Below are 57,671 nucleotides of genomic sequence, written 5' to 3'. Positions count from 1 at the left end.
ACGCCGCCGATGACGCCGGATTCGATCGTCATCGTATAATCGTCGAATCCCTCTTCGCTGGCGATGCGGCCGATCCCGGCGGCAATGCCGATGCCGAGGTTGATGGTTGGGCGATTGAGCGGCGCCAGCTCCAGGAAGGCACGTCGCTGAATAATTTTATCGACCGACAGTGGCGCCGGCTGCAGGCGGCTCATCGCCATGCGGACGCGCCCGGTATAGGCGATATTGTCCGTCTCGGCGAAACTGACGCCGTGCTGGGCCGGATCATCGCAAACGACGACATAATCGACGAGCACCGCCGGGATGCGAACATCGCCCGGCGGCAGCGAGCCGCGCTCGGCAATCCGCTTGACCTGGACGATGACGATGCCACCGGAGTTTCGGCCCGCCTGCGCCATGGCGAGCACGTCGAGTGGGAACGCCTCGTCCTCGAGGGTGATGTTGCCGTCTTCGTCGGCCGTCGTTCCGCGCAAAAGCACGCAGTCGAGCGGCATCGACGGATAAAGCAGCCATTCCTTGCCGCGCAACGACACACGCTCGACAAGCGCACGCGGCGTCGTCGCATTCATGCGGCCGCCGCCATGAAGCGGATCCATGAAGGAGCCGAGCCCGATATGGGTGACCACTCCAGGGTGACCGGCGGCAATCGCCCGATAGAGCTGCGCGATGACGCCCTGCGGCCAGCAATGCGCTTCGATCTTCTCCTCGATCGCCAGCCTGCCAAGGCGAGGCGTTCCGCGCCATCCCCCGGCGATCACGCAGGCGACGAGGCCCTCATAACCGAAGTGCCCCATGCCGCGCGTCTGACGATCGCCCGTGCTGGCAGCAAACAGAAGTGTCAGGTTGCGGGGTTTTCCAGAGGCGAGGAAACGCTCCTCGACGGCCGCCGTGATCGCTTCGGGATGACAGCATCCTCCAAAACCCGAAGCAGCGACAGTCATCCCGTCTTCGAGAAGATCCGCAGCTTGCTGTGAAGAGATGACCCGCATGACGATCTTTGCTTCCCCGGCCTGTATATACAGGCTAGTCGCCGATCGTTTGTAAGGCAACTGGAATCTTTGCCAGTATTTTAGGCATACCACCTTCGATCAGACGATATTCAGCAGTCCAATCAGGCAAAGCCCGAGAGCCGCCAGTGCCAACAGCGACAGCGCCGCCGCCGCGAGGACACGACCGCCGGTATGGGCGACGGATCTGACATCGACGGAGAGACCCAAAGCGGCCATGGCGGTGACGGTGAAGGTGGCGGAGACAGCCGACATCCCGGGCAGCAGCGGCGCCGGGATCGCGTCGAGAGAACGAAGTGTCGCCATAGCTGCAAAACCGAGGATGAACGAGGGGAGAACATGGCGGAGATTGACTGAAGAGCCGCCAGCGCGGCGGCCATGAACTGCACCGAGCAGAAGGATGACCGGTCCGAGCATCATCACGCGGATCAGTTTGACGAGCGTGCCCACCTGGGTGCTGACGGCTCCGGCAGAGGCCGTGGCCGCCAATACCTGCGGGACGGCATAGGCTGTCAGGCCTGCGAAAACGCCATATTGCACGGCGCTCATACCCAAGAGGAGATGAAGAAGCGGCAGCGTCAGCACTGCGCCGATGCCGAGCAGCGCGGTAAAGGCTATCGAGGCCGCGATATCATCCGGTTTGGCGCCGATCACGGGCGCTGCTGCGGCAATCGCAGAATTGCCGCAGATCGAGTTGCCGCAAGCAACTAAGGTCGCCAGGCTGGCCGACAGTCCGAAGAGCCGTCCGATCAGAAAGCTGCCGGCCAAAGACAGAGCAACCAGAACGGCAATTCCGCCGACAAGCGGGAGCCCAGCCTGCCGAATGGCAGCCGTGCTGAGCGAGGCGCCAAGCAACACGACGGAAATCTCGAGAAGCGTCTTGGCGGCGAACTGGATGCCGGGGATGAAAGTCTGCGGCAGACAGACCGAAGAGCGCACGGCAATGCCGATCAGAATGGCAAGCACGAGGCTCTCGATCCAATGCGAGCCGAAAATCATCAACTGCAGCCGCTCAACAAGATGCGCAGCGAGCGTGACCGCCGCACAAAGAACGAGTCCCGGCAGGACGGCAGGAAACGACGGGGAACGGGAGGCGGAAACGAGCATCGGGAAGACCTTGCGGAAGGACTGCACTGTCCCACACCCAATTGTCGACTTCCATTGAATAGTTTAGTATGATTCATTCGGCAAAATCGAACGATTGATCATGACATTTGAACAGCTTTCCATTTTCGTCGCGGTTGCGGAACGCGAGCATCTGACCAATGCTGCCTCCGCGATCGGGCTGACGCCATCGGCCGTCAGTTCGGCGATCCGCAATCTCGAGACCTCCTATGGCGTCGAGCTTTTCCACCGCGTCGGACGCCGCATAGAGCTGACATATGAAGGACGGGTGTTTCTGGGGGAGGCAAGAGCGACGCTGGCGCGCGCCAAGGCGGCAGCACTCGTCTTGTCCGATCTCGGCGGCTTGCAAAAGGGTGAACTGGTCGTTTTTGCAAGCCAGACGATCGCAAGCTACTGGCTGCCGGCGATGCTGATGCGTTTCAAGATCCGCTACCCAGGCATCGACCTGAAGCTGATGATTGGCAACACGACCACGGCGGCAAAAGCGGTTCTTGATGGATTGGCCGAAGTCGGCTTCGTCGAAGGCAGCGTTGACGAGCCGGCGCTGAATATTCAGCCGCTTGCCGAGGACGAACTCCTTGTCGTTGTCGGCCCGCGTCATCCCTGGGCGCGTGGCAAGGCAATTGCACCGACGGAGCTGGTTTCGGGCACGAAATGGGTCATGCGGGAAAAAGGGTCCGGAACCCGGTCGGCTTTCGAGGCGGCGATTTCCAATCTCGGCATAGCCCCCGGAAATCTGGCTGTCGCGCTTGAACTGCCGTCGAACGAGGCGGTTATATCGGCAGCAAGAGAGGGCCTGTGCGCGACGGTCGTCTCAGGTGCCGTGGCGGCGCCGCTCTTGACGCAAGGTCTGCTGGTGAAGGTGCGCTTTCCTCTGCCGTCCCGGCAATTTGCAATCCTGCGGCATAAGCAAAGGCACTCCAGCCGTGCCTCATTGGCGCTGGAAACGATTTGCCGCGAGGATAAAGCTGCCGAAGTCAAAAATGGGGAGGACTGGGCGCTCTAGATGTGGATCCTCAAGAGGTTGTCTCGGTTGAGGCCGAGGCGACTGATGGGTGTTTTTGATTTCAGGCTGCCGTGCGGACGAGCTCGCGAAGGCCCCGGCGAAGGTTCCTGTTCGCGAGATGGTGGTGGCTGCGAGCCCAATCGATGCTTCCCGTATGGAACGAAAACCACGTGCGGCGGTTATATGACCGCCTTCCTCCTCGACAACCGAGCGTGGCGGTCCTGATGTAGCGCGATCGAAAGTGATTCACATGATCAAAGTCCTTGCATGCTCCATCGCCGTTGCGACGGCCGCAATGGCAACGGCAGGCGCCGCCCACGCCGACGAATCCGCCTTCTTGAAAACACTGGCGGGAAGTTGGAGCGGTAACGGGACGGTGAAAGTGCGGACAAATGCACCCACCATTAAAGTCACTTGCCGTTTCAAATCGGATGCGAATGCAAGTTCCCTCGCACTCAATGGGCGTTGTACCAGCCTTGTCGTTTTTTCCCGCGTCATCAGCGCGAACCTCAAGGCCACTGGTGACACCTACACTGGCTCCTACGTGGGCGCGGGCACCGGCACCGCGGGTCTTGGCGGAAAGCGCGCTGGTAATGCCATAAGTCTCGCGATCAGATGGGCGAAAGAAGTCAACGGCGATCGGCGTGCGCAGATGACGATCGAAAAAACCGGAGCATCGGGCATGCGCCTCACAACCATCGATACCGACCCTGCTACCGGTCGATCGGTTGTTACGAGCCGCATTGAGCTTCGTCGGAGCTGACGTCTTTTTGCGTTCAAAAAGCCACGAGTGTGCTAAAGGGTTGATAGAGAAGCGTCGAAGCTATAGTTTCGCCTTCGCAAATCGTCGAACGATACAAGGAAATATTTATCTCATGCCGACAGGTACCGTTAAATTCTTCAATGACGACAAGGGCTTCGGCTTCATCACCCCTGAGGGTGGCGGGCAGGACGTTTTTGTTCACGTGTCTGCGCTGCAAAGCGGCGGGTCGCTCCGCGAAGGCGACAAGGTCAGCTTCGAAGTTGGCCAGGATCGCAAGACCGGAAAATCGAAGGCTGAGAACGTCTCGACTCTCTGATCGAAAATCGATGGCCCAACCTGCATTGAGCGGGTTGGGCTCATCGTCACGAGCCGCAATTCCACGCATTCACTTTAGTGAATGCGAGGGGCTAATTACGCCCCTGATAGGACGCTCTCCGCGGCCTTCTCGGCAATCATTATCACCGGCGAGTTGGTGTTTCCCGACACGATCGTCGGCATGATCGATGCATCGACCACCCGCAGTTTCGCCAGCCCATGCACCCGCAATTGCGGATCGACAACCGCCATCACGTCGTTGCCCATCTTGCAGGTGCCGACCGGATGGAAGATCGTTGTGGCGATATCGCCGACGCGACGGATCAGCTCCTCGTCACTCTGGTATTCCAGGCCCGGCAGCATTTCCTGCGGCCGGTACTTGCGAATGGCGCCGGCCTCCATGAGCCGGCGGGCGTGCCGAACCGATTTCGTCGCAAGCAACCGGTCGCCGACGGTCGAAAGATAATTCGGTCGGATTTCCGGCGCCACGGAAGGGTCCGGGCCGCCAACATGCACGGTCCCGCGGCTTTCCGGCCGCAGATTGCAGACGGAGACGGTGACGGCGGGATATTTGTGCAGCGGCTCGCCGAGCCGGTCGGTGCTCAAGGGCTGTACGTGATATTCGAGATCGGCGGTCGCAACAGCGGGGTCGCTCTTGGCAAAGATACCGAGCTGGCTCGGCGCCATCGACAGTGGCCCTGACCGGCGCAGCATATATTCAAGCCCCATGCCCGCCCGGGTGAACAGGTTGTGATAGAGTTGGTTCAGCGTCTTTGCGCCCTCGATGCGGAAGACCGTACGGATTTGCAGATGGTCCTGCAGGTTTTCGCCGACACCCGGAAGTTCATGGACGACGTCGAGTCCCGCAGCCGACAGCACATCCGGGCGACCGACCCCGGAAAGCTCCAGGATTTTCGGTGAATTGATCGCACCGGCAGAGAGAATGACCTCGCGACCGGCGCGAGCCAGATGATTCTGCCCGTTCAGCCGGAATCGCACGCCGGTCACCATTCTGCCGTCGAATTCCAGCCGCTCGGTTTCGGCGCTGGTCAGCACACATAGATTGGGCCGCTTCATTGCCGGGCGCAAAAAGGCCTTGGTCGTATTCCAGCGCAGGCCGCCGCGTTGGTTGACCTCGAAATAGCCGGAGCCCTCATTGTCGCCATCGTTGAAATCGTCGGTCTTCGGGATACCGAGTTCTTCAGCGGCATCACGAAAGGCATCGAGGATCGGCCAGGAAAGCCGCTGCTTTTCCACCCGCCATTCGCCGCCTGCCCCGTGCATCGGCGACTTGCCGCGATAATTGTCCTCGGATTTCAGGAAATAGGGCAGCACGTCGTCCCAGCCCCAGCCGGAATTGCCCGCCTGCCGCCAACCATCGTAATCGGCCGCCTGGCCGCGCATGTAGATCATACCGTTGATCGACGAGCAGCCGCCCAGCAGTTTTCCGCGCGGATAGGGCAATGAACGGCCGTTCAGTCCGGCCTCCGCCGCCGTCTTCATCATCCAATCGGTGCGCGGATTGCCCATGCAGTAGAGATAGCCGATCGGCACATGCACCCAATGATACCGGTCGCTGCCGCCGGCTTCGAGCAACAGGACACGGGTTTTCGGATCGGCCGACAGCCGGTTGGCCAGAACGCATCCCGCCGATCCTGCGCCGACGATGATGAAATCGTAGCTTCCCCCATCAATGGCCGCATCATTCACACGCATGTTCATGCCGCCGCCCCCGCTGCCGCCGGCGGGACCGCTGTCAGACGCCGCCAGAGCGGTGCCATCGCTTCGGCGATATCCTGATAAAGAGCGTAGCGCCGCGCATAGTGTGCCTCAAGCAAGACATCCGGACGATAATACCGCTCTGCCCGAACCATGGCCGCAGCACCCGCGCCGAAGTCCGCGAAAATGCCGACGCCGGTTCCGGCCGCAATCGCCGCTCCCAGCGCACCGGTTTCACGCGAGCGGGCAACGCTGACCGGAACGCCGAGCACATCGGCGAAGATCTGCGGCCAGATCAGGCTGCGCGAGCCGCCGCCGGACAGCACGGCTTCGTTGAAGACCGCGCCCGCCTTTCGGATCGTCTCGATGTGCTGGCGATGACCGAAGGCGACACCTTCGAGAAGCGCGCGAACGAGATGCCCCTTGGTGTGCCAACCGGCAAGACCGTAGAAGCCGGCACGCGCGTGGCCGTCCTGCTGGGCGCCATAGAGATATGGATGGTATAGCGGGTCGTCTGCCGCGGGCTCGATCGCCCCGGCCAGCGCGCAGCAGGCATCAAAGGGCGAAACGCCTTCAGCATGCTCGCCTTCGAAGAACTCCCGCACCAGCCATTCGAGATTGGCAGCCGAGGTGGCGCTGTTCTCCATCGCCATGTAGCGGCTGCGATCGAAGGTCGAGGACATGAAGACTGGCTCGTCGAGGTCGGGGCTGTCGATGATGACCTGGTTGATGCTCCAGGTGCCGGCAATGATCGAGGCGCTGCCGGTGCGCGCAACGCCGGAGCCGAGCGCCGAGGCGACGACGTCGAACAGTCCGCCGACCACCGGTGTACCAGCGGCGAGCCCGGTTTGCCCCGCCACCTCTTCCGTCACCGTCCCGGCAATGTCGGCGCTTTCGATGAGCGGCGGCAAGAGGTCCATGCAATCGTCCAGTCCATAGGCCCCCATCAGCGCCTTGTCGTAGCGGCGCGCGGCAAGATCCAGCAGACCGGCCCCCGACATGTCGGACACTTCGCTGACACGCAGGCCGGTCAGGCGGTTGACGACGAAATCCTTGGAGAAGAACACCGTACCGATGCGGTTGAACAAATCCGGCCGGTGACGCTTAAGCCAGGCAAGCAATGTCGGGGTCTGGGATGGCCATGGACGCTGGCGGGCAATCGGATAGGTCCGGTCACCAACGCCGGCTTCTCGCCATTCATCGACCAACCCGGCCGCCCGCGTGTCGAGCGACTGGATGCCGAGCAGCGGAGCGCCGTCGCGATCAAGCGCATAAAGACCGTTGCCATGCCCGGCGCAACCGATCGCGGCGATTTCCTCCGGCTGGATCTCTGCCTTTTCGATGCAGGCGCGGATGACCTGCCGTGCATTTGTCCAGAGTTCGTCCAACCCTCGCTCGACATGCCCCGGGCTCGGCATGCGGCTGTGTCCTTCTTCGGACGCAGCCGCGATCTCGTTGCCGTGCCGGTCGAAAATCACCGCCTTGATAACGGTGTTTCCGGCGTCTAGCCCCAAAAGATACTCTCCCATGCAGAACCCTCCCGAGATTCGAAATCGCTGCTCAGCCCTGCTGATAGAGCGCAAAGGCCTGTTCGCCGCTCGCGTCCTCGTGCACGATCGCCATCAGCCCGCGCACCACGGCACTCGGATTGGCGTGCTGATAGATGTTGCGCCCATAGACCATGCCCATTGCACCCTGCCGCATCAAGGCCGCGGATTTGTCGAAGACGGCACGAAGATCCTCCTTGCCGCCGCCGCGCACCAGAACCGGGCAACGCGCTGCTTCCACCACTCTGTGGAAATCCTCGGCATTGGTGGTTGGGTCCGCCTTGACGATATCCGCACCCATCTCGCGGGCGAGCCGCGTCAACGTCACGATCTTGTCGGCATCGCCGTCGACCATGTAGCCGCCCTTTTCCGTCACCGGCTGCATCACCAGCGGCTCGATCATCAGCGGCATGCCATACTTGTCGCAATCGGCCCGCACGCGGGAAATATTCTCAACGCACTGGCGGAACAGGTCCGGCTCGTCCGGCAGCATGAACAGGTTGACGACGACGCAGGCGGCATCCATCTCGATCGCGCCGATCAATGGCTCGGCCTCGTTCTGCAGCACCGCCCACATGTCGCGGTGGCGGATCCGGTTATAGGGATTGCCCATGTCGATGCGCAGGACCAGCGCCGGCTTGTCCTTGCCGGGCACATGCTGCAGCAGGTCGGCCTGGCCGTAATTCATCTGGATCGCGTCCGGCCCTGCAGAAACCAGCGCCTTGACGACGGCCTCAATGTCCTCCAGCCCGTTGAGGAAGGATGGTTCGTTGCAGACGCCGTGATCGATCGCCACGTCGAGGCAACGGCCGCCGCCGAACAGCCGGTTCATCCGGACTTTGCTGTTGTGTCGCATTCTGTGCTCCTTGGTTCGTTCCTTGCTGAAAGCATGTCTTCGTCGACGCCGTGGCGTTGGTTGAGAAGGGTGAGAAAACGGTCGCGCTCACCGGCGCGATGCGCGAGCGTCCAGCGCTTTTCCTGCGCCAGCAGGTCGAGTGCGGCATCCATCATGTCGAGCGTAAGCTCGCCCAAAACGGCAAGCGTCGTGCGCCGCAAAAGCAGATCGTCGAGATGTTCCACCGCTTCCTCGCGGATCAGGAACTGCAATTCGCGCATCGAGTAGCCGGCGTGCGGCAGCGCCGCATCGGGGCCTGCCGCGATGAAGCCGGCAATTGCCTCAGCATCCGTGCCGTATCGGGCAAACAGTTCAGCCATGCGCCCTCCGGAAAGGCCTTTGCCGGCCGCCATCTGCGTTAGCCAGGCGGGCGCGTTGGCGGGAAATGCTCGACCACCGCCGATCGGCCGATCGGTTGTCGCAACGCGGCGGCGCCTGCCGAGCCTTGCCAAAGCCATGTCGGCCGCCAGTTCCCCGAAGGACCGGAATGTCGTCCACTTGCCGCCGATCATGCACAGTACCGGCGGACCACCATCCTTCGGCTCTACGAGCGTGCAGAAGTGATCGCGCGGGATGCGGCCGGTAAAACTGTCGGTGCTGGCCGGCAGCGGCCGCACGCCGGAAAACTGGAAAACGATTTGTTCGGGCCGGATGGGAATGCCTGGCAGCACGAAGGCAAGCGATTGCAGGATATAATCCCGCTCGTCCGCCTCGCAGCGCACCGTTTCCGGATCATCGACGCGGATATCGGTGGAACCGACGAGAACCTTGCCGAGATAAGGAAACAGGATGCAGATCCGCCCGTCCTCGTTCTCGTAGTAGATCATGTGATCCGCGAGCGCGTCGCGCAGGTCCGCATTGTCGATGATGAGATGCGAGCCCTTGGTGCCGCCCATCAGCGGTGACGGCCGCGCTTCCGGCGAAAACAGGGTCTGATTGGCGATGTCGATCCAGCCGCCGGTGGCGTTGATGATCAGCGTCGGCTCGACGATAACGGACGCGCCGCCGATCTGGTCTTCGACACGATATTGGCCATCCTCTGTCCGCTGCAATTCGGCATAGTTCAGCGCCATCGCCCCGAACTTTGCTAAAAGACCATCCTGCAGAAGCTCGATACCTAGCCGCTCCGGATGGCTGACCCAGGCGTCGAAATAGGTGGCGGAACTCTTGATGTCGGGATTGAGCGCCGGCCATTTGGCAAGCGTCGTGCGCCGGCCGCGAAACTGGTGGCGCGGCATCAATGCCCGCTTGCGCGTCAGGAAATCATAGATGCTCAGGCCCGCCTTGATGGCGACGGCGCCACGGCGGCTCGGGCGACGGCTGAGGCCCAGGAAGCGGACGATGCCATTGCCGAGGCCGGAAAAGATATCGAACACCGGCACCGTCGTCGGCAGCGGCGCGACATAATGCGGCGCGTTGCGCAACAGCCGGTCCCGCTCGACCAGCGATTCCTGCACCAGCTTGAATTCGCCATTTTCAAGATAGCGAAGCCCGCCATGCACCATGCGCGACAGCGCCGAACTGGCCCCGGAGCAATAGTCGTGCTTCTCGACGAGCAGCACACTCAGTCCCTGCAGCGCCAGTTCTCGAAAGACGCTGATGCCGTTGATGCCGCCACCGATGACACACACGTCCACCTTCGGGCTCTGGCGGAGCCCGTCCAATATCTCTTGCCGTTTCATGATGGCGATCCGCTACCTGTCCATGTCAGTCAGTTTCGCCGCTATGGCCGAATCGATGGCCGCAAGATCGGCCGCATCCAGCCGGATGGTCCCGGCCCGCGCATTGTCGAGCGCTTGTGCCGGATTGCGCGCCCCGCAAAGTGCAAAAGTGATGCCCGGCTGCGCCAGCGTCCACGCAATCACGATCTGGGCGATGCTCGCGCCGTGTTTTTCTGCGACCGGCCGGATGGCGTTGGCCAGCGCCGTCGCCTTCTGGCGGTTGTCGACTGAAAAGCGCGGATTGTCCTTGCGCTGGTCATCGCCGGAAAACACACGGTCGGGACCGATGGTGCCGGACAGCAACCCCAACGCCAGCGACGAGTAGCTCAGCGTCGCAATGCTGTTGGCCTTGGTCAGCGGCAGAAGCTCCGCCTCGATCTCCCGGTCGATCATGCTGAACCGCTCCTGGATCGCATCGAGACCACCAGCAGCAATATAGGCATTGAGGTCGTCGGGGCTGACATTGCTTGCGCCGATCGCCCGGATCTTGCCCGATATGCGCAGGTCTTCCAGCGCCCGCATCGTTTCCTCGATCGGCGTCGTCGGGTCCTGCCAATGGGTGATGTAGAGGTCGATATAGTCGGTTCCGAGCCGCCTCAGGCTTTCCTCGACCTCGTGCAGGATCGCGTCGCGGCCGAGATAACGGTGGACCGGTTTGCCGTCTTGATCGAAGAAATGTCGACCCTTCTGCGTATGCCAGACAAGGCCGCATTTGGTGGCGATGACAGCCTTGTCGCGGCGCCCGTTCAGTGCCTTGCCGACGATCTCCTCGGAACGTCCAAGCCCATAGGCTGGAGCCGTGTCGATCAGCGTGACGCCGGCATCGAGCGATGCCTGGATCGCGGCGATGGATTCGGCCTCATCGGTCCCGCCCCACATCCAGCCGCCGATCGCCCAGGTGCCCAGTCCCACCGCCGAGGCGGAAACGCCGGATTTGCCGATCTCACGTGTCAATTGCTGCCCGCTCATGCCCATTTTCCTTCGCCATTCGCCAGTGCCAGCACCCGCGCACCCGTCGCCTCATCGGTCACCAGCGTATCGAGATGATTGCCCCTGAGAACGCTGAGGATCGGGCCTGCCTTGTTCGGCCCGCTCGCCACACCAATTTTGGTGGGGATCGAGGCGAATTCCGGCAGCGTCAGCGACACCAGCGAACGGTTGAGGCTGTAGTCGCAGACCTGGCCATGATCATCGAGCAGATGCGCCAGCAATTCGCAGGAGGCGCCGGACCGCTCGATCGCGGCGCGGTCGGTGCTTGAGGACGGATGCAGGTCGTAATAGCTCGAATCGTCCGACAGGATCGAGCCAATGCCGACCACCGCCACCTTCGCCTCGCGCGCCCGTTTGAAAACGTCGGCGACGGAACGCATGTTGATCAGCATCGCCCGCTGCTCGGCATCATCGGCAAAGAGAGGCGCATGGATCTGGTAGGAACGTCCCCCAAGCCGGTCGGCCATCAAGGTCGAGACATGATTGACGTCGGTATAGTGTTTACCCTGCACGCAGCCGGTTGCTGGAATGACCTCGACATTGAACCGACGCGGCGGCTGCAGACCGGCAACGACGGCGCTCACCCCTTTGCCGCCGGTGATGCAGATCGTATCGCCGTCGATGATCTCTTCCAGCAGCAACCGCGCTGCCGCTTCACCGACGGCCTGGAGCGCCGTCTGCGGATTGTCCGACACGGTCGGCACCACCACGGCGCGGCCGATGCCGCCAAGCGCTCGTAGCCGTTCTTCCATATCGACCAGCGGCTCGACCGGCGACTTGATCTTGATCTCGACCAGGCCGAGCTGGCGGCCGCGCTTGATCAAGCGGTTGACGGTGGCGTGCGAGATGCCGAGCTGATCGGCAATCTGCGCCTGTGTCAGCCCCTCGAGGAAATGCAGAACCAGAGCCTGGTGCATCTGCCGGGCGATGACAATTTCCTCGCGCGGCGCATTTGCGGGTTTGAGTTTGGCTATCGGCATATCAGGCAGCCTTCCGCTTGTGCAGGAAATGGTCGATCGAGACGGCGGCAAGCAGAATGCAGCCTTTGATCATGTCTTGCCAATAGACGGACACGTCGAGCAAGATCAACGAGCTTGTTACGACCGACAGCAGGGCAATGCCGAGAATTGCCCCCAAGATCGTGCCGGAGCCGCCATTCAGCGATGCACCGCCGATCACCGCGGCTGCGATGATGTTGAGCTCCATGCCGACCCCAAAGGTCGGGGTCGCGGCACCGAAGCGGGACATGTAGATCACCCCGGCAACGCCGGACAGCGTGGCGCAGAGCACCGTCACCCAGAACTTCACCTGGTTGGTCTTGATCCCGGAATAGAGCGCCGCCTTCTCGTTGCTGCCGGTGTAGAACACCTTGCGGAAGGCGGTTGCCCGGCGCAGCAAGAAATCGAACAGCACGACGACCGCGACAAAAATCAGGATCACATAGGGAACGCCGTAGAATGTGCCCTGCCCGACCGCCTTGAACGAAGGTGGCAAGGTGAACAGCGACAGCGGCGTGCCCTTGGTGATGATCAGGCAGATGCCACGCACAATGACCATCGCCGCAAGCGAGGTGATGAAGTGGTTGAGACCGACGACCGTGACGAAGAAGCCCATGACACAGCCGATCATGCCGCTGGCGATGATCCCGATCAGGGAAGCGCTCCACGGATCGAGCCCCATCAGGAACAGCGAGCCCGACAGCACCATCGAGACGCAGACGACCGAGCCGACCGACAGGTCGATGCCGCCGACGATCAACAGGATGGTCATGCCGACGACGACGATCCCTTCCACCGAGAACGACATCAGCATCGCCCGGAAGTTGCCGAGCGTCAGAAAATGCGGCGAGGCAAAGCTCATGACGATGCAGAGCGCCAGGATGATCGCGATCAATCCCGCCTCGCGCATCGTTCCCAGCCGTTTCCAGCCGGGCGTGCGTGCCTGATGTGCCGTTGCCAACGTAGCGTCCGCCATGACCCTGTCTCCTGCCCCTGCTTTTTCCCTACGCGGCATGCTCTGATGCCTTTGAATTGTTGTGACCGCCGATACCCGAGGCGAGCCGCATGATCGCTTCTTCCGTCATAGTCTCGCCCTCGACCTCGCCTGCAACGGTGCCTTCGTGGATGACCAGCACCCGGTCGCATAGACCGAGAAGTTCCGGCAGTTCCGACGAGATGACGACGATGCCGATGCCGGAGCCCGCGAGATCACGCAGCAGCCGGTGGATTTCCGACTTGGCGCCGACATCGATGCCGCGGGTCGGCTCGTCCATCAGGATGACCTTGGGATCGACCGCCAGCTGCTTGGCAATCGCCACCTTCTGCTGGTTTCCGCCGGACAGCGACGAGACCGGCATGTCGATGCCACCCATCCGCACGCCGAGCCGCCGGGCCAGGTTGTGGGCACGATCCGCCTCGGCCTTGGAATTCAACAGTCCCAGTGGTCCGGTCAGCGATTTCAAATCGAGAACGGCAATGTTCTGGGCAATGGAAAGATCGAGAAAAATGCCGGAGCCTTTCCGGTCTTCCGACAGGTAGACGACGCCCGCCTGCGCTGCCTGCGCATAGGACCGCGCCCGCAGCCGCTGTCCATGCAATTGCACCTTACCGTCGGTTACCGGCCGCAATCCGCAAATGCCTTCGGCTATCTCGGTGCGCCCCGAGCCGATCAGCCCGCCGACGCCGAGTATTTCACCCTTGCGCAGGTCGAAGCTCACATCGGTGAAGCGGCTGCCGTCGCCGAGATCGCGGACGCTCAAGATGATCTCATCGGTCCGCTCCGCCGGCGCCTGCTTTTCCGGATAGAGCTGGGTGATCTCGCGCCCGACCATGCGGCGCACCACATCATCCGGCGTCAAATCCGCCACCTTCTCCGTCGAGACATAACGGCCATCGCGAAAGACGGTGACCCGGTCGCACAGGCTGAAGATTTCGGCCATGCGGTGGCTGATATAGATGATCGAAATACCCTGCGCCTTGAGGTCGCGGATGATTTCGAACAGGATCTGGGTCTCCGATTCCGTCAAAGCCGCCGTCGGTTCGTCGAAGATCAGCACGCGACAATCGAGCGTCAGTGCCTTGGCGATCTCGACAAGCTGCTGGCTGGAAATCGACAAATCGCCGACTTTGCGGCGCACGTCGATTGGTGCCAGACGATTCATCACGACCTGCGCATCCCGCTCCAGCCGGCCATAATTCATGAAAGGCGAGCGGCGGCGGTTGGTCGCTGCCATGAACATGTTCTCGGCCACCGTCGCATCGGGGCAGAGCGCGATTTCCTGATGCACGAGGCCAAGCCCGAGCGATTGCGCCACGGCCGGCGACGTCACCTTTACCGGCGCGCCATCGACGAGAACGTCGCCCTCGGTCGGCTGCAGCACGCCGGCAATGATGTTCATCAGCGTCGACTTGCCCGCGCCGTTTTCGCCGCAAAGCGCATGAACCTCGCCCTTCTCCAGGCTGAAGCTCACATCCGTCAACGCCTTCACCGCCCCGAAGTGCTTGCTGACATTGCGGATTTCCAGAACCGGCACCGACGCCATCATCGTCTCCTCCTCACGCTCGCGGTGGCTGTCCGGAGTTTCCTGCCCCCGGACAGCCGGCACAAAGGCTTACTCCTCGATGCCTTTGGTGCCCCGCCGCTTCAGATACTTGTCCCAGTAGAAATCGTCGGCATTATCAACCGTGACGATCGACAGGCCGTTGTCGACGAACGGAATGCTCATCGGGTTGAAGCCGGCGCGCTTGGCGTCGTTCATTGGGTCGATGAGTTCCGGATGCTTGGCAAGCCACAAAAGCATGAAGCCCATGTAACCCTGCATGCCCTGGTTCGGATTGATCGAACCGAACACTTCGCCCGCCTTGATCATGTCGAGGATGTTGGCATTGACGTCGGCGCACATCACGAGGATCTTGCCGCCGCTTTCCTTGTTGGCCTGCGAAGCGCCGATGGCCGAATTCGCTTCCGGCATGAAGACGGCCCCAATATTCGGATGGGCCTGCACCAAGCTCATCAGGCCCTGATAGGCCTTGTTCGGGTCCTGGTTGGACGCAGCGCGGCCGACCAGCTTCATATCAGGATATTTTTCCTCCATACGGGCGATGAAGGCGGCGATACGCTTGTCGTGGTTGTCCTGGCCCGGATTTTCGAGAACGGCATATTCACCCTTGCCACCCATCTTTTCGGCAATCGCGTCGGCCGCATAGGTGCCTTCGCGGGTATTGTCCGACGTGACGAACGAGATGCGCTTGGAAAGCGGTGCATCGGCTGCGAAGGTGACGACCGCCGTGCCCTGGTCGATCGCCCGGTTGATCGGCTCGATGAACGGATCGGAGTTCATCGGATGAACGAGGATACCGGCCGGGTTCTGGGCCAGCGCCTGGTCGAAGGTGGCGATCTGCTTGTTGACGTCATATTCCGGCGTGCCGGTATAGGCGGTCTCGCAGCCGAGCTGCTGACCGGCCTGCTTGAACATTTCATAGACCGGGAACCAATATTCGACGCCCGACACCATGACATTCATGACGTATTTTTCACCCGGCTTGCAGCGGAACGGATTTTCCGTGTCCGCGCTGGCCACGCCGGCGAGAAGCGTCGATGCAAGGACCGCCAATGCGGTCGTGCTTAGAAAATTGCGCAAGTTTCCTCCTCGAGGCCGAAGCCCCTCCCAAATATCCGGCGGCGCCTCAGCGGCTGCCGATGATCCATTGAAGACCGGAGTTCCTCCTCGAAATCCGGTATGGGCAGATAATCGCAACGGCAGAGCGCTGTCAATATAATTCATACTGTGAAATATATTTCAGGTATCAACGTTCTGAATGGCGATTGATGCCGCCTTCCGGCGCTCGAAGACACCGAGAAGCGGCATTGATGTCGCTGCATTTGCTTTGCCTGAAGACGGTCGCTCGAAGGCCGAAGCGGACCTTCCTCGCACGCGCGCAGCCGTTTTGGCAAGAATCTGAAGGGTAAAGACTAAGACCGCCGGAGCCTTTGATGGACGATTGTCTCGGCCCCGCAAGTTCTGCATTTCATCGCCTTCGGCAGGTCGAAACGCTGGTCAGAGACTCTCTAGAAGAACCCCAAAAGTAGGCCGCCATTCGTATATATCGACGCTGCCGTAAACACCGGAGCGGACGAAGGGATCTCCTGCGCTGAACGCCTCGAACTCCGCGAGCGTTTCGACTTCCGCGATCACCAAGGCGGTAGAACCCTTGCCCTCCGCCGACGGTGTAGAGGGTCCGGAAAGCAGGATGCGGATCGCCGCGCCCCGCAGATAGGCCTTGTGTTCGTCGATCAATCGGGAACGTTCGGCAGCCTTGCCGGGGTCGGATACGGCATAGCGGGCAACGATCATTCTCCACTCTCCACTGGCGTCAGCACGAAATCGAAATCGGAACGCCAGACCGTCGCACGATCGACACGCTCGAAAGGCGCAACCAGGCTGTTTTTCACCCCAAACACCGTATCGGATCCCAGATAGGGATCGTCGCCGACAAAGGTGTGGGTTACGAGCTTCTGATAACCTGAAGCCGTGATCAGGTAATGGGTATGGGCAGGACGGTAGGGATGGCGGCCGAGGGAGGTCAGCATCTGGCCGACCGGGCCGTCATCCGGAATCGGATAGGAAACCGGCTTTATGCCGACGAAACTATAGGTGCCATCTGCGCCGGTGACGAAGATGCCCCGGTTGTTCCACTTCGGCTGGATGTCCGGCTGCTGGACATCGTAGAAGCCATCGGAATTATCCGACCATACATCGATCTGGGCTCCCTCGATCGGATTGCCGTTAAGATCCAGCACTCGCCCGATGAAGAGACAGCTCTCGCCCTTGCCGTCGAGAGAGATGTTTTCACCCATCTGCCGTATGGGCGCGCCTTCGACATGGAACGGCCCGAACACGGTATTTTCCGTGGCGCCCGGCGGACGCCGGTTGTTGATTGCATCCACCAGCATCGACAAACCCAGCGTATCGCTGAGCAGGATGAACTCCTGTCGCTCGTCATGACAGAGATGGCCGGTTCGGGTCAGGAAGCCGATGGCCAGTTGCCATTCCTCCTGGGTCAGGCTGATATCCTTGGCAAAGGCATGCAGGTGCCTGACAAGCGACGCCATGATTTCGGCCAGACGCGGATTAATGTCCCGCCCCATCCGCGAGTTGACGGCTTCCGCGGATCTCTCTTCGCTGAAATATTCAGGCACGTGGCCATCCTCCAAAGCGCTAACGCGGCCGCGCGCCCTCCCAGGCGCTCTGCAACAAAACCCGGATCGCTTCCCGTTCGATCGGGCGCGGGTTCCAGTAGGGGTTCTGGGCGGCGAGTTCCGCCGCACGGTCCAGATCGGCTTCCTCCATACCCAGATCGCGCAGCGCCAAGGGGGCGCCGATCGAAGCGGCGAAATCATAGAGACCGCCGCCCAGCGAGCCGCCAAAAAGATCGGCGGCCGGTTTTAACGCATCCGCTGCGGCCGCCGCGTTGTAGGAGGCAGTATGGGGAAGAATGACCGCGTGGGTTTCCGCATGCGGCAGATCGAAGCTACCGCCCAGCGTATGGCAAAGCTTGTGATGCAGGGCCATGCCAACTGCTCCGAGCACCGTGCCGCACAGCCAGGAACCGTAAAGCGCTTCGCTTCGCGGCTCGATGTCCCCAGAGGTATTGACGATTTGAGGTAAAGCTTGCTTCAGCGCGCGCAGGCCCTCGACCGCCATCATCGACGAAATGGGATTGCGATCCTGCGCATAGAGACCTTCGACCGCATGCGCCATTGCATTGAGCCCGCTGCTGACGCTGATGTTGACCGGCAATCCCAATGTCAATTCGGGGTCGTAGATCACCACTTCGGGCAGGATGCCGGGCCCGCGGACCGTCGTCTTCTGCCCGTTTTCTGTCTGGCCGAGGATCGGTGTAACCTCCGATCCCGCATAGGTCGTCGCCACCACGATTTGTGGCGCGTCGTTGCGATAGGCGATCGCCTTGCCGAGACCAATCGTAGATCCACCGCCGATTGCGACCACGCAATCGGCGCCGGCTGCGTTGTATGCCGCGATCGCGCGCTCGGTCACATCGACCGGCGTATGCATCGTCGCATCGTGGAACAGTCCCGCCGCAAGCGGACCGAGGGTAGCCGCGATGCGTTCCGCCTCCGCTTTCTGGTGCGGGGTCGAAAGGATCAGGGCGCGCTTGCCGCCCTGCCCTGCAATCGCCTCGGCGAGACGGCTCAACGAGCCGCTCCCGAAGAAGACCTGGGCCGTGCTGGCCGCGTATCTGAAAGGTGCAACCATGCTATCGATCGAGTTTGAAGAGTGAAATCGCATTGCTGCGACCGATCTTCAGACGGTCGGCCTCGGAGATGGTCGTGCTGTCGAACCAGTTTGCAGCATGGTCGACGTTCTCGAATGGCCAGTCCGTCGAGAACAGAATTCGGTCCGCGCCGATTTCCAGCATAGCATCGATAAGCGATTGCGTGCGGAAGTTCCCCGACGTCGTGATGTAGAAATTCTCGTTGAAATAATCGGCAATCGGGCGTTTGGCCGGATAATTCTTTTCCACCTTGACCCACGCATTCCGGTTGTCGATGCGCCACATCATATATGGCAGTCCCTCGCCCATGTGACCAACGATGATCCGCAAAGCCGGATGTTCGTCAAACAGGCCGGATCCCATCAAGCGTAGCGCATGAACAGCGGTCTCCTGCGCGAACGCCCATGTCGGACCCATCAGCCAGGAATGGCCGGCATAGATCCGGCTATCCTGCGGCAGCGGGTTGCGCGGATGCAGATAGAAGGGAACGTTGAGTTTTTCGACTTCGGCCCAGAACGGACGATATTGCGGCAGGTCGTAGTAGAGCGGCGTGGTTCCGTCGCCTTCCTGCGAGAAGCCATTGACCAGTGCGCCGACGAAACCCATCGTTGTCACGCAGCGCTGCAATTCCTGCGCGGCCGCATCTGGATCCTGCAGGGGCAAAGCTGCAAATCCCAGGAAACGGTTCGGGTTCTTGACGCATTGCTCCGCCAGAAAGTCGTTGGCGCGCCGGGAAATCTCCAGAGCGTTTGCCTTATCCGGGATCGCCTGCACGGCCGGAGCGTTCAGCGACAGGATCATTTTCTCGATGCCGTGGGCATCCATCAGCCGCAAACGCTTGTCCTGGATATCCAGAAGACGGGCGGACAGTTCCGTCCAGTAGTCGCCCGGCACGAATCCAGCCGAATCCTGTAGCGTCTCGGGAATGGCGAAATGTTCTTCAAGCGCGATCTTGCCTTGCACGATATGCTCTCTTTCCTGTCTTAAACCGAAATAATGGGGATGGCGGATCAGAATTGTCCCTTGGGCGGTAGACCGAGCAGCTGCTGGCCGACCATGGTGCCCACGGCATCCCAGTTCATGGAAATATGGCGCCCGACGGCATTTGCATCACGCCATGCCCGCTGGACGGGATTGGACATCTGGAGGCCGAGGCCGCCTGTCGATGCATTGAGTGCTTCCACGGCCCGAAGGGCCAGGCTGACCGCAAAGGACTGGCTACGACGGGCGAGAATCCGATCGTCTTCGGTGATCTCGCCGGCGCCATCCTCGCGGGCCTGGGCCAGTTGCTGCGCCCGGGCAATATCGCGCAGAATGATTTCGCGGGCGGCATCCACGGATGCGGAGGCTTCCGCCACACGAAGCTGGATCGTCGGAAATTCCGCGATCTTGTTGTTGCCACCGGCCACTGCACCACGTGTCACACGGGCCCCCATGTGGCCGATATAGCTCTCCAATGCGCCCTTCGCCGCACCGACGGCTGCGCTGCCGAGGCAGAACGGAACCCCCATGAGCAGCGGAATGTTGAAAAGGCCGATACCCTTGTAGCCACGTCCGCCCGGCGTTCTGCCGGAGGTCGCATCCGGAAAGCTCAGCATGCGGTATTCCGGAACGAAGACATCCTTGAGGATCAGGCTTTTTGAGCCGGTGCCCGCGAGGCCGACAACATCCCAGGTCTCAGAAATGGCATAATCGCTGGCGGGAACCAGAAGGAACGCCGGCACAGGACGCTCCCCCTCGCCGTTTGGCGGAATGATCGCCGCACAGAGCGCCCACTGGGCATTTTCGCATCCGCTTGCAAAGGCCCAATCGCCGGTTAACCGGAAGCCACCGTCGACGCGTTCCGCCATGCGGACCGGCGCATAGGAACCGCAGAGCAGCGCATCCGGATTGCTGCCCCACACTTCCTGCTGAACCCTTTCATCGAACATGGCGAGGAGCCATTGATGCGCCGAAAGGAGGCCAGCAACCCAGCCGGTGGAGGCACAGGCCGACGACAGTTGGATATTTGCATCGACAAGCTCGGCAAACGAACCTTCGTCGCCACCGAAACGGGCAGGCTTGACGATATCGAAATAGCCGGCGGAGCGCAGCAGATCGATATTGCGTGCCGGCACGCGGCCGGATTTTTCCGTGTCGCGCGCGCCGGCACTGATCTCGTCCAACACCGGGGCGATACGATCTGCAAGACATGCGTTCTCAACCCGCGCCGAGGCGGGAAACAGGGCAGCTGTATTGTTCATGGAACTACCTTCAGTTCTGGGATGCAGGAAGCGCGTGCTGTGGCGCGCAATATTTCGAGTTCTCGTACATCAGCGCGGTCGTGTCGTCGGAATGGCGTGTATCCACCACCTGCCCGATGAAGATCGTGTGCGTTCCATAGGGAACCGCGCCCATACGGCGGCAGACAACCGAGGCATGAGCGGAGCCCAGCACCATCATGCCGCGCTCATGGCGAACCCAATCGGCAGCATCGAAGCGACGCTCAGGCGCAATCTTGCCGCTGAACCCTTCCGATACGGCTGCCTGCCTGTCGGTCAGAACGCTGACTGCGAATTCCGGCACCTCGAGCAGCATGTCGTGCAGGTAGGTGCGATTGTTCAGGCAGATAATGAGAGATGGCGGATCCATCGAAAGTGATGTGACGGCAGTAGCCGTCATTCCATGATCGGCACCGTTGCGACAGGCGGAAATGACCGTCACCGTTGCCGGGAAACGGCGCATGGTCGATCGAAACGCATCGCTGATCGGTGCGGGGGCCGGCGCTATGTCGAGGGCAGCAGTGGCAGACATGATTTCCTCCCGTGTCTCCTTGGTGTCCAAATTATTGCATTTGCAACTATTGTCAATGCAAATTTAGAAATTAGACGGGAAAATGCTTGATCTACCCAGCCGTTCTCGGCAGCAGAAAGCCAATCGTGTTGTCATCCCGGTAATTTAGGTGCATGTCGGAGGGAGCCCTCAGCAAGCCGAATCCCGCCAGCAGACAGAGACATGTACAAACTTACCGATTCCGTTCCCTATCTTCTCAATCGCGCCGGCGTGCGGATAGCCGAGGTATTCGCGCAGAGAATCGCCGAAGACAATCTCAGCGTGGCGATGTACCGGGTCCTGGCCATGCTCAAGGAACGCCGGGAGAGCACCCTGGGGGATCTCGCGGACGTCGTCTCTGTCGAGATTTCGACGCTTTCGCGCCTCGTCGGTACATTGGCCAAGCGCAAGCTGGTGTCGCGAACACGTCCGGAAGATAACGGCCGTATCGTCATCGTAAGGCTGACCCCGCAGGGCGAGGCGATGACGGAAAGGCTTATGCCGCTTGCCGTGGAACTTGAACGCACCGCGGTGCAGGACATGTCGGACGAAGAGGTCGCAGCCCTGAAGAAGGCGCTGCGCCGCATGCACAGCAACCTACCGGCAATAACCGGAAAGGGAAAAGTTGCGAGCTGAAAAGTTTGCAGTTGCAAATATTTTATTCGCAAGTATTTAATAGCGTGTCATCGTTGTCTTGACATCGCCCTCTCACGGGCGAGTCTGGCGCTGGGAGGAACCACGCCGGCAACGATCCAGGAGGATTTGTACATGGATCGACGCGGACCTGCCGCTGGCAGGAGCGTACTTCCTGTACTCAAATGTATGGGGAGGGAAAATTGGCCATACAAGATCTCGCTATTATCAAGGAACACGTTCGCAGCCCGAATATCATCATCGCCCTTTGCGGTCTGCTGATCCTGTTCGACGGCTATGACCTGATCGTTTACGGCGCAGTCGCGCCGGCATTGCTCGCCGAAGCGAGCTGGGGCCTGACGCCCGGCCTGGTCGGACGCGCTGCCTCCATCACCCTGTTCGGCATGCTGCTGGGCGCTCTCGTCGCCGGAACACTTGCTGACAGGATAGGTCGCCGCAAGGTCATCATAGGCAGCCTGCTGAGCTTCTCCGTTATGATGATCGGCAGCGGTCTTGCGCCGAGCTTTCTCATTTTCGAGGGAACACGCTTTCTCGCCGGTCTGGGCCTTGGGGCTCTTTTTCCCACGGTAACTGCTTTGATCATCGAGTTTTCTCCGCCGAAGCGGAAGGCAATAGCCTACTCGATTGCTCTTCTCGGTTATTTGGCTGGCGGCATCATCTCGGGTATCCTCGGAATGCTGCTGGTGCAGAAATACGGATGGCGTCCACTGATGATCATCGGCGGCGCACCGATCCTGCTTCTGCCCTTCTTCATCCGCCTCATCCCCGAATCCCCTGAGTGGCTGGCAACGAAGAACCGCCAGACCGAAGCCAATCAGATTGCAAACCAGTACGGGCTGCCCGATCCCGTAGCCAGGCCTGTTGCGTCACGCCAGGTCGGCATCCGGTCGCTGTTTTCCGAAGGTCGCCTGCTGCCGACATTGAACGCATGGGGCATCCACTTCTGTTCGCTTCTGCTCACATTCGGCATGGTCAACTGGCTTCCGACCATCATGAACAAGATGGGCTATGACCTCGGTTCCGCCCTGCTCTTCTCCGTAACGCTCAATCTCGGAGCCGCAGTCGGCCTCCTGATTGGCGCAAGGATTGCCGACCGCGGAAACGTCAAGATAGTCGTTGCAGGTATGTTTCTTCTCGGAGCCTGCTCGATCTGGTTGCTGACGCAGGTGGATCAGGGCCTCCAGGTCTATGGTCTCGTAGCACTTGCAGGTACGGGAACGATCGGCACGCAGATCCTCGCCAACGTTCTCGTTGGAAACCTCTATCCGGTCGAAATCCGTGGAACCGGCCTTGGCTTCTCGCTCGGCATCGGCCGTATCGGAGGCATGATAGGACCGGCCATCGGCGGTGCGGTTCTGGGTGCAGGCCTGGCTCCGCAGTGGAACTTCTACATCTTCGCATCGGTAGCAGCCTTGGGATGCATGCTCGCACTCATGACGTTGCTGTATCGAAAAACGGCTGATTGACGGCCAGATTGTCGGCAGGCCTGCATCCAGAACCTGCCGACAAGTGGGCACAAGTGCCTAAAGAGACATCTCGCTGCCCAATTCGAGTGCAATCGCTTCAAACTGACCATTGACATCGGCAGTGTTAAGGCAGAAGCCGCAGTCGGCCGCGCATGCGCGGCCGTTTTTGCGAGGATGCCACAGATGAAGACCCAGACGGGTGTCGCCGACGCCGGAAACCTGATCATAACAGGCGTCGTGCTGATGCTGCTCGGCGATCTGCTCTTTGCACTGAACGATGCAATGGGCAAATGGCTGGTCGCGAGCTTTGCCGTCGGCCAGGTGCTGGTGATCCGCTCGGTCGGCGCTTTCATCGTGCTCGGACCAATGATCCTCCGGCAAGGGCCGATGGCCTTGTTCCGCGTCGAGCAGAAAGGCCTCCAGTTCATACGTGTTTTGATGGCGACTTGCGATGTCGCGCTGTTTTATGCTGCCGTCGCCTATCTGCCGCTCGCAGATGTGATGACCTTCTATATGGCGGGACCGATCTATATCGCGGCGCTCTCGCATTTCTTTCTCGGAGAAAAGATCGGTTGGCGCCGTTGGCTGGCTGTTCTGATCGGCTTTGCAGGCGTCGTCATCGCGCTGCGTCCATCCACGGCGATGCTGTCGCTTCCATCGCTCTTCGGTCTTGTAGGCAGCTTTGCCTTTGCGCTGTCTCTGGTGATGAGCCGCTATCTGCGCTCGACCAGCGATACCACTCTGGTGACATGGCAGACGATTGCGGCCCTCGCGATCGGTATCGTCTTGAGCATTGGCCACTGGCAGCCGGCAACGCTCGTCGATTGGTCCGGCATGCTGCTGCTCGGGATCGTCGCCTCCTGCGCGCATCTGCTCATCACGCGCTCGCTGAAGCTCGCACCGGCATCGCTGCTCGCGCCGCTTCAATATACGCTGCTGCTCTGGGCAATCGTCCTCGGCTACCTCTTCTTCAACGATGTTCCCGATATGCAGATCATCATCGGTGCCGCGATCATCGTCGTTGCAGGGCTGTTCATCTTCCACCGGAAGAATCTGAAAGAGACGGTTCCGACTGAGGCCGTCCCGCCCGACGGCCATTGAAGCTATAGCGCTGCGTATCTGTAGCTTCCGTGGACTTTCCACGGAACAATCTGGACGCTTGCACGCTACTCCCGAGCATTCAAACATGGGAGATTTCAATGGCATCCATGACCCTCGAAGACCTCTCCTCGCAACTGAAGAAGATCGATTTCTGCATGCTGTCGACGAACGCCGGGTCGGGCCGCATCTCGGCCCGACCGATGAGCAACAACGGCGACGTCGAATATGATGGGGATTCCTGGTTCTTTTCCTATGAAGACAGCAGAAAAATCACGGAGATCGAAGGCGTCGACACCGTCTCGCTGACGTTCACGGCGCCTCCCAGCCTCCTCGGCAAGCCGGGGATTTTCATTGCTGTCGAGGGCGTCGCTTCGCTGGTACGGGATAAGGCGGCACTCGAAAAACATTGGATCCCCGATCTCGAGCGGTGGTTTCCTGACGGAGTGGACACTCCCGGGATCGTTCTCATCAAGGTTTCAGCGTCCTCCATCCGGTACTGGGATGGTGAGGAAAACGGCGAAGTCGTCCTGCCTGGCTCAGCAAGTTAAGGTAATGGCATAAAGGCTGCCCTACTCCGCTGGCGGCTCCTCCCAGCCAAAGACGCTCCGGCCGCCGAAATCGGCGGATTGGCGAAATTCGCCGGCGATGATTTCCTTGAGGTCGGGACCCGTCACATAGCGTTCCAGCTGCCTGGATTGGTCGTCCAGGCGCTTGAGCGCCTGCAACTCCTCCTCGCGTCCCAGCCTGCCCTTCTGCACCGCCGATTTCATCACGGCGATCGTCTCGTCATAAACTTTGAGCGGGACCGGAAAAGGATGGCGATCCTTGCCGCCATGGGCGATCGAGAAGCGCGCCGGATCGGAAAATCGGCAGGGCGCACCGTGCACGACTTCCGCCACCATTGCCAGAGCGTTCACCGTGCGGGCACCGACGCCGGGGACGAGCAGCAACTCTTGGAAATCCGCTGGCCCGCGGTCTGCCGCGGCGGCCAGATTTCCGTGCAGGCGCCGCATGTTGACGTCACTCTCGCGGACATCGTGATGGGCAGGCATGATCAGGTGCGGCAGCATCGGCTGTTCGGCGGGTTCGGGCGCCGGCGCTTCGACACGCAGCAGTGCGGCGGCTTCACGGATGATTCTGTCGGGACCGAGGGTCGCCAGCAGATCGAGCTGACCGCGCCGCGAGCGTTCGGCGCGCCTGTCGGCAAGATTGACGATCTCGCCCTGGCTCCGTCCCTCAATTGCCGCATGCGGCGAGTCGACGAAGCTCTCCAGCCCTTCGGACAGCCAGTGATACCGCCGGGCCTGACGCTTGTCGCCGTTCATGCCTTGCTGAACAACCACCCAATGGCCGTCATCGGCGACGATGAACCCGTGCAGATAGAGGTCGAACCCGTCCTGAAGGGCGGCGCTGTCGACCTTGGCGATGAGACGGCTCGTGGTCGCGAGCCCCTCCCCGTCGAGGCCGACACGCTCGCCGATCGAGACGAGCTCCTGCGGCGTCTTGCGAGAATGCGCGCCACGACCACCGCAGACATGCAGGCCGAGCTCGCCGGCGCGCGGCTTCAGCCCGCGCTTCAGCGCGCCGAGAACGCTGGTCGTGATGCCGGAAGAATGCCAGTCCATGCCCATGACCGCGCCGAAGGACTGGAACCAGAAGGGATGCGCGAGCCTGCGCAGGAATTCGTCGCGGCCATAGTGATGGACGATCGCCTCAGTGATCAGTGTTCCCAACCGCGTCATCCGGTCGCCCAGCCAATGCGGCACGCGTCCCCCGTGAAGGGGAAGATCGGCGCTGCCTGCTCGTTGTGACATCTCGTTTCCTTGCATTCTGCATCGCAGGCGGCCGTCGTCTGACGCCATCGGGGAACCCAGGCAAATTCCGGGCGTTTGTGCTCCAGTTAGAGGCCGAGGCAATCATGACGACATTCGAAACCATCTTCAATAACCCGAGCTTGCCCCAGACAAAATCACAACGGCCGGGCGACCGCCAAGAACAGGAGGGCAGTGCCTTGCGCCTGAAAGGGAGTGCTGCCAAGGCGGCCTTCCTGATCAACGGCAACAGCTATTTCGCCGAGCTGGCGCGCACGTTGCGGCAGGCGCGGCGCACCATCTGGATCGTCGGGTGGGATTTCAATCCGAACATCCGGTTGGAACCCGAGAAGTCCGACGAAACGCTGGCCGACCTGTTGCATGCCCTGGCAGCGGTAAATCCGGAGCTCGAAATACGCATCCTCATCTGGGCGCTCGGCCCCGTCTATTCTGACAAGTCCCTGCGGGTGCTGCGGAAGAAAAACTTTCCCAGAAATGGGCGGATCGATTTACGCTTCGAGCCTCAGCCAACATTGCGCGGTTGTCACCATCAGAAACTCGTCTGTATCGACGATGCCGTCGCCTTCATCGGCGGCATAGACCTGACGTCGCGCCGGTGGGACACCTGGCTCCACCGCGCCAAGGATAAATTGCGACGTGACCCCAAGGGCGTTTCCTACGATCCGCTGCATGACGTTCAGGCAATGGTCACCGGCGACGCCGCAAGGCTGATCGGCGATATCGTCAGGCAGCGCTGGGAAAACGCTACCGGCGAAAACCACCTGTCGTTGGCCGAAGACGTCCCTTTCGCCTGGCCGGAGGATCTCGCCGTTTCGATGAGGGAGATCGCGGTCAGCTTCGCGCTGACGGAGCCGTCGACCGCACTTCGCCCCGGCATCAGCGACGGCATCGCCATGACATTGGACGTCATCGCCCGGGTTCGGCGGCAGCTTTACATCGAGGCGCAATATCTCGCCTCCTTCCGCGTCGCCGACGCCATTGCCGCGCGACTGCAGGAGGAAGACGGGCCTGAAGTCGTCATCATCTGCACGCGCAGCTCTCACGGGCTGATCGAAAAGCTTGTCATGGGCGGCAATCGCGACCGGGTCATCCGCCGCCTGAAACGCGCCGATCGTGCGGACCGCCTGCGCGTCTATTATGCCGTCGTGCCCGGGCCAATCGTACCCGAGCCACTCCCGCCTGGAGAGAATGGCGAGGTCGAGGTGCTCGTCCATTCCAAACTGATGATCGCCGATGACGAGCTGGTCCGCATCGGCTCCTCCAACCTCAACAATCGCTCGGAAGGACTGGATTGCGAATGCGACATGCTGTTCGAGGCCGGCAACAACGAGCATCGCCGCGCGATCGCGGATCTGCGCAATCGCCTGCTTTCGGAATATCTCGGAACCACCCCGGAAAGCTTTGCCGCAGCCTTTATGCAAAGCGGCTCGTTGATCGAGGCGGTCGACGCGCTCAATGATGGCCCTCGGGGCTTGCGGGAATTCACCGTCGAGCTGCCGGGCAGCATTTCGCCGATTTCAGGCACCGCGCTCTTCGACCCGGTTCGACCCTTCGCCCCTCTAGACCGACTGGGCCTCGGCGCGCTCGTCCGCCTCCTCATCCGCCCCGCGTGATCTCCAGCGGAAGATCACCTCGCTGATGACGAGAAGCGTTGTGCCGAACACCAGCGGAATGAAGAAATAGGCACAGCGAAACGCAATCAGCGCGCCGATCGAGGCCTCCTTCGGCACGGCATAGGAGACGGTTGCCTCGAGGACGCCCAGACCGCCTGGAACATGCGTTGCGAGAATAGCCGAATTGGCGAGGACGTAAGCCGTCACCGACCTGAAGAAGGCGACGTCGCCGAAGGCAGAGAGCATCTGGTGCAGACAGGCGGACACGAGCATGAAGTTGACCGTCCCGACCCCGACCTGCGCGACCGCGATCGAAAATCGCGGCAGCTGAAATGACCAGCGCCACAGCCGCAACGTGCCGCGGATGAAGAACGCCAGGCCCGAATAGACGACCGGCACGACCAGCGCCAGCGCACCGAAGATGCGGACGCTTGCAGGATCGATGCGCAGCAGGCGTCCGGCATCGCCGGGATTGACGATCATCGCAAGACCACCCAGCGTGATCAGCCCGAGCCCCACGGTGACACCGCAAAACAGGATGATCTTCGCCACGTCCTCCGCTGTCAGTCCCCAGCGCGAATAGAAACGATAACGGAAGGCGCCGCTGCTCAGCCCGGCAAAGCCGATATTGTGGCCGAGCGAGAGGCTGATGAAGGACGCCAGCGCAATCCTGGAATAGGGCAAGGATTTGCCGAGCGAACGGATCGCCAGGAGATCGAAACAGCCGAGGCACAGATAGGATGCCGCCGCGAAGAGCAGTGCTGTGCAAAAGGTCGAAAGAGGTATGCTGCGGACCGATTGGACGATCTCTCCCAGACTATACTGCTCGAAGATCCGACAGAGGAGAAAGACCGCGAGACAAAGGGCGGCAACGAGCAGTCCATTCCAGATTATGCTTTTCAAGCTCATCGATTGTCCATTTCCGAGATGCGAGCGCCACGGCTCGATCATCTGGAACGATCAAACGAGTTCCGTGTTCCCCCGGGGAACAAGTTCTATGTTCCCCGGGGGAACGAGCTTTCAGCGGGCCTATGCCGGATAAATCAATCAGACTCCTGACCTATAACGTCCACAGTTGCATCGGCAGTGACCGGAAGCTCGATCCCGGCCGCATCGCTTCCGTCATCGCTGAAGCTGAGGCCGATATCGTCGCGCTTCAGGAGGTCGATGTCCTCAGGCGCAGGACCGGCGGCGTCGACCAGGCCCACGCGATCGCCTCGCTTCTGAAGATGCAGGCGCATTTCCATCCGGCCCTGTCGATTGCCGAGGAGCAGTATGGCGATGCGATCATCACCTCGCTGCCGACAGGCGCGGTCAAGGCCGGCCCGCTGCCGTCCATCGGCGAACAGCGGGGCGCCTTATCCGTCGAAATACTGGTCGGCGACAGAAAACTGCTGGTCATCAACACCCATCTCGGCCTTCGCGGCCGCGAGCGCATCCGGCAGATGACGACGCTGCTGAACTCGGGCTGGCTGCGCGGCACGGCGGACGAGCCTCTTCCCACCATTCTCTGCGGCGATTTCAACGCCATTCCGTCATCAGCGACTTACCGACTTGCCACGCGGTCATTGAAGGACGCCCAGCTCGCAGGCGACGCCGCGGCAAGAGCGACCTTTCCCTCCCGTTACCCGCTGATGCGCCTCGACCACATCTTCGTCAGCGACGATCTCATCGTCAAGCAAGCGGCGGTCCTGCAAAACCGCCTGACAAGGGTTGCCTCTGACCACCTCCCTCTGTTTGCCGAAATCGGTTTCGCCTGATCAGTCATCGCTGCTGACGATTTTCACCTGGCGAACTTCCGGTTCATCGCCGCCGCCACCAACGGCAACGCCGTCGTCGCCACGGCACCCAGAGGCAGTCGCCTGATGCCCCTCGTGACGACGAAGGTCGCCGCCATTGCGGCTGCCAGCTTGAGCCAGGGCTGATTGCCGAGCTGCGCATGAGCACTTGCATCGGCCCATCGGACGTTCTCCGTAACGACGGTCGCGGCCTGATGTTGGATCACGTGAAGACGAGCGCGAAGGTTTTCGATCTCTTCTCTCAGTTCTCGCAGCCGGCCTTCGAGGGCATGACCATCGGAGACCAGGAGAGGTTCCTCGACGGTGCCTTCAACCCGGGCATGACCACCGAGCGTGGCAATATACGCCCGATACTCGGCCTCGCTGGCAAAACCCTCACGTCTGATGAGATCAGGGTTGATATTCGCCTCTTCGAAGGAGGCCGGTGCGGTTTCCACACCGTCGCGCATACCCTTGTCTGTGCCGATGTCCCCGCGTTCGTCCTTGAACATGATGCGTCTCCAGTTGTTCCTGGCGATAGAACGCCCGACGGCTCAGAAGGATGCATCGGCTGCCCGCCCTCGGGCTGGACAAAATGCTGGTTTCGGCGAATATTGAAACGAATATTTCACGAGTTGTGCAGTATGAAATATTTATTCCACTGATGCGTCATGCGTCCGGCAGGGATTATGTGCAGAGCCGGTTCGAGGGGACCGGTATCTTCACCCGAGATTGATTGTCTGCTTCAAGCCATTTCCTTCCGACGGATCTAGGAATTTCGGAAGGTCAAGAGGAGGGGCGAGCAGCCGTTGGTTGCGAGCAAACCCGTGGCTGCCGCCTCAGGCGGAAGGAGGATTTCACTCGAAGGGAGGCGATCTGCAACAGCCCTGCGCCAAGGCGCCGCAACGAGACTGTGAGCCGAGGAGGGACTCATGTTGGGAAGGCTGTTGTCACGTGTTCGCATCCAGACGCAGGTGATGGTGTTCATCGTTCCCTTCGTCTTCAGCATCATGGCCGTGGGTGCGACCGGTTTTTATGCGTCGAGCTTGCTTCAGGGGCGGATGGATATTTCCAATTCCGTTCTGCAGTCGTTGAGCGGATTTCGCGATTTGTCGGCCGCGATGGGCGAATTCCTCGCCAATGCCACGCAAGAAAACCGCGATGTTGTCACCCGCAAACTTGCCGATCAGCGCGTTCTTCTGAAATCCGGCATCGATAGGCTCACCGCGGATCGCGGCGGTCAGCAGGAGCTGGAGCAAGCGCTGTCTTCCATCGACGGAATTTCGGCCCGCATGGATACACTGTGGCAACTTCAGGAAACTCGGTCGGCGCTCTTTACCGATCTACAGAAGGCGCAGAGCGTCGTCGTGTCGTCCCAGACGGATATCGTTGAAGGCTCCAAGGTCCTCCAGCGCGCCGCCGACATGCAGGAAGATGAAGCCCGCAATACGTTGGGCGATGCACAGCGCATTTCGGACTTCGCCTCCTTCGCCCAATCGCTAAACGACAAGGCTCAAGCCGCCGCCCCTATCGGCGGCCCCGATATGGAGGAACTCACCCGGCAGCAGCGCATCGTGGGAATGGCGCTCGGCGGCGAGGCACCGGAAGCCAAAAAGGCGATTGACGATGCCATTGCTTCGTTGAAGCCGCTTGTCGAAGCCTCCAGCCAGACCGAGGAGCGTACAGCCGGTCTCAGGAATGCGACGAGCCATATCGTCGGCAGGCTGCCCGAATTGCAGGAGGTCGCCTCACGGCGCGTGAAGGCGGTTACGGATAAGGCGGCCGAGACCGCCAAAACGGTCGAGCGCGCCAAAACCAGCCAGAGAGACGGCCAGAAACTCACGACCTCGGCTTACGTGATTCAGATCGTTATGGCGAAACTGACCTTGGCGCCAACGGACGCCAATCTCCAGCGGCTTTCGCAGGAAATCGCGGCTGTCAGAAAGGGCCTGGACACGCTGATTTCCAATGCCGGCGGTGTCGCGCAGTTCGATAATCTCAAAGCCAAGCTTCTGCCGGCGCTGGACAAAATGCAGAAGGCTGCCACCGACCTCGTTCGCATCAGCGCGCAGCGCCAGGACGAATTCCATTTGGCCGCGGCCGACGTGGACCGGATGTGGTCTCAGTTGACTGCATTCGCCGAAGTGCAGCGGCAGAATGCTGCTGAGGAACGCGCGGATGCCAATTCGATGTCCCTGGGAACGACGATCCTCGGCGTGGTGATCGCAATCCTCGCAGGCGTCGGGCTGACCGTTACGCTCAAGGGGCCGATCAATCAGATCACCTCGGCTATGAGGCGCTTGGCGGACGGCAAACTCGAAACATCCATCGTCGGTGACAGCCGAGCCGATGAAATCGGCGATATGGCCCGCGCCCTGGGCGTATTCAAGAATAATGCCATCGCCAAAGTCGAGATCGAGGAGCGTAGCGAGGTCGAGCGATCGAGGGCCGAGGAGGAGCGGCATCGCAATGATGAAGAAAAACGCACGGTCGAAGAGCAGATAGACTTCGCGGTTACGGCGCTGGCGGAAGGTCTCGGACGTCTGGCACGGGGCGACATTTCTCAGACGATCGCAACCCCCTTCTTCGGCCGATTGGAGCAGCTTCGTAACGATTTCAACTCGTCGCTCCTCCGGCTGCAGGAAACGATCGACCAGATCCGCACCAACACCCGGATGATCGAAGGGAACGCCGGTCAGATGGATCTTGCCGCGAACGATCTTGCGCGGCGCACCGAACAACAGGCCGTCGCACTCGAAGAGATAGCCGCAGCTATCGAAGAGATCACTACTACGGTTCGTTCGTCGGCGGCCTGCGCCGATGATGCCCACCAGATCATCACGGACACCAAACAGGTGGCCGATTCGTCATCCCAGGTCGTTGCAAGCGCCATCGACGCGATGGGCAAGATCGAAGCGGCATCCGACGAGATCGTTCAAATCATCGGCGTCATCGATGAAATCGCGTTCCAAACGAACCTGCTTGCCCTGAACGCCGGCATCGAAGCGGCCCGCGCCGGCGAGGCCGGAAAAGGCTTTGCGGTCGTGGCCCAGGAAGTGCGCGATCTGGCTCAACGCTCCGCGGAGGCCGGCCAAAGGATCAAACAGCTCATCGGACGTTCGCAGACGGAGATTACCAACGGAGCGCGTGTCGTCCGCGAGACGAGCGAAGTCCTCGAAAGCATTTCGGCGAAAGTGGTCACCGCCTCCGAGCAGATGGACGTCATCGCTCGCTCGAGCAGAGAGCAGTACAACGCCCTCCATGAAGTGAATTCTTCCGTCAACCGGATGGATCAGATGACGCAGCAGAATGCGGCCATGGTCGAAGAAACCAGCGCGGCGACGAAGGAACTTGCCGACGAGACGAGGATACTCCTCCAGTTGATCGATCAGTTCCAATTGGAGCAAACGGGGGCGCTTCGTCGAACCGCCGCGGCATAGAACGGTCATCCGCTTGGCGAGCGGCTCAAGCTTCCGCATCGCGACCTTCACCGTCGCGATGCGCTGAAACGCTCCGGCCGAAAGTCCGCCAGCAGTGGATGGCGGCGTCCGGTGGCGATCTCGTCCGCCAGCAGTTCGCCGGCAATCAGGCCGAGGGTGGCACCGCTATGGCTGAAGGCAACGAAATAACCAGGGATTGACGGCAACTCGCCGAAGACCGGCTCACCATCGCCCGGAATGGGCTTCGGACCGACCCCATAATCTTCGATCTCCAGTTGCGGATTGCCTTCGAGAACCCTTGAGGCCTCGCGCAGCAGCCCCTCCAGCGTCGATTGCCTGACATCATAGCTGCCGTCGGGCTTCACGCTCACCTCTTCCTCGGACCAGGCGGAATCGAGCGCGAAGCCGCCGCCGGGCGTCGGGCGGATGGCAATGCGAGGTGTGTTGAGCACCGCCTTCAGCGGATGGCGGAGCGGCTTGGTCCTGACGAGAAGCGCAATAGGCGTTGCATCGCCGATATGCTGGCCGACCTCAGCCACGATCGCGGGAACGTCACCGCCCGCAGCAAGCAGCACGGCATCCGCATCGCGGCGCATGCCGTCGGCCGTGATCACGCCACGGGCACGCCCGCCTTCGATATCGACCGTCGCGCGACCGGCGTCCGTGACGATCTCGCCGCCCAGCGTGCGGAATTCTTCCGTAAGCGTGCCGATCAAGGACGGAAGATCGACCCAGCCCTCCCCGGGATTGAAGATCGCGCCTTGCGGCGTCACGGCGCTTGCGTCGACACCCGGCGTCGTCGCGGCAATCCTTGCCGGGGCGAGCCATTGCGCGTGATAGCCGAGATCGCGCTCATAGTCGAAGATCTCGGCGATCTCGTTGCTACCATCGTCCGCATCCCAGGTCAGGCCGCCGTCGAAGCGCAGCCACGGCGCATTGGGATATCGGGCGGCCAGCGTGCGATACCGATCTATGCCGGCCAGACGCAGCCGGTGATAGGCATCGGCGCGTTTACGCGCCGAGTTGAGCCAGGCAAGCGAACGGCCGGAGGCGCCGTTGGCAAGCGGACCGTCGTTAATGAGCACGGTGCGGACCCCGAGCCGCGCCAGATGGACTGATGTCGAGACGCCAAAGATCCCGCCACCGATGACGACGACCTTCAAGGGTTTGGTGGAAGCATTCATGTCGATAACCTTGTTTTCTGCTCTTGCTACAGCGGGTGAAATCCGGCGCAGCCGGTGTGAGGACGACCGGGGCACCATGCGTTGCCTCGGGCGCTTCAGAGAACTTCCGCAAGGAAGCGCTTCAGCCGCTCGCTTCGGGGATTGTCGAAGATCTGCTTCGGGCAGCCGGCCTCGACGATGCGGCCCTCATCCATGAAGACGACCTGGTCGGCCACCCTGCGCGCAAATCCCATCTCATGCGTCACCACGGCCATCGTCATGCCCTGGCGGCCGAGGGCGGCCATCAGGTCGAGCACGCCCTTCACCAGTTCGGGATCGAGCGCACTCGTCACTTCGTCAAACAGCATGACCTCCGGATCCATGGCCAGCGCGCGTGCGATGGCGACGCGCTGTTGTTGCCCACCCGACAGACCTGCGGGCCGATGATCCTTACGCCCTGCAAGACCGACATCGGCCAGACGTGCCTCGGCGATGCGCCGCGCCTCCTGCCTCGGCATCTTCTTGATCTTGGTCAGCGAAAGCATGACGTTCTCGAGTGCCGTGTGGTCGGGAAACAGGTTGAAGTGCTGGAACACCATCCCCACCCGCCGGCGCAGCCTCTCCGGCTTCATCGCCAGGATGCTCTCGCCATCGAGCAGGATGTCACCACCCTTCGGTTCGACAAGCCTGTTCATGCAGCGCAGCAGCGTCGATTTGCCCGAGCCGGAAGGGCCGATGATGCAGGTGACGGTACCGGCGGCGATGTCGAGATCGACCCCCTTCAGCACGTCGAGATCGCCATAGGCCATGGTGAGGTCCCGGATGTTCAGGGCGCCGCCTTTGAAGCGCGGCGTACTCTCCTCCGCCGCCTTGGCTGTGGGACCTGGGCCGGTGGCGGCCTGCAGCTCGCTCACCTCGATTAATCCGCTCGCAGCACCCGAGCCGCGACCTTGTTTTCCGAGCCGCAGTCTCGCATCGATATAATTGACGAAGTGGGTCAGCGGCACCGTGATGACGAGGTAGAAGACGCCCGCCAGCAACAAGGGCGAAAGATTGCCCGTGACGACAGCCTGATCCTGCCCGACACGGAATATCTCCCGCTCGGAGGCGAGCAATCCCAGGAAGTAGACAAGGCTGGAATCCTTGACGTTTCCGATGAATTGATTGACCAGCGCCGGCAGAACGCGCCTGATGCCTTGCGGGATGACGATCAGGCGCATGCCCTGCCCGTGGCTCATGCTGAGCGCCCGGCAGGCTTCCATCTGGCCGCGCTCGACGCTTTGAATGCCCGATCGGAAGATTTCGCCGATATAGGCTCCGGCAATCAGGCTGAGCGCCAGGATGCCGAGCGGAAATGGCGATGGACCGAAGATCTCACGCCCGATCCGGGCAAAACCCTGGCCGATGATCAGGATCGTGACGATCGCCGGCAGCCCGCGGAAAACATCGGTGTAGATGCGTGCCGGCAGCCGCAGCCAGCGTGACTGCGAGATGCCCATCACGGCGAGAGTCATGCCGATGACGACACCGAGTACGGTCGAGGCGGCGGCCAGGATCAGCGTATTCTTCAGGCCGACGCTGATCATGCTCGGCAGAACTTCCGCCATGGCATCCCAGTCCAGGAAGCTGCGGCGCAGATTTTCAAGCCAGTTCATTCAGATCCCCATGAATTCGTGCTCGGCGCAGACGCCGCCGTCCGGCAGAGCCTTGGTAAGCCGCCCGCCATGAGCGGGCGGCTTGCGGCGTCACTTCTTGGGAAGATACTGTTCCGGCATCGGTGAGCCGGGGAACCATTTTTCATAAAGGGTCTTCCAGGTACCGTCCTGCATCGCATCGTGAAGCGCGCCGTCCAGCGCCGTGCGAAAGGCATCATTTCCCTTTCGGACCACGAAGCCAGCAGGCGCATCGAAGGACGGGATATTCACGGCAACCTTCAGAGCGGGATAGCGCTCGCCATATTGCTTGGCGGCCTCGTAGTCGAGAAAATGCGCATCGACCGTTCCGTTGTTGAGCGCGGCCACGGCAGAATTGTTGTCGGGGAATTTCACCAGATCAGTCCCCCCGAAATTCTTGGCTGCATAGACTTCCTGCAAGGTCCCCTGCACGACGCCGAGACGCTTGCCCTTGAGGCCATCGGCATCCTTGATACCGGCATCCGGGGTCAGGACGGAGAGATAACCGGCAAGATAGCCGTCGGAAAAATCGACAGTCTTCTTGCGGGCTTCGGTTGTCCCGATCGCCGCAACGGCAACGTCGAACCGTTCGTTTGCGACCGACGGCAGGAGTGCTGAAAATTCCTGGCCCGTGAACGTCACCTTGTCTTTTTGAAAGCCGAGGCGGGAGACGACGTTGAGAAACAGCTCGATATCGAAACCGGTGAACTGGCCGTCCGCCGTCGCAAACGTATAGGGCTTGGAATCGCCCATCGTGCCGACGCTGATCACCCCGGGCTCGATGAGGTTATAGGGATTGTCGGCGGCGGCCGCAGAACCTGCGCCCATCGCAAGAAGGCATGTCAAAAGGCCGGCCCGCAATGGGGCGAGGGTGGCCACGAATGATTCAAAAGGCTTCATGTTCGTTCTCCGCTCTGAAAGGAATGCTCTTGTCGGCATCGTCGGGTCGCCCTGCCCCACCGCGCATTGCGATAGAGATTTCTGGACAAGATACCGGTCTCCTGTAGAAAGAGACCGGTCTCACAACATATTTGATATCCGTCAATTGACCGGTCGTCAACAACTCTTGTAGTCCTCGGCTCATGGAAGATTCCGCTCATTCGAAACGTGCAGTCACGGTCGCCGACGTCGCGAAGGCCGCAAAGGTCTCGAAGGCGACGGCCGCCCGTGTGCTCGGCGGCTACGGCGTGGTCAGCGCCAAGATCACAGATCAGGTCATGGCGGCGGCCGCCGCCCTCGAATACCGCCCGAACGAGCTCGCCCGGAGCATGAGCACCGGAAGGTCCGGCATCATCGGGGTCGTGGTCGGCGATATCGAGAACGCTTTCTTCAGTCTGGCGGTACGCGGCATCAGCGACGCGGCCCGTCTTGCTGGATTCAACGTCATCATCGCGAATTCGGGCGAAGAGCTCGATGCGGAAAAATCGGCCGTCGACCTCCTGATCGGCAAACGTGTCGATGGCCTGATCGTCACGCCAGCCCGCTGCGACAGCATCGAACATCTGCAGCACGTCCGCCGCGCCGGCGTGCCGCTGGTCCTGTTCGACCGGGCTATCCCGGAACTCGATGTCGACGCCGTGACCGGCGACGACCGGGATGCGGCCATCACCGCGACCCGCTATCTGATCGGGCAAGGACATCGCCGCCTCGCCTACGTCTCTGCCATGGATGCCGAGGATGGTGGGCTCACCGATATCGGGCGGATCTCGAATTCCGCCGTCCGCGAACGCGTGGAGGGTTTTGTCAGCGTCCTGACCGAGGCGGGTTTGCCGAACCCTCTTCATTATATCAGGCTCGGCGCCACGAACCAGCAACAGACGGACAGCGTGATCAAACGCCTGCTCTCGGAGGGATCGCCGCCAACGGCACTGCTGGCTTCAGACAGCCTCGTCGGCTTGCGCATCTTCAAGTCGCTGCAGTCGCTTGGCCTGTCGATCCCCAAGGACGTCTCGATGATTTCGTTTCTCGACGCCGACTGGACCAGCGTTACCGTTCCGCCGATCACCATCGTCGACCAACGCGTCTATGAGATGGGCAAGCTCGCCGGCGAGCGGCTCATCGCCCGCATCGAACGCGCCCCGCTTGCCGTCGAACGCCTGCGCGTCAGCACGAGCCTCGTCGTGCGCGGCTCCGTCGCAACTATCGACCGGTGAGAACTATGGAGTTGGCCATACCTGCATCGCTTGCGAAGCAGCGAGTAGTACCGCATTGCGATTGGTCACGAATGCCCATGGCCGCCGATTTGATATTACATGGGGTTGCTGTTGTCTTTGCCTGAGCAACGTTATTTAATACCGGAAATACTCGCTGTGGGATTTTCAGAAAGATCATGCTCCAGTCAAAAGACGCCTCATCTGAGCTGATAGATTTGATCTATGGAAGTCTATTCGGTGAGTGCGATTGGCAGGATTTTCTGGATCGCGTGGCGCAAACTTCGCCAAATGGAAAGGCCGCCCTCCATTACCACGATCTGGCCTCGCCTGTGGCCCATGTTCCTTACGTATCGGGGTTCTCGAGGACCGAGGTCGACCAATTCAGCAGCCACTTTGCCGCAGTGAACCCCTGGATTCCGAGATTGAGCTTTGTGCCCGTCGGCCAGGGTGTCTGCGGAGACGAAATCTTTCCACGCAAGGACTTGCTCAAATCGGAATTCTACAATGATTGGCTGAAGGGACAGGCCCAATGCGAGACGAGCATTGGTGTCTCCATCATTCGGGAGGAAACCCGCACCTTCGTCCTATCGACCTGCACGTCGTCAGCAGACCCCGATTTCAACAAAGAAGCAGCCGGGCGCTACACGATACTCGCTCCCCATTTGAAAAGGGCTTTCGATTTCATCCGGAAGCGCGATCTGCTCGCCCCGGAAAGACAGACAACGCAAACGCTGTTTGATAGCATCGGCGTCGGACTGATCTACGTTTCGGAGCATGGGCGAGCACGCCAATGGAATAAGAGCGCAGAAGCCTTAATGGCGGCTGGCTTTCCTATGCATGTCGCCCCAAGCGGCAAGCTCGAACTTCAATGCGAGAAGTCGACTGCCGTTCTCGATTTCCTGACGTCAAGAAAGGGTGTGCAAACAAGGCCGCATACGGCGATCGCAAAGGGGAAGGACAAGGCTAGTTATCGGATCACACTCCTTCGGCTCCAGTCCGATGCATTCACCGAGTTCTTGGAGGGGCCGACTGTGGCCGTCATTGTCGAGCCGATGGTGGCCACGCCACTCAATGAGCGGCGAGACTTCTTAATGGAATCCTACAAACTGACTGCGACGGAGATTCGGATCGCCTCAAGCATTGCCTCCGGCCATTCTCCAAAGGAGGTGGCCATAGCCGATCACATCAGCTACGAAACGGTCAGAACCCACCTCAGAAACATCTATTCCAAGCTCGGGGTAAACTCCCGGGTTGGTTTGGTCGCGCTGCTCATGCGCTGACGATAGACTTGCAATTCGTCTCCTACCGCCCGCATGGCTCATATTGCGAACGGGTTAATACGACCTAGCAAGTCTGGAACACGGCTAGTGTTACCGTGGGCCTATACCGCAAAGCTCGAACCCGCAGCCCAGTAGAACCGCCTGGGCTTCACTCGCCGTAGATGGCAATTCCAATGGTGGCAGTGGCGACGTAAACGCAGAATCCAACGGCTACCCCAGCAAAAAACCCAGCAGCCAAGCTCGTCCTTTTGGTGATAACGATTGCGGCAGCTAGTGGTCCAAGCAGCAAACCGAGCGCTTGCACAACACCTAGCGCTCCATAGTTCATATTGTGAACTGACTGCTGGACAACATAAATCCAGACGAATATGCCGCCGAAGACGATTAAGCCTGCACCGGCTCCCAAAATCCAGCCATGCCGTCTCCACACATTCCGTAATTCCCAAAGAGCGGGAGGCAGCGCAAACGCCCACGGTATAAGATCAGTTATTGTCCACATTTACGAAACTTCACAAGTTTCTAGTCTGTGAACTAACCGTTCGAAGACGTGGCCTGGGAACACCGTCTACACTAGTCATAGAGCTCGCCGTGACCAATCTGCTCCCTGGCAGGCGCATCGCTGATTGAGGGGTCGTCGGCCGGATCTGGCTCTCTCTTGTTGGCATCGCTCAGAAACTGCGCGGCCTTAAGGAGTGCCGCGGTTATCTCCTCGGTGCCCCATCCGGCTTCATTGGCGGCTGCAATCAGCCTTTCCAACGCGTCGCGCGCGGCTACGGTCGCCTCTTCGAAGCGCTTCGCGGGAGATTCGGTCTTCGGCGGTGGAAAGGTCATCGGCGTTCCCTCCATAGGTCCGGCTATTGTGGATGAACGCGGCCCAGCGGAAATGGATGCACGACCATGCTGATTTAACAAACCGATGCCCTGCCCCGCCATACCGGCTACGACTGGCGACGTCTTTCCGCCTCAGATGACCGTTTTCAACAGAAACGGAGAGCGCTCCAACGGACGCTGGGCGAGGATTCTCAGCATCGCCGGGCCTTGTATGCCGGAAGTCGTGCAAGAGTGGCCGTCGTGATAGACCACCGTCATGACGCGGCTCAGACTATCGTATCTGATCTCTGCGATCGTCCGGGTGTGAACCGGAAAGATGAATTCATGGGGTTGAGATTCCTCCCCCGAAGTGTTCAAGCTCATTGCGATGCCCCAACGAAAAAGCAATTTTGGCTCGACCCTGCCCTGGTCTGAGCCTAACTGCGCCAATCAAGCACATATTGCTGCGACGGTCGCGTGACATCAGCGTGACACGCAGAATCAGCCGTCAATGCAATGTCCCACGGATCTCGTGTGCGAGAGCGGTTTGCGACCAGCATTCAACCGTGCGCGCCAGCGATCGAACGGCTTCGTCCACATTGAAAACCACGTCCCCGAGCCGCTCGATCTCATAATCGAGCTCATAGACCTCGACTTCGTCGAGGTCGTCACTCTGCAGCAGTCGCCTCATTGCTTCGACGAGGCGCTCAGTGCGCCCAACGACATCAAGAGCGCTGCGTATGATGATATCCAACATGAATGTCCCCTCGCTTCGATAACGAAGCGTCGGCCATAATCGTGACGCTGACAATCCTGAAATCTTGTCAGACGCGGCCTCGGATCATGTCGTAGAGATCCCTCAACTCACGCAGTGCGGGTTGGGGCCGATGGCGCGGTAGTGCGGCGCGACGTCCGGCGAATGCCAGCGCGCCGGCGATCACCGCGACGAGGAGGAGCGTCGAGGCCGGGTAGAGCTTCACCGCCGCTTCCGTCTGACGCATTGCTCTCCCGGCACTTCCTTTTGCCGACCGGGCAGCATCGAGGACTTGATCCTGAAGCGCGCCGATCTGCTTTCGCAGCACGCTCAGTTCTTCGCCCAGGTCATGATCAGGCTGCCGGGGAACGCCGACGGAGGCTGTGTTCGTATCGATGACGGCTTTCGGAACCGGCTCGCCGATCTTGGCTCCTCTGCTATCGAGGGTCGTCGTCTCAGTGCTCTTGCGGCGCGGCATGATCATTTCTCCTTCCTAGAGCATGACGCCGAAAAATGTCAGCGATTTTCGGGCGACATCATGCTCTAACTAACGAATTTAAAACAGGATTCAGACTAGCCAACCGGGCCTAAAGTCATCCTGTCTAGTCATCGTCGAGGGCGAAGACCGGCCGGTAGTGGCGCTCGGCGATCAGCAAGCTCCTGTCGGGCCGGATGATGTAGATCTCCTCAACCTGGCGTCCCCATTGATCTGTGAAATCATGCGGGAAGGAAGAACCCACGGGCGATTTCGTCAACTTCGTGCGAGGCTGGCCATTATACGTGATGCTGCCGGGAATGGGGGCCAGTCCCGCCGACGAATAACTGCCTGCGCTGGTCGTGCAGCCGGTCAGCACAACGGCAAAAACCAGCCCAAATCCTATGCTCCGCTTCATCGAGCCCTCCAGCTGCTTCGTCTTTCGCGCGGCACTCGTTTTCATCGTCAATGTAACAGGGGACGACAGACATTGTTCCAGAACATGCGAATAAGTCCTGGAGCTATCCTTCTGGCTGTCGCAACCATTTTGGGCGCACCGGTCTTCGCGTGTGCCGGAGCGGTGGAACCACCAGATGTTTTCACCGTCATTCTCTCCGTCTCACCACGGACCGTCGTTGGGCCACCGCCCATAAACATCCGGAGCCCGCCGATCACGATCCTTATTACCATGTCGAGGTGGTCGAGAAGGAGCGAGGTTCGCCGCCATGGCAATTCAAACGGCTTGCCGCGCTCGTTGTCGTAACGGCAGACGCGTTGGACAGGAACCGCCTGAGACGAAAAGCCAGGACCTATTTTTACAAGGACATCGAATTCCGGATCGCCTACGGGCCTGGCGCGCGCAACCTGTCATGCGGCAGGAGGCCGGCGTTTGCCGCACGATAATTCTTGAATGCGTTGGCGCCGCTGACAATATGCACCCATGAACGTCAGTGCATACTGAAAAGACGCGCGGCGCTGTAGGCGCGCGGATATGGTCACAGGAACGGGCCGCATCGACGAGGGAGTGTGAACAAAAGGGAGGTTCGGCCATGTTGGCAAGACCAGCAGGATATGTAGGGGCCACAATCGCTGCTCTGTGGGCGGCCCGCCAAGTCAGCCGACTTTATTCCCTCACTGAACCGTTTGGTCCTGAGTTCCTGAATGTTGCGAGAAATCTCGGCATTTTTATTCTGCCGGCGTTCGTTCTGCTCCTGGCGGGGCCTTTCAGGATGTGGTTCGACAGGTTTGCGCCACTCTATCCTTTGGTGCTCGGAGCCGGAGTCCTCAACATCTATCTTCAAGACGATGCGCTGGCTGCCGGTCTGCCGCTGATCGTGCTCGTCTACCCCTTCCTGGTCATCTTTTCGCTCGCCTATTTGTTGCGCGGGCGAGTGTCGCAGGCATAGGGACACTGGAAGGTGGCATTCAGCCGGACTGGCCGTTTCCGCGGGCGTTCGAAATGCGCACTAAATCCAGTCGAACACTTCCCGGTTTGGCATCCGATTCGAAGGGTTGCAAGAATCGAGGAAATACACTTTCTGTGTAGCGGATGAGTCGAAACGCTACCCCTGCTAGAGAAAATGCTGCCGCCCGTCGCCGGCGGAAGGATGACTATATTTTTTCAGTCCGAGCGTTCCGGCTGATCCTAAACTGCACCACCCCCAAATTAGCTGACCAGATGAAAGCCGTGATATCCAGCGGCGCTCTTCGTGTCCCCCGCCTTTCCGATCTGAGAGTGGAAGGTGGCACATCTGGGAATTTCGAAATCCTCGCATCTATTTTCTACATAAGGACATCTCCATGAAGCATATGCGTAATCTCCACCTGATGATGGCAAGCACCGCGTTTCTGACGTTGGCCGGCCCGGCGCTTGCCCTTGATGGCACCGACATGATGAAGAAGCTCAATGCCGCAACCAGTGCCGGCGGTACGGTCATCACCTTCGAGAAGGCGGAAGCCGATGGCGACACGGTAACGGCGACCGGTGTCCAGGTAGGATCTTCGAGCCTGCCCGGCGATACTTTGAAGATCGGCGATCTCACCTTCGAGGGTGTTGAGGAAATCGAAGGCGGTGGCTATCACGCCAAGACCGTCTCCTTCCCGGATATCGATATCAGCCAGGAGGAAGGACGTTTTTCCACAAAGGAGATCCAGATCACCGGCCTCACGATCCCCGCCAATGCGACGGGCGATACGCTGAACGACATCCTCCTCTATGAAACGGTCAGCACCGGACCGATCGCTCTCAACATCAAGGGCAAGGACGTGCTTGCGATCGAGAGCATCGAGTCGAACCTGGGACGCCAGGATGGCGGCTTTTCCTATGACGCCAATGTCGCCGGTCTCAAGGCCGACCTGTCGCAGGTCGAGGATGCGAATGCGAAGGAGGCCATCGAGAAACTGGGCCTGACGACGCTCGACGGCACGGTGACGATGAAGGGCATCTGGGAAATCGAAAGCGGCAAGGTCGCTGTCGACGAATATGCTTTCGACTTCAAGAATATCGGCCGGCTGAATTTCGCCGTCGACTTCTCCGGTTACACGCTGGGCTTCATCAAGTCGCTGCAGGAGGCGGTGAAGACCGCCGAGGCCAATCCGAACAAGGAAGAGGCCAACCAGGCCGTGGGCCTTGCGATGTTGGGGCTGATGCAGCAGCTGACGATCAACAGTGCCTCGATCCGCTTCGACGATGCCTCGATCACCAAGAAGGCGCTCGATTATGCCGGCTCGCAGCAGGGCGTCACGGGCGACCAGCTGGCGCAATCGCTGAAAGGTCTCGTGCCGATGATGATGGCACAGCTCAACATGCCCGAGCTGCAAAACCAGGTGTCGGCTGCCGTCAACGCCTATCTCGACGGACCGAAAAGCCTGACAATCAGCGCCGCACCGGAAAAGCCGGTTCCCGTCCCGATGATCATCGGCGCGGCCATGGGCGCACCGAACACCATTCCTTCCGTGCTCGGCGTCAAGGTCACGGCGAACGACTAACGAATAGCAGAGACGCTTCACGAAGCGCCGGCTGCCGGAGGCGGGTTTTGCCGACCTGCCTCTGGAACCCCTGGGAAAGCCGAGCAACGTCCAACTAAAACTCGTCGCTGCGACGCTTCACGGCGTGCTTCAACGCCACCATATGCCTTCGCCGCTCCAGCATATAATCGGCATATCCGACGCAGATGAACAGCAATGTCGGACCGGCGTAGATGATGATGAGAGCCAATGCGATAAGAATGAATGCGCTCGTCATGGTCTTGTTTTCCATCAATATTGGTCGCCGCAACTGAAGCGGCGAAAGCGGACAGGTCCTCATCTCGGCAATGCCTGTCCCTATTCCTTCAAAATTCGCCGGCTTCCTATTCGTTCCCTCCTCGATCGATTTCCACATGCGCGACGAGCCCGATCGAACGACAATGACGAAGCTGATGGCCGCCCGGCATCGGTCACTCCCGCGGCCTTTCCTCCCGCATTGCCGCCGTCACGCTCTTCAGCAGCGGGCTCGACATCAGATCCGCGAGCAAAACCGATAGCTTCGGCTTCCAGTTCGGATAGCTGTCGCTGGTGCCTGGCACATTGGTTGGCCTTTTTTCGTCGGTGAGATCGGCGAGACGGATCGCGGCGAGAAGCGAGGGCGTTCTGGCGATGAAGCGATAGGCGCTGACGGTGAATTCCCTCAGCGTCTCCTCGCTTGCCCGCGCTTGGGAAAGCCTGGCCGGCAGGTCGAGGCCGGCAGCCTTCAGCGCCGCTTTCAGGTTCCTCCGCTCGCGCTTGCGGTCTTCGAGATGTGCCTCGGTGAGATCGGGCGGCACGATGCCGTGCTCGCACCGGGCCTGAATGTCGGCGCCGCGCCACCAGCCGGCAAGGGTCTGGTGGTCGTGCGTCGAAATGCAGGCCAAAGCCAGGACTGGATAGACGTCCGCCGGCTTGAAGCCCTTCTCATCCTGTTCATAGGAAAGGATGCGGTAGGAGAGAATGTGGGCCGCGGCCAGGTCGTCCTGCAATCCCTTGGGGATCAGTCCCAGGTCTTCTCCGATGACGAGGCACCGATGCTCGGCGGATACGTCGGCGAGGATCTGCAGCAACCGATCCTGTGGATAGCGGACATAGGCGCCGCCGTCCGGCCTGCTGCCCAATGGCACCAGGAAGAGGCGGCGAAGCGCTGCGGCGTGGTCGATGCGGATGGCGCCGGCATATCGCATGGCAGCACTTAGCATACGCCGGAAAGGCGACATCTCTCCTGCGGCGATCGCGGAAGGCAGGTATCCGGCAAGGTGCCAGTCCTGCCCATCTATGGCGAAGGGATCAGGAGGGCTGCCGATCGTGGCCTTGGAGACATAGATATCCGGCTCACTCCATGTCGCCGAGCCATCGACGGCCTCCCCGACGGCAAGATCGAGATAGAGCCCGATCCGCAGGCCGGCCTTCCCGGCCCGGTCCGCCGCCTGCATCAGCTGGCGGTGGGCGAGCCACTGCAGCCACATGTGGAAGCGGACATCCTCCGCGTGTCCGCGCTCGAATTCGGCGACAGCGGCGCTGTCGAAGCGCTGGAAATCGGCCGGCCACCGTTGCCAGCCGGCGCCTGCCCCGCGCTCGACCATTGAAAGAGAGAGGCATTCGAAAAGCGCGTGCAGCCGCAGGCTGTTACCGCCTTGCGCGATAAAAGCGTCGAAATCGGCCGGATCATAGGTATCGCACTGTCGCCAGGCCGGCCAGAGATCGCGCAGGACCCTAAGCTTGATCTGTGCGACGCCGGCGTAATCGACGAGATCGGTTTGGCGAAGGCGTGCCAATTGCCGTTCGAGTTCCGGACTACAGGCAAAACCCGGTAGCCGGTCAACCGCGATATAGAGCGGATTGAGATGCTGGCGGTTCGATGGCTCATAGGGGCTGCAACGCTCGGGATCGGCGAGAAACGGTGCGTGAAGCGGGGTGAGGCCGATGAAATCACCGCCCAGCGATCCCAGGAGATCCGCCATATCGGCCAGATCCTCGAAGTCTCCTATGCCCCAGTTGCGTCCCGAACGGAGTTCGTAAAGCTGCAGGCTCACACCCCAGACCCGCGTGCTGGAAAAGAACTCCGGCAGAAATGACCTGGCGATCTTCTTAGCCGCCGGCTTAGGCTCCCGCCGCATCGCGCCGGTCTCGTGATCGGCCGCTCCCGGCAAGTCGATCTTCAATGCCGAGAGGATCTTGCGCTTGGTCTCGCCTGATATCGCCACCTCCCGATCGTCGGGACTGGGCCTGGTCGGGCTGATGCCGTGCCGGCGGGCGAGCTTGTCGAGCTCAGCAGATTTCATCGTCCGATCGCCTTCCTGTCAGCAAGCCGTCACGCCTCGCTGATTTTCCAGATCACCGTCCAGGGCGCGAGATTGCCGCCATCGCTACCGCCGAGACGGAAGATCGTCTCGCCGTCGTCCTGCTGCGAGGCGAGCGTCGCCGCCTCGGTACCGAGGTTTGCGCGCAGATGCAGACGCCGGTTTTGCGCCAGGGTCCAATCCACCGCGAGTGCGCTTCCCGCCGAGCGATAGACCGCGTTTCCGGCGCCAGCGCCTTTGAGCAATGGCACGATCCTCCGGTGTCGGAGGTCGAGAAGCGTCCTGTAAAAATCGAAGACATCGGAGGAGGCGAGTTTCGACCAGTCCAACTTGGCAGCCGCGAAGGTCGATGGCGCCGTCGGGTCGAGAAGGTCGTCGGCGTCGAAGCCCGGCAGACGGGAGAGCTCCTCACGACGGCCTTTCCTGACCTTCTCGTTCAGGTCCTCGTCGAAATCGCAGAAGAAGGGGAAAGGTTCTCTGGCGCCCCATTCCTCGCCCATGAACAGCATCGGGATCTCGGGCGCCAGCAGGTAGATCGCAGCGACAGCCTTGACGACATCAGCCGGGCTCGAAGCCAGAACCCGGTCCCCCAGCGCCCTATTGCCGATCTGGTCATGGTTCTGGATGAAGGAGATAAAAGCGGTGGGCGGCAGATGGCCGCTCGGCCTGCCGCGGCTTCCGCCGCGGTAGGGCATATGTTCCCCCTGAAACACGAAACCTTCCGCCAGCGCCCGGCCGAGCTTACCGGCGTCACCGACGTAATCGGCATAGTAGCCGAAGGTTTCGCCCGTAGCAGTGATATGCAGCACATGGTGCACGTCATCGTTCCATTGGGCGGTGAACAACCTCACTTCTCCGTTTTCGTCACGCTTCAGCAGATCGCTGTCGTTTTCCTCGTTTTCGACGATCAGATGGACAAGTCGGTCGCCGGCGGCAGCCTTGACGCGGCGGGCGAGCGCGTGAAGCAGATGCTCGGCGCTGTTGTCCTTGATGGCGTGGACGGCATCGAAGCGGAAACCGTCGAGCCTGAACTCGGTGATCCAATAGATGGCGTTCTGGATGATGAATTCGCGGATCATCTCCGATCCGTCGCCGTCGTAGTTGATGCCGTTGCCCCAGGGCGTCTTGTGGTGCTCGGTAAAGAGCGGCGCATAGGCGGGGATAAAATTGCCGTCAGGTCCGAAGTGATTGTAGACCACGTCCAGGAAAACCGAGATGCCGCGCAGGTGTGCTGCGTCAACCAGCGCCATGAAATCTTCCGGCCGGCCGTAGCTGCTGTCCGGAGCATAGGGAAGCACACCGTCATAGCCCCAGCTGTAACGGCCGGGAAATTCACTAAGCGGCATGATCTGCAGCGCCGTAACGCCCAGCGCTTGCAGATGGTCGAGCCGCTCGATCGCGGCCTTGAAAGTACCCTCCGGCGTGAAGCAGCCGATATGCATCTCGTAGATGACCATCTCTTCCCATGGCCGACCCGTCCAGTCGCTCGTCGTCCAGCGATAGGTGGAAAGGTCGACCACTTCGCTCGGCCCGCGCACATCCTGTGGCTGGAACCGCGAGGCGGGATCGGGAACTTCGGAACCGTCCGGCAGGACAAAGCGATAAAGCGTACCGGTATGGGCTTGCGCGACCGTGCAGCGGTGCCAGCCGTCCTCAGTCGCCTGCATCGGCCACGGATCAGCGCCTTCGATCTTCAACGACACGCTTTCATGCAGGGGAGCCCAGAGGCGGAATAGAATGCCCCCTTCGGTGAATGCCGGTCCGAATGTCATTTTGGTCAAGAGAAAGCCTTCGATGAAATTGGGATGGGATTTGGGTAACTTTTGCGGGAGGAAAAAGTTTCGTCCGCAAGCGGACGCGCGAAAGCGGTCGCTGTCACCAGCATGGCCGCGCCGGTCGCCTCGGCATGTTTACGCTTTGATCGTCAGGCCGCCGCGATTTTACCCGAGCGCTTGGTCCATCGCCGCCTGAAGCTGTTCCTGTGTGAATGGCTTCTTCATCCGCAGCATCCGGCCGAGGCCATGGTCTTCGGAAAACTCGGCATAGCCCGAGGCAAGGATGATGGGCAGGCCTGGAAAGGAGGAGCGAAGGTGACGCGCAAGCTCTGCGCCCGTCATCCCCGGCATGGCATGATCGGTGATGACGAGATCACAACCCTGTCCGTCAGCAAAGAATTCCAAAGCCTGGGAAGCGGAAGACGCCTCTTGCGGCAGATGCCCGAGATCCTCCAGCATTGCCACGGTTCCCGTCCTGACAAGGGCGTCGTCGTCGACGACGAGAATGGCGAGCGGCCGCGAGGCCGGTTTCAAAGGATCCGTCGCCGGAGGCTCGACGACCGGCTGCACCTTGACGAAGGTTTCGGCGACGGGGAGCCACAGGGAAACGGTCGTGCCCTTGCCCCTGACGCTCGTTATCTGGATCGAGCCGCCGGATTGCGCTGCCAGGCCATGCACCATCGACAGGCCGAGACCGGTGCCCTTGCCGACCCCCTTGGTGGTGAAAAACGGTTCGGCGGCACGCGAGACCGTTGCCTCGTCCATCCCCTCGCCATCGTCCGACACCGATATCCTGATGTAATTTCCGCCAGCGAGGCCGGCCGGCCGGTCTTCTGCGGCTGCCGCCGCGGCCACCGTCACGGCTCCGCCGCTTTCGAGCGCATCCCGGGCATTGACGAACAGGTTGAGCAGCGCCAGTTCCAACTGGTTGCTGTCGACCAGAAGAGGGGCGAGATCCGCCGGGATGCTCTTGTGGATTTCGATGCGCGGCCCCACCGCCTTGGCGAGAAGATCCTCGACGTTTTCGAACAGCCGGAGGAAGTCGACCGCCTGCGGCTTGAGCTCCTGGCGGCGCGCGAAGGCAAGCAGGCGCTGGGTCAGCGCAGTCCCGCGCTCGGCCGCTTGAATCGCGTTCGTCACCAGGCGTTCGCTGCGTTCATCGGCCGGAAGCCGTTTCTTCAGAAGATTCAGGCTGCCGAGAACTGCCATCAGGAGGTTATTGAAGTCGTGGGCCACGCCACCCGTCAGGTGACCGATCGTGTCGAGCTTCTGCGCCTCGAAAAGCTGTGCGAGCGCCTCTTCGCGCTCCCGTGTCCGTTGATCGATCCGATGCTCGAGCTCCTCGTTGAGCTCACGCAACTGCGCTGCCGAGGCCTCGAGTTCGGCGGTGCGCTGGTGAACCCGGGCCTCGAGCTCGGCGTTCAGGCGTTCGAGTTCCCTCGTCTTCCTGTAGAGATCGGCAAAGACCCGAACCTTGGCTCTCAGCACTTCGGGGACGATCGGGACGGAGACATAGTCGACCGCCCCCACCGCATAGCCGCGCAGCCGGTCAGGTTCCGCCAGCATGACGGCGGAAACGAAGATGATCGGCGTGTTCTGATAGCGCGGATGCTGCCGGATCATGCTGACGAGCTCGAACCCATCCTGTTCGGGCATGCAGACATCGACGAGGATCACTGCGATTTCGGTGCGCAACAGGTGCTCGAAGGCTTCGCGTGCGGATTGCGCCTTGATGAGGTTTTCTTGGAGCTCGTCGAGAATGACCTCGTAACTCAGGAGCTTTGCCGGTTGGTCGTCGACGAGGAGGATGTTGACGGGGTTCATGGCGAGATCCTCAGCGATGCAGCCACATGCGAAGAGCCGACAACAGCTGTTCGGTATTGACCGGCTTCGCCAGGTAGTCGGACGCGCCCGCTTCCAGGCATTTCTCGCGGTCGCCCTTCATCGCCTTGGCCGTCAACGCCAGGATCGGCAGCCGCCGGAACCGGGGTTCCGAACGGATGACCTGCATTGTCTCGTAGCCGTCCATTCCGGGCATCATGATGTCCATCAGCACGATCGCCACAGAGGGTTCGTTGTTGATGACGTCGATGGCTTCGCTACCGGTCGTCGCGGTCAGGACCTTCATTCCCCGGCGTTCGAGGACGCTGCTCAGCGCGAAAATGTTACGGGCGTCGTCGTCGACGAGCAGCACAGTCTCGCCGACCAGATCCTCGTCCGAGCTGTGCAGGTCCTGCAGCGTCGCCTGCTTTGCTGCCGGCAGGTCGGCGACAACCCGGTGCAGGAACAGGGCCGTCTCATCCAGCAGACGCTCCGGCGATTCGACCCCCTTGACCACAACGCTGCGGGCCATGCTGTGCAGCGTCGCGTCTTCCTCAGCGGAAAGCTCCCGGCCGGTGAACACAACCACCGGCACCTCGCCGATCTCGGCGTCGTCGCGAATCTGCTCCAGCACTTCGAAGCCGGACATGTCGGGAAGGGAAAGGTCGAGCACCACGCAGTCGGCGGCATTCTGCCGAAGAGCGGCGAGAGCCTCCGATCCGGAGCCGACGCTGGTGATATCGATGTCGTCGTGTCCGAGAAGGGCGGTGACGCTCAGACGCTCGGCCTCGTTGTCTTCCACGAGCAGCAGATGCTTGCGGCGCGGCTGCGCATAGGCCTTCAATCGCGACAGTGCCTTGCCGAGGCCTTCCGGCGTCGTCGGCTTGCTCATGAAAGCGAAGGCGCCGCGGGTCAGCCCATGCTGGCGATCCTCGTCGAGGCTGATGATCTGGACCGGAATATGCCGCGTCTGCGGATTCTGCTTGAGCTGGCTCAGCACCGTCCAGCCGAGCATGTCGGGCAGGAAGATGTCGAGCGAGATCGCCGCCGGCCTGTAGTCCTGCGCAAGTGCGAGAGCATCGCTGCCGCGCATCGCCACCAGAACCTTGAATCCGTTGTCGCGGGCGAGATCCACCAGGACGCGGGCGTAATGCGCGTCGTCCTCGACGACGAGCAGCACCGAGTCGCCGGCCGCTATCTGGTGGCGATCATCTTCGACATGTTCGGTCGGCTTGTCGGCGCGGCGGCTTGCTGCCGCTTCGGCAAATTCCACGACATTTGCCGGCGGAACCGACTTCGGCGCAACCGCGCCGGCGCCCACATAGGTGAGCGGCAGGTAGAGAACGAAGGTGCTGCCGACACCGGGGGTGCTGCGCAGCTGGATCTCGCCGCCCAAGAGGTTTGCCAGTTCGCGGCTGATCGCCAGGCCGAGGCCGGTGCCGCCGTATTTGCGGCTTGTCGAGGCATCCGCCTGCTGGAAGGCCTCGAAAATGATGCGTTGTTTTTCAGGCGGTATGCCGATGCCGGTGTCGACGACTTCGAAGGCGATGACCGAAGGCGCATGCCTCAGCGAGGGATGATCGGACGACCAGCCGCTCGCTGCCGAAGCGACGCGAAGCGTCACGCCGCCCTGCGCGGTGAACTTGAAGGCATTCGACAGCAGGTTCTTGAGGATCTGCTGCAGTCGCTTCGAATCCGTGATGAGGCTCTTCGCGACATCGGCGCCGACGTCGACCGAGAACGACAGGTTCCGGTTTTCGGCCTCGTGCCGGAATGGCCGCGCCATCATCTCGAGCAGGTTGCTGACAAAAATCTCCTCGGCATCGACCGAGACCGTTCCGGACTCGATCTTCGACAGGTCGAGGATGTCGCTGATGAGGTTCAACAGATCGGTTCCCGCGCCGTGGATCGTCTTTGCAAACTCGACCTGTTTGCCCGACAGGTTGCCATCCGGGTTTTCTCCCAGCTGCTGGCCGAGGATGAGGATCGAATTCAGCGGCGTGCGCAGCTCATGCGACATGTTGGCGAGGAATTCGGATTTGTATTTCGATGTCAGCGCCAGCTCGGTTGCCTTTTCCTCCAGCGCGCGCCGGGCCTGCTCGATCTCCTGGTTCTTCGCCTCGACTTCGACGTTGCGTTCCTCCAGCTGCTGCGCCTTCTGCCCGAGCTGCTCGTTGGTCTGCTGCAGTTCGCGCTGCTGCGTCTGAAGCTCGGCGGCAAGCTGCTGGGACTGCTTGAGCAGGCCTTCGGTCTGCATGGTCGCTTCAATCGAGTTGAGGACGATGCCGATCGATGTCGTCAGCTGGTCGAGGAACGACAGCTGCAACTCGGTGAATTCGCCGGCGGAGGCCAGCTCGATCACGGCTTTCACCTGCCCCTCGAAATGCACCGGCAGCACGATGGCGCTTCTCGGCAAGGTCGTGAACACGCCGGAGCTTATCGGAACGACATTGTCGGGAAGGTCGGTGACCAGGATGCGGCGAGCGTCGCTGGCGCACTGGCCGACAAGCCCCTGGCCGAACTCGAGACGTGCCGGGTGCGCCGCCTCGCCCCCTTTCGCGTAGACGGAGAGCAGCGACAAGATCGGCTGCCGCTCGTCGGCATCCACCTGGTAGATAACCCCTTGATGGGCACCGACCAGAGGCGCCAGCTCCGACAGCAGCATCTTGCCGACCAGCGTCAGGTCGCGCTGCCCCTGCAGCATGTTGGTGAAGCGCGCCAGGTTGGTCTTCAGCCAGTCCTGCTCGGTGTTGCGCTCGGTGGTGAGCCTGAGGTTGTCGATCATCGTGTTGATGTTGTCTTTGAGCTCGGCCACTTCGCCGCGCGCGTCGACCTTGATCGAGCGCGTCAGGTCACCCTTGGTGACGGCGGTCGCCACCTCGGCGATGGCCCGCACCTGCGTCGTCAGGTTGGCTGCCAGCAGGTTGACGTTGCCGGTCAAGTCCTTCCAGGTTCCCGCCGTGCCGGGAACATTCGCCTGACCGCCGAGACGGCCTTCCACGCCCACCTCACGCGCAACCGTGGTCACCTGATCGGCAAAGGTCGCGAGCGTGTTGGTCATGTTGTTGATGGTCTCGGCAAGGGCTGCCACCTCGCCCTTGGATGCGACGGTGAGATTTTGCTCGAGGTCGCCGTTCGCCACTGCCGTCACCACCTTGACGATGCCGCGGACCTGCTCGGTCAGGTTGGCGGCCATGACGTTGACGGTGTCGGTCAAGTCTTTCCAGGTGCCTGCGACGCCCGGCACCTGCGCCTGGCCGCCGAGCTTGCCTTCGGTGCCGACTTCGCGGGCCACACGCGTCACTTCGCCGGCGAAGGCGTTGAGCTGGTCCACCATCGTATTGATGGTGTTCTTCAGTTCGAGGATTTCCCCCTTCACGTCGACGGTGATCTTGCGCGACAGGTCGCCACGCGCCACGGCCGTCGTGACTTCGGCGATGTTTCGAACCTGGGTCGTCAGATTGGCGGCGAGCAGGTTGACGTTATCGGTCAGGTCCTTCCAGGTGCCGGCGACGCCGGGAACGACAGCCTGACCGCCCAGCCTGCCATCGGTGCCGACTTCGCGGGCGACACGCGTCACTTCGCCGGCAAAGGAGCGAAGCTGATCGACCATGGTATTCAAAGTATCCTTCAGGAGCAGGATTTCGCCGCGCACGTCGACGGTGATCTTGCGCGACAGGTCGCCATTGGCGATTGCGGTCGCGACCTCGGCGATATTGCGCACCTGCGCCGTCAGGTTGCCCGCCATGGAGTTGACGCTGTCGGTGAGGTCCTTCCAGGTGCCGGCGACGCCGGAGACCTGCGCCTGGCCGCCAAGCTTGCCTTCGGTGCCGACTTCGCGGGCGACGCGCGTCACTTCGCCGGCGAAGGCGTTGAGCTGGTCCACCATTGTATTGATGGTGTTCTTCAGTTCGAGGATTTCCCCCTTCACGTCGACGGTGATCTTGCGCGACAGGTCGCCGCGCGCCACGGCCGTCGTGACTTCGGCGATGTTTCGAACCTGGCCGGTAAGGTTGGAGGCCATGGAGTTGACGTTTTCGGTGAGGTCTTTCCAGGTACCCGCGACACCCGGCACCTGCGCCTGGCCACCGAGCTTGCCCTCGGTGCCGACTTCACGGGCAACGCGCGTGACTTCGGAAGCAAAGCGGTTCAGCTGATCGACCATGGTGTTCAGCGTTTCCTTGAGCTCGAGGATTTCACCCGAGACTGACACCGTGATCTTCTTCGACAAGTCGCCATTGGCAATCGCGGTCGAGACTTCGGCGATGTTGCGCACCTGCGCCGTCAGGTTGCCCGCCATGGAATTGACGCTGTCCGTCAGATCCTTCCAAGTGCCCGCCACGCCGAGCACGTTCGCCTGGCCGCCGAGCCGGCCTTCGGTGCCGACCTCGCGCGCCACGCGCGTCACCTCGCCGGCAAAGCCGTTGAGCTGGTCGACCATCGTGTTGATGGTCTCCTTCAGTTCGAGGATTTCGCCAGACACGGTGACGGTGATCTTCTTGGACAGGTCTCCCTGGGCGACGGCGGTCGCGACTTCGGCGATGTTGCGCACCTGCCCGGTGAGGTTGGACGCCATCGAATTGACGCTGTCGGTCAGGTCCTTCCAGGTGCCGGCGACGCCGCGCACATTGGCCTGGCCGCCGAGCCGGCCCTCCGTGCCCACTTCGCGGGCGACGCGGGTGACTTCCGAGGCAAAGGCATTCAGCTGATCGACCATCGTATTGATGGTTTCCTTCAGCTCGAGGATCTCCCCCTTCACGTCGACCGTGATCTTCTTCGACAGGTCGCCATTGGCGATGGCGGTCGAGACCTCCGCGATATTGCGCACCTGCGCCGTCAGGTTGCCGCCCATCGAGTTGACGTTCTCGGTAAGATCCTTCCAGGTGCCGGCGACGCCGCGCACATTAGCCTGGCCGCCAAGCCGGCCCTCCGTGCCCACTTCGCGGGCCACACGGGTCACTTCGGAAGCAAAGGCATTGAGCTGATCGACCATCGTGTTGATCGTCTCCTTCAGCTCGAGGATTTCCCCCGACACCGTGACCGTGATCTTCTTCGACAGGTCGCCATTGGCGATCGCGGTCGAGACTTCGGCGATATTGCGCACCTGCGCCGTGAGGTTCGAGGCCATGGAATTGACGTTGTCGGTCAGGTCCTTCCAGGTGCCCGCCACACCGGGCACTTGCGCCTGGCCGCCGAGCCGACCTTCGGTGCCGACTTCACGCGCCACGCGCGTCACCTCGCCGGCGAAGCCGTTGAGCTGGTCGACCATCGTGTTGATGGTTTCCTTGAGCTCCAAGATTTCGCCCGAAACGTCGACAGTGATCTTGCGCGACAGGTCGCCGCGCGCAACGGCCGTGGTCACCTGGGCGATGTTGCGGACCTGCGCCGTCAGGTTGCCACACATGGCGTTGACGGAATCGGTCAGGTCTTTCCAGGTTCCGGCGACGCCTGGCACCAGCGCCTGGCCGCCGAGCTTGCCTTCGGTGCCGACCTCGCGCGCGACGCGCGTCACTTCCGATGCGAAGGACCTGAGCTGGTCGACCATGGTGTTGATCGCCTCCTTCAGCTGCAGGATCTCGCCGCGCACGTCGACGGTGATCTTCTTGGAAAGATCGCCATTCGCGACGGCGATCGTCACTTCCGCGATGTTGCGCACCTGCGCCGTCAGGTTCGACGCCATCGAGTTCACACTTTCGGTGAGGTCCTTCCAGACGCCCGTCACCTCCGGCACCTGCGCTTGGCCGCCGAGTTTTCCGTCGGTGCCGACCTCGCGCGCGACGCGCGTCACTTCCGATGTGAAGACGCTCAGCTGCTTGATCATCGTATTGACGATATCGGCCGAGCGTAGGAACTCACCTTTGAGCGCCCGACCGTCGACATCGAGCGGCACGGTCTGCAGAAGATCTCCCTTGGCGACCGCAGTGATCGTGCGCGTGACAGCTGTCGTCGGCCACAGAAGGTCGTCGATCAGACCGTTGATCGATCCTTCCATTTCGGACCAGGAACCGTCCGACAGGCCGAAGCGCACGCGCGTGCTCGTTCGCCCGTCCCTGCCGACCACCTGCCCGACATGTTCGAGCTGCTGGGCCATGCGCTGATTGGCGGCGATGATGTCATTGAGAGCGTCGGCGACCTTGCCGGTGACACCGGTCAGATCCGACCGCATCCGCACCGAAAAATCGCCCCGTCTTACCGCAACCAGCACCTCCAGAAGGGCGCTGGCCTCGTCCAACGCCATTGCTTTGTGGACCTGACCATTGAGGTTATCTGCCGCGGCATTGTCGCGCGCGAATTCGCTGGTTTGGTTGTTCACGAGAATCCCCCTCTTCGACGACTGGTAATTTAGTGCTCGACTGGGAAAATGGTATGGCCGTCCCGTGTCGATCCTAACATGATTCAGCGCCCAAAATGAGCCCGATAGTTGCAGATATCCAAAGTGCGCGCCGGACATCGTCTGGGTGGAATTTGCGGTTTTTCGTGCGTGGGGAACACTTGGCTGCCGGCAGTCGTTTCCGTCCTGAATGGAGAACGACATGTCGAACGTTTCAAGGACAGGTAAGGAAGAGATCAACAACGCGACCAGCCAGACCACCTTCGGGAAGTCGGTCGAGAGCCAGGCGCAAATCGAGGATGCGGCTTCGCAATCGTCGCCCGACGCTGGCGACGAGATGCTCAACATCTATCGGCTGGAGCCGATCGCGGCGCCCGACGATCCGAGATGGGACAACTCCCCCGGACATGGTACCGTCGTCGTCGCTGCCAGAACGGCCGGTGATGCCAGGATCGTCGCTGCGGCTCGTGAGCTTGACTTCATGGAAGTGGATGCGGCTCCCGCCGAGGATGTCACAACGGTCAATGCCAGCGCTTTTCGCGACGACAAGCTTTACACCGTCATTGAGATCGAGCGGAACAAGCGCGATGTTAAGCGAGGGATCCTCGAAGGCGCCATCGCTGTCGACACGATCCGGCCGATTCAATCGGACTGACGTAGCAATTTACCGACGAAATCGGCGACGCGCTACGGCGTCACCATCATAGGTCCCTCGTTCCCTTGGAGTTCTCATGAATACGGCCAACCTCCAGCTCAAGGGCCTCATCATGGCCATGGCGTCGATATGTGATGCGATCGTCGAGAAGGAACTGCTGACCAGCGGAGAACTCAATGCCGCGCTCGCGAAAGCCAAGCAGGCAGTCGAGGATGACGACGACCATGAACTGTCGGATGCCAATCGCGCCGCGATCCTGTTCCCCATCCGTGTGCTGCAGCTTGCCGAAGAGGCAGGCAGGAGAGGCGAACGGTTGACGTTTTCGGACTATGCCAAGCTTGTAGGAAAGATGACCTGAACAATGTCGAAGGCTTCGCTGACGAGAACCCGTATG

Annotated in this window: 49 protein-coding genes and 1 pseudogene (1 of these 50 running past the window's edge); 17 read left to right on the top strand and 33 right to left on the bottom strand. The window is 61.0% G+C overall.

Annotated features, from left to right (window positions below; translation table 11 throughout):
* Both AC1D2N_RS18730 and AC1D2N_RS18725 read right to left on the bottom strand, forming a co-directional pair.
* Window positions 1-989: the 5' portion of an acyl CoA:acetate/3-ketoacid CoA transferase gene (locus tag AC1D2N_RS18730; protein WP_130729622.1), read on the bottom strand. It extends 562 nt beyond the left edge of the window; the window shows 989 of its 1,551 coding nt (coding positions 1-989); its start codon is at window positions 987-989; its stop codon lies beyond the left edge, outside the window.
* A 99-nt stretch (window positions 990-1,088) separates the two neighbouring features.
* Window positions 1,089-2,114, bottom strand: a complete 1,026-nt coding sequence (locus tag AC1D2N_RS18725) for a YeiH family protein (protein ID WP_130729692.1) — start codon at window positions 2,112-2,114, stop codon at window positions 1,089-1,091.
* Window positions 2,115-2,214: 100 nt separating this feature from the next.
* On the opposite strand from AC1D2N_RS18725, the gene AC1D2N_RS18720 reads away from it, so the two are divergent.
* From AC1D2N_RS18720 to AC1D2N_RS18710, 3 genes are all read left to right on the top strand, one after another.
* Window positions 2,215-3,138 carry a LysR family transcriptional regulator gene (locus tag AC1D2N_RS18720; protein ID WP_130718990.1) on the top strand — a complete coding sequence of 308 codons (924 nt, stop codon included), beginning with the start codon at window positions 2,215-2,217 and terminating at the stop codon, window positions 3,136-3,138.
* 250 nt (window positions 3,139-3,388) lie between these two features.
* On the top strand, window positions 3,389-3,901 hold the full coding sequence (locus AC1D2N_RS18715; RefSeq protein ID WP_018245845.1) for a hypothetical protein: 513 nt from the start codon (window positions 3,389-3,391) through the stop codon (window positions 3,899-3,901).
* A gap of 112 nt (window positions 3,902-4,013) precedes the next feature.
* Window positions 4,014-4,217: a cold-shock protein gene (locus tag AC1D2N_RS18710; RefSeq protein WP_003550088.1), complete on the top strand. Its 204-nt coding sequence runs from the start codon at window positions 4,014-4,016 to the stop codon at window positions 4,215-4,217.
* A gap of 95 nt (window positions 4,218-4,312) precedes the next feature.
* Here the strand turns inward: AC1D2N_RS18710 and AC1D2N_RS18705 are convergent, their stop codons facing one another.
* From AC1D2N_RS18705 to AC1D2N_RS18635, 15 genes are all read right to left on the bottom strand, one after another.
* Entirely contained in the window at window positions 4,313-5,938 is a 1,626-nt protein-coding gene (locus AC1D2N_RS18705) for a GMC family oxidoreductase (RefSeq protein WP_130729621.1), read from the bottom strand.
* Window positions 5,935-7,464 carry an FGGY-family carbohydrate kinase gene (locus AC1D2N_RS18700; RefSeq protein ID WP_130729620.1) on the bottom strand — a complete coding sequence of 510 codons (1,530 nt, stop codon included), beginning with the start codon at window positions 7,462-7,464 and terminating at the stop codon, window positions 5,935-5,937. The genes AC1D2N_RS18705 and AC1D2N_RS18700 overlap by 4 nt, the downstream gene beginning before the upstream one ends.
* A gap of 31 nt (window positions 7,465-7,495) precedes the next feature.
* Window positions 7,496-8,338 (bottom strand): class I fructose-bisphosphate aldolase, encoded by an 843-nt coding sequence (locus AC1D2N_RS18695; protein WP_130729619.1) that lies wholly within the window; start codon window positions 8,336-8,338, stop codon window positions 7,496-7,498.
* Window positions 8,311-10,059 (bottom strand): glycerol-3-phosphate dehydrogenase/oxidase, encoded by a 1,749-nt coding sequence (locus AC1D2N_RS18690; protein ID WP_130729618.1) that lies wholly within the window; start codon window positions 10,057-10,059, stop codon window positions 8,311-8,313. The genes AC1D2N_RS18695 and AC1D2N_RS18690 overlap by 28 nt, the downstream gene beginning before the upstream one ends.
* Before the next feature lie 12 nt (window positions 10,060-10,071).
* Window positions 10,072-11,067 (bottom strand): aldo/keto reductase, encoded by a 996-nt coding sequence (locus tag AC1D2N_RS18685; protein ID WP_130729617.1) that lies wholly within the window; start codon window positions 11,065-11,067, stop codon window positions 10,072-10,074.
* The gene (locus tag AC1D2N_RS18680; protein ID WP_017991367.1) at window positions 11,064-12,068 is read right to left on the bottom strand and encodes a sugar-binding transcriptional regulator; all 1,005 of its coding nucleotides are present in this window, start codon (window positions 12,066-12,068) and stop codon (window positions 11,064-11,066) included. Before AC1D2N_RS18680 ends, AC1D2N_RS18685 begins: the two co-directional genes overlap by 4 nt.
* Before the next feature lies 1 nt (window position 12,069).
* The gene (locus AC1D2N_RS18675) at window positions 12,070-13,062 is read right to left on the bottom strand and encodes an ABC transporter permease (protein ID WP_130748211.1); all 993 of its coding nucleotides are present in this window, start codon (window positions 13,060-13,062) and stop codon (window positions 12,070-12,072) included.
* A 28-nt stretch (window positions 13,063-13,090) separates the two neighbouring features.
* Window positions 13,091-14,629 carry a sugar ABC transporter ATP-binding protein gene (locus AC1D2N_RS18670; protein ID WP_130729691.1) on the bottom strand — a complete coding sequence of 513 codons (1,539 nt, stop codon included), beginning with the start codon at window positions 14,627-14,629 and terminating at the stop codon, window positions 13,091-13,093.
* A gap of 69 nt (window positions 14,630-14,698) precedes the next feature.
* Window positions 14,699-15,727: a substrate-binding domain-containing protein gene (locus tag AC1D2N_RS18665; protein ID WP_477981743.1), complete on the bottom strand. Its 1,029-nt coding sequence runs from the start codon at window positions 15,725-15,727 to the stop codon at window positions 14,699-14,701.
* A gap of 417 nt (window positions 15,728-16,144) precedes the next feature.
* Window positions 16,145-16,441 carry a YciI family protein gene (locus tag AC1D2N_RS18660; protein ID WP_130729616.1) on the bottom strand — a complete coding sequence of 99 codons (297 nt, stop codon included), beginning with the start codon at window positions 16,439-16,441 and terminating at the stop codon, window positions 16,145-16,147.
* Complete coding sequence (locus AC1D2N_RS18655; protein WP_130729615.1) at window positions 16,438-17,286, bottom strand: intradiol ring-cleavage dioxygenase; 849 nt, start codon at window positions 17,284-17,286, stop codon at window positions 16,438-16,440. The genes AC1D2N_RS18660 and AC1D2N_RS18655 overlap by 4 nt, the downstream gene beginning before the upstream one ends.
* Before the next feature lie 19 nt (window positions 17,287-17,305).
* A complete protein-coding gene (locus tag AC1D2N_RS18650) occupies window positions 17,306-18,364 on the bottom strand; it encodes a maleylacetate reductase (protein WP_130729614.1) in 1,059 nt (352 codons plus the stop codon).
* 1 nt (window position 18,365) lies between these two features.
* Window positions 18,366-19,346, bottom strand: a complete 981-nt coding sequence (gene tsdA / locus AC1D2N_RS18645; RefSeq protein ID WP_130729613.1) for a gamma-resorcylate decarboxylase — start codon at window positions 19,344-19,346, stop codon at window positions 18,366-18,368.
* 47 nt (window positions 19,347-19,393) lie between these two features.
* Window positions 19,394-20,626 (bottom strand): flavin-dependent monooxygenase, encoded by a 1,233-nt coding sequence (locus tag AC1D2N_RS18640; protein WP_130729612.1) that lies wholly within the window; start codon window positions 20,624-20,626, stop codon window positions 19,394-19,396.
* A gap of 10 nt (window positions 20,627-20,636) precedes the next feature.
* Entirely contained in the window at window positions 20,637-21,176 is a 540-nt protein-coding gene (locus AC1D2N_RS18635; RefSeq protein WP_130729611.1) for a flavin reductase family protein, read from the bottom strand.
* A 201-nt stretch (window positions 21,177-21,377) separates the two neighbouring features.
* Here AC1D2N_RS18635 and AC1D2N_RS18630 point away from each other — a divergent pair, with 201 nt between their 5' ends.
* From AC1D2N_RS18630 to AC1D2N_RS18615, 4 genes are all read left to right on the top strand, one after another.
* Window positions 21,378-21,830, top strand: a complete 453-nt coding sequence (locus AC1D2N_RS18630) for a MarR family winged helix-turn-helix transcriptional regulator (protein WP_130729610.1) — start codon at window positions 21,378-21,380, stop codon at window positions 21,828-21,830.
* 182 nt (window positions 21,831-22,012) lie between these two features.
* Complete coding sequence (locus AC1D2N_RS18625) at window positions 22,013-23,314, top strand: MFS transporter (RefSeq protein ID WP_193442809.1); 1,302 nt, start codon at window positions 22,013-22,015, stop codon at window positions 23,312-23,314.
* A gap of 183 nt (window positions 23,315-23,497) precedes the next feature.
* Window positions 23,498-24,415, top strand: coding sequence for a DMT family transporter (locus AC1D2N_RS18620; protein WP_112907125.1), 918 nt, complete (start codon window positions 23,498-23,500; stop codon window positions 24,413-24,415).
* A 98-nt stretch (window positions 24,416-24,513) separates the two neighbouring features.
* A complete protein-coding gene (locus AC1D2N_RS18615; protein WP_130729608.1) occupies window positions 24,514-24,963 on the top strand; it encodes a pyridoxamine 5'-phosphate oxidase family protein in 450 nt (149 codons plus the stop codon).
* Between the two features lie 21 nt (window positions 24,964-24,984).
* On the opposite strand, the gene AC1D2N_RS18610 is transcribed toward AC1D2N_RS18615, so the two are convergent.
* Window positions 24,985-26,229, bottom strand: a complete 1,245-nt coding sequence (locus AC1D2N_RS18610) for a DUF763 domain-containing protein (protein ID WP_130729607.1) — start codon at window positions 26,227-26,229, stop codon at window positions 24,985-24,987.
* 104 nt (window positions 26,230-26,333) lie between these two features.
* On the opposite strand from AC1D2N_RS18610, the gene AC1D2N_RS18605 reads away from it, so the two are divergent.
* The gene (locus tag AC1D2N_RS18605; protein WP_131702032.1) at window positions 26,334-27,860 is read left to right on the top strand and encodes a phospholipase D-like domain-containing protein; all 1,527 of its coding nucleotides are present in this window, start codon (window positions 26,334-26,336) and stop codon (window positions 27,858-27,860) included.
* On the opposite strand, the gene AC1D2N_RS18600 is transcribed toward AC1D2N_RS18605, so the two are convergent.
* Complete coding sequence (locus tag AC1D2N_RS18600; protein WP_026188713.1) at window positions 27,807-28,769, bottom strand: lysylphosphatidylglycerol synthase domain-containing protein; 963 nt, start codon at window positions 28,767-28,769, stop codon at window positions 27,807-27,809. The genes AC1D2N_RS18605 and AC1D2N_RS18600 overlap by 54 nt on opposite strands.
* Window positions 28,770-28,891: 122 nt before the next feature.
* On the opposite strand from AC1D2N_RS18600, the gene AC1D2N_RS18595 reads away from it, so the two are divergent.
* The gene (locus tag AC1D2N_RS18595; RefSeq protein WP_477981736.1) at window positions 28,892-29,620 is read left to right on the top strand and encodes an endonuclease/exonuclease/phosphatase family protein; all 729 of its coding nucleotides are present in this window, start codon (window positions 28,892-28,894) and stop codon (window positions 29,618-29,620) included.
* 23 nt (window positions 29,621-29,643) lie between these two features.
* Here AC1D2N_RS18595 and AC1D2N_RS18590 read toward each other — a convergent pair whose 3' ends face one another.
* Entirely contained in the window at window positions 29,644-30,150 is a 507-nt protein-coding gene (locus AC1D2N_RS18590) for a hypothetical protein (RefSeq protein ID WP_477981734.1), read from the bottom strand.
* A gap of 420 nt (window positions 30,151-30,570) precedes the next feature.
* Between AC1D2N_RS18590 and AC1D2N_RS18585 the strand changes: the two genes are divergently transcribed.
* The gene (locus AC1D2N_RS18585; protein WP_018245870.1) at window positions 30,571-33,078 is read left to right on the top strand and encodes a methyl-accepting chemotaxis protein; all 2,508 of its coding nucleotides are present in this window, start codon (window positions 30,571-30,573) and stop codon (window positions 33,076-33,078) included.
* 47 nt (window positions 33,079-33,125) lie between these two features.
* On the opposite strand, the gene AC1D2N_RS18580 is transcribed toward AC1D2N_RS18585, so the two are convergent.
* The 3 genes from AC1D2N_RS18580 to AC1D2N_RS18570 all read right to left on the bottom strand — a co-directional run bounded on the left by AC1D2N_RS18580 (window position 33,126) and on the right by AC1D2N_RS18570 (window position 36,814).
* Window positions 33,126-34,262: an NAD(P)/FAD-dependent oxidoreductase gene (locus tag AC1D2N_RS18580; RefSeq protein WP_018245871.1), complete on the bottom strand. Its 1,137-nt coding sequence runs from the start codon at window positions 34,260-34,262 to the stop codon at window positions 33,126-33,128.
* Window positions 34,263-34,357: 95 nt separating this feature from the next.
* The gene (locus AC1D2N_RS18575; protein ID WP_018245872.1) at window positions 34,358-35,896 is read right to left on the bottom strand and encodes an amino acid ABC transporter permease/ATP-binding protein; all 1,539 of its coding nucleotides are present in this window, start codon (window positions 35,894-35,896) and stop codon (window positions 34,358-34,360) included.
* A 90-nt stretch (window positions 35,897-35,986) separates the two neighbouring features.
* Entirely contained in the window at window positions 35,987-36,814 is an 828-nt protein-coding gene (locus AC1D2N_RS18570) for an ABC transporter substrate-binding protein (RefSeq protein ID WP_018245873.1), read from the bottom strand.
* 182 nt (window positions 36,815-36,996) lie between these two features.
* Between AC1D2N_RS18570 and AC1D2N_RS18565 the strand changes: the two genes are divergently transcribed.
* Window positions 36,997-38,067 carry a LacI family DNA-binding transcriptional regulator gene (locus AC1D2N_RS18565; protein ID WP_128411477.1) on the top strand — a complete coding sequence of 357 codons (1,071 nt, stop codon included), beginning with the start codon at window positions 36,997-36,999 and terminating at the stop codon, window positions 38,065-38,067.
* A 176-nt stretch (window positions 38,068-38,243) separates the two neighbouring features.
* Window positions 38,244-39,347, top strand: coding sequence for a LuxR C-terminal-related transcriptional regulator (locus AC1D2N_RS18560; RefSeq protein ID WP_018245875.1), 1,104 nt, complete (start codon window positions 38,244-38,246; stop codon window positions 39,345-39,347).
* 570 nt (window positions 39,348-39,917) lie between these two features.
* Here AC1D2N_RS18560 and AC1D2N_RS18555 read toward each other — a convergent pair.
* The 5 genes from AC1D2N_RS18555 to AC1D2N_RS18535 form a co-directional block, all read right to left on the bottom strand.
* On the bottom strand, window positions 39,918-40,178 hold the full coding sequence (locus AC1D2N_RS18555; protein ID WP_018245877.1) for a hypothetical protein: 261 nt from the start codon (window positions 40,176-40,178) through the stop codon (window positions 39,918-39,920).
* 132 nt (window positions 40,179-40,310) lie between these two features.
* Complete coding sequence (locus AC1D2N_RS18550) at window positions 40,311-40,541, bottom strand: hypothetical protein (RefSeq protein WP_026188714.1); 231 nt, start codon at window positions 40,539-40,541, stop codon at window positions 40,311-40,313.
* A gap of 124 nt (window positions 40,542-40,665) precedes the next feature.
* The gene (locus AC1D2N_RS18545) at window positions 40,666-40,914 is read right to left on the bottom strand and encodes a hypothetical protein (protein ID WP_018245879.1); all 249 of its coding nucleotides are present in this window, start codon (window positions 40,912-40,914) and stop codon (window positions 40,666-40,668) included.
* Window positions 40,915-40,981: 67 nt separating this feature from the next.
* Window positions 40,982-41,389, bottom strand: a complete 408-nt coding sequence (locus AC1D2N_RS18540) for a hypothetical protein (protein WP_026188715.1) — start codon at window positions 41,387-41,389, stop codon at window positions 40,982-40,984.
* A gap of 124 nt (window positions 41,390-41,513) precedes the next feature.
* A complete protein-coding gene (locus AC1D2N_RS18535; protein ID WP_026188716.1) occupies window positions 41,514-41,804 on the bottom strand; it encodes a hypothetical protein in 291 nt (96 codons plus the stop codon).
* Window positions 41,805-41,953: 149 nt separating this feature from the next.
* Here AC1D2N_RS18535 and AC1D2N_RS18530 point away from each other — a divergent pair, with 149 nt between their 5' ends.
* The 3 genes from AC1D2N_RS18530 (at window position 41,954) to AC1D2N_RS18520 (ending at window position 44,374) form a co-directional block, all read left to right on the top strand.
* A complete protein-coding gene (locus AC1D2N_RS18530) occupies window positions 41,954-42,289 on the top strand; it encodes a DUF5086 family protein (RefSeq protein WP_245268278.1) in 336 nt (111 codons plus the stop codon).
* Between the two features lie 146 nt (window positions 42,290-42,435).
* A complete protein-coding gene (locus AC1D2N_RS18525) occupies window positions 42,436-42,792 on the top strand; it encodes a hypothetical protein (RefSeq protein WP_020493437.1) in 357 nt (118 codons plus the stop codon).
* Window positions 42,793-43,186: 394 nt separating this feature from the next.
* Window positions 43,187-44,374 carry a hypothetical protein gene (locus AC1D2N_RS18520; protein WP_018245882.1) on the top strand — a complete coding sequence of 396 codons (1,188 nt, stop codon included), beginning with the start codon at window positions 43,187-43,189 and terminating at the stop codon, window positions 44,372-44,374.
* A gap of 94 nt (window positions 44,375-44,468) precedes the next feature.
* On the opposite strand, the gene AC1D2N_RS18515 is transcribed toward AC1D2N_RS18520, so the two are convergent.
* The 5 genes and pseudogenes from AC1D2N_RS18515 to AC1D2N_RS18495 form a co-directional block, all read right to left on the bottom strand.
* Entirely contained in the window at window positions 44,469-44,630 is a 162-nt protein-coding gene (locus tag AC1D2N_RS18515; protein WP_012755472.1) for a hypothetical protein, read from the bottom strand.
* A 193-nt stretch (window positions 44,631-44,823) separates the two neighbouring features.
* The gene (malQ, locus tag AC1D2N_RS18510; protein ID WP_018245884.1) at window positions 44,824-46,677 is read right to left on the bottom strand and encodes a 4-alpha-glucanotransferase; all 1,854 of its coding nucleotides are present in this window, start codon (window positions 46,675-46,677) and stop codon (window positions 44,824-44,826) included.
* 29 nt (window positions 46,678-46,706) lie between these two features.
* Entirely contained in the window at window positions 46,707-48,467 is a 1,761-nt protein-coding gene (gene treZ, locus AC1D2N_RS18505; RefSeq protein WP_245268283.1) for a malto-oligosyltrehalose trehalohydrolase, read from the bottom strand.
* A gap of 152 nt (window positions 48,468-48,619) precedes the next feature.
* Window positions 48,620-50,294 (bottom strand): annotated as a pseudogene (locus AC1D2N_RS18500) (response regulator).
* A gap of 10 nt (window positions 50,295-50,304) precedes the next feature.
* Window positions 50,305-56,604, bottom strand: a complete 6,300-nt coding sequence (locus AC1D2N_RS18495) for a HAMP domain-containing protein (protein ID WP_130729597.1) — start codon at window positions 56,602-56,604, stop codon at window positions 50,305-50,307.
* 208 nt (window positions 56,605-56,812) lie between these two features.
* Between AC1D2N_RS18495 and AC1D2N_RS18490 the strand changes: the two genes are divergently transcribed.
* The gene (locus AC1D2N_RS18490; protein ID WP_130729596.1) at window positions 56,813-57,277 is read left to right on the top strand and encodes a hypothetical protein; all 465 of its coding nucleotides are present in this window, start codon (window positions 56,813-56,815) and stop codon (window positions 57,275-57,277) included.
* 76 nt (window positions 57,278-57,353) lie between these two features.
* Window positions 57,354-57,635: a hypothetical protein gene (locus AC1D2N_RS18485; protein WP_018245888.1), complete on the top strand. Its 282-nt coding sequence runs from the start codon at window positions 57,354-57,356 to the stop codon at window positions 57,633-57,635.
* Window positions 57,636-57,671: the final 36 nt, after the last annotated feature.

This window comes from Rhizobium sp. P1_B8 (genome assembly GCF_056406515.1).
Note: the sequence above shows the minus strand (reverse complement) of the source record. Positions and strands in the feature narration are given on the sequence as shown.

Coding starts and splice junctions, on each gene's coding strand:
- AC1D2N_RS18725 (WP_130729692.1), bottom strand. CDS start 2,114: ATGCTCGTTTCCGCCTCCCGTTCCCCGTCGTTTCCTGCCGTCCTGCCG.
- AC1D2N_RS18720 (WP_130718990.1), top strand. CDS start 2,215: ATGACATTTGAACAGCTTTCCATTTTCGTCGCGGTTGCGGAACGCGAG.
- AC1D2N_RS18715 (WP_018245845.1), top strand. CDS start 3,389: ATGATCAAAGTCCTTGCATGCTCCATCGCCGTTGCGACGGCCGCAATG.
- AC1D2N_RS18710 (WP_003550088.1), top strand. CDS start 4,014: ATGCCGACAGGTACCGTTAAATTCTTCAATGACGACAAGGGCTTCGGC.
- AC1D2N_RS18705 (WP_130729621.1), bottom strand. CDS start 5,938: ATGAACATGCGTGTGAATGATGCGGCCATTGATGGGGGAAGCTACGAT.
- AC1D2N_RS18700 (WP_130729620.1), bottom strand. CDS start 7,464: ATGGGAGAGTATCTTTTGGGGCTAGACGCCGGAAACACCGTTATCAAG.
- AC1D2N_RS18695 (WP_130729619.1), bottom strand. CDS start 8,338: ATGCGACACAACAGCAAAGTCCGGATGAACCGGCTGTTCGGCGGCGGC.
- AC1D2N_RS18690 (WP_130729618.1), bottom strand. CDS start 10,059: ATGAAACGGCAAGAGATATTGGACGGGCTCCGCCAGAGCCCGAAGGTG.
- AC1D2N_RS18685 (WP_130729617.1), bottom strand. CDS start 11,067: ATGAGCGGGCAGCAATTGACACGTGAGATCGGCAAATCCGGCGTTTCC.
- AC1D2N_RS18680 (WP_017991367.1), bottom strand. CDS start 12,068: ATGCCGATAGCCAAACTCAAACCCGCAAATGCGCCGCGCGAGGAAATT.
- AC1D2N_RS18675 (WP_130748211.1), bottom strand. CDS start 13,062: ATGGCGGACGCTACGTTGGCAACGGCACATCAGGCACGCACGCCCGGC.
- AC1D2N_RS18670 (WP_130729691.1), bottom strand. CDS start 14,629: ATGGCGTCGGTGCCGGTTCTGGAAATCCGCAATGTCAGCAAGCACTTC.
- AC1D2N_RS18660 (WP_130729616.1), bottom strand. CDS start 16,441: ATGATCGTTGCCCGCTATGCCGTATCCGACCCCGGCAAGGCTGCCGAA.
- AC1D2N_RS18650 (WP_130729614.1), bottom strand. CDS start 18,364: ATGGTTGCACCTTTCAGATACGCGGCCAGCACGGCCCAGGTCTTCTTC.
- AC1D2N_RS18640 (WP_130729612.1), bottom strand. CDS start 20,626: ATGAACAATACAGCTGCCCTGTTTCCCGCCTCGGCGCGGGTTGAGAAC.
- AC1D2N_RS18635 (WP_130729611.1), bottom strand. CDS start 21,176: ATGTCTGCCACTGCTGCCCTCGACATAGCGCCGGCCCCCGCACCGATC.
- AC1D2N_RS18630 (WP_130729610.1), top strand. CDS start 21,378: ATGTACAAACTTACCGATTCCGTTCCCTATCTTCTCAATCGCGCCGGC.
- AC1D2N_RS18625 (WP_193442809.1), top strand. CDS start 22,013: ATGTATGGGGAGGGAAAATTGGCCATACAAGATCTCGCTATTATCAAG.
- AC1D2N_RS18620 (WP_112907125.1), top strand. CDS start 23,498: ATGAAGACCCAGACGGGTGTCGCCGACGCCGGAAACCTGATCATAACA.
- AC1D2N_RS18615 (WP_130729608.1), top strand. CDS start 24,514: ATGGCATCCATGACCCTCGAAGACCTCTCCTCGCAACTGAAGAAGATC.
- AC1D2N_RS18610 (WP_130729607.1), bottom strand. CDS start 26,229: ATGTCACAACGAGCAGGCAGCGCCGATCTTCCCCTTCACGGGGGACGC.
- AC1D2N_RS18605 (WP_131702032.1), top strand. CDS start 26,334: ATGACGACATTCGAAACCATCTTCAATAACCCGAGCTTGCCCCAGACA.
- AC1D2N_RS18600 (WP_026188713.1), bottom strand. CDS start 28,769: ATGAGCTTGAAAAGCATAATCTGGAATGGACTGCTCGTTGCCGCCCTT.
- AC1D2N_RS18595 (WP_477981736.1), top strand. CDS start 28,892: ATGCCGGATAAATCAATCAGACTCCTGACCTATAACGTCCACAGTTGC.
- AC1D2N_RS18590 (WP_477981734.1), bottom strand. CDS start 30,150: ATGTTCAAGGACGAACGCGGGGACATCGGCACAGACAAGGGTATGCGC.
- AC1D2N_RS18585 (WP_018245870.1), top strand. CDS start 30,571: ATGTTGGGAAGGCTGTTGTCACGTGTTCGCATCCAGACGCAGGTGATG.
- AC1D2N_RS18580 (WP_018245871.1), bottom strand. CDS start 34,262: ATGAATGCTTCCACCAAACCCTTGAAGGTCGTCGTCATCGGTGGCGGG.
- AC1D2N_RS18575 (WP_018245872.1), bottom strand. CDS start 35,896: ATGAACTGGCTTGAAAATCTGCGCCGCAGCTTCCTGGACTGGGATGCC.
- AC1D2N_RS18570 (WP_018245873.1), bottom strand. CDS start 36,814: ATGAAGCCTTTTGAATCATTCGTGGCCACCCTCGCCCCATTGCGGGCC.
- AC1D2N_RS18565 (WP_128411477.1), top strand. CDS start 36,997: ATGGAAGATTCCGCTCATTCGAAACGTGCAGTCACGGTCGCCGACGTC.
- AC1D2N_RS18560 (WP_018245875.1), top strand. CDS start 38,244: ATGCTCCAGTCAAAAGACGCCTCATCTGAGCTGATAGATTTGATCTAT.
- AC1D2N_RS18555 (WP_018245877.1), bottom strand. CDS start 40,178: ATGACCTTTCCACCGCCGAAGACCGAATCTCCCGCGAAGCGCTTCGAA.
- AC1D2N_RS18550 (WP_026188714.1), bottom strand. CDS start 40,541: ATGAGCTTGAACACTTCGGGGGAGGAATCTCAACCCCATGAATTCATC.
- AC1D2N_RS18545 (WP_018245879.1), bottom strand. CDS start 40,914: ATGTTGGATATCATCATACGCAGCGCTCTTGATGTCGTTGGGCGCACT.
- AC1D2N_RS18540 (WP_026188715.1), bottom strand. CDS start 41,389: ATGCCGCGCCGCAAGAGCACTGAGACGACGACCCTCGATAGCAGAGGA.
- AC1D2N_RS18535 (WP_026188716.1), bottom strand. CDS start 41,804: ATGAAGCGGAGCATAGGATTTGGGCTGGTTTTTGCCGTTGTGCTGACC.
- AC1D2N_RS18525 (WP_020493437.1), top strand. CDS start 42,436: ATGTTGGCAAGACCAGCAGGATATGTAGGGGCCACAATCGCTGCTCTG.
- AC1D2N_RS18520 (WP_018245882.1), top strand. CDS start 43,187: ATGAAGCATATGCGTAATCTCCACCTGATGATGGCAAGCACCGCGTTT.
- AC1D2N_RS18515 (WP_012755472.1), bottom strand. CDS start 44,630: ATGACGAGCGCATTCATTCTTATCGCATTGGCTCTCATCATCATCTAC.
- malQ (WP_018245884.1), bottom strand. CDS start 46,677: ATGAAATCTGCTGAGCTCGACAAGCTCGCCCGCCGGCACGGCATCAGC.
- treZ (WP_245268283.1), bottom strand. CDS start 48,467: ATGACATTCGGACCGGCATTCACCGAAGGGGGCATTCTATTCCGCCTC.
- AC1D2N_RS18490 (WP_130729596.1), top strand. CDS start 56,813: ATGGAGAACGACATGTCGAACGTTTCAAGGACAGGTAAGGAAGAGATC.
- AC1D2N_RS18485 (WP_018245888.1), top strand. CDS start 57,354: ATGAATACGGCCAACCTCCAGCTCAAGGGCCTCATCATGGCCATGGCG.